This window comes from Pigmentiphaga kullae (assembly GCF_004216695.1).
Lineage (GTDB): Bacteria > Pseudomonadota > Gammaproteobacteria > Burkholderiales > Burkholderiaceae_B > Pigmentiphaga > Pigmentiphaga kullae.
Genome location: NZ_SGXC01000001.1, coordinates 501,682 through 557,141, shown reverse-complemented (window position 1 = coordinate 557,141; position 55,460 = coordinate 501,682). Strand labels below are relative to the sequence as shown.

At 68.9% G+C, this 55,460-nt stretch carries 54 protein-coding genes (2 of these 54 only partly in view); 30 read left to right on the top strand and 24 right to left on the bottom strand.

The window, feature by feature from the left end:
• A protein-coding gene (locus tag EV675_RS02745; RefSeq protein ID WP_130355885.1) for a GMC family oxidoreductase crosses the window boundary here: on the bottom strand, positions 1-323 show its 5' portion. 1,375 nt of this gene lie to the left of the window's left edge; only the first 323 of its 1,698 coding nucleotides appear in the window; the start codon lies at positions 321-323; the stop codon falls past the left edge of the window.
• A 73-nt stretch (positions 324-396) separates the two neighbouring features.
• On the opposite strand from EV675_RS02745, the gene EV675_RS02740 reads away from it, so the two are divergent.
• Positions 397-1,305 (top strand): LysR family transcriptional regulator, encoded by a 909-nt coding sequence (locus tag EV675_RS02740; protein WP_165404399.1) that lies wholly within the window; start codon positions 397-399, stop codon positions 1,303-1,305.
• Between the two features lies 1 nt (position 1,306).
• Here EV675_RS02740 and EV675_RS02735 read toward each other — a convergent pair whose 3' ends face one another.
• A complete protein-coding gene (locus EV675_RS02735; protein WP_130355883.1) occupies positions 1,307-2,230 on the bottom strand; it encodes a LysR family transcriptional regulator in 924 nt (307 codons plus the stop codon).
• A 175-nt stretch (positions 2,231-2,405) separates the two neighbouring features.
• On the opposite strand from EV675_RS02735, the gene EV675_RS02730 reads away from it, so the two are divergent.
• The 7 genes from EV675_RS02730 to EV675_RS02700 all read left to right on the top strand — a co-directional run bounded on the left by EV675_RS02730 (position 2,406) and on the right by EV675_RS02700 (position 9,874).
• Complete coding sequence (locus tag EV675_RS02730; RefSeq protein WP_130355882.1) at positions 2,406-3,773, top strand: Rieske 2Fe-2S domain-containing protein; 1,368 nt, start codon at positions 2,406-2,408, stop codon at positions 3,771-3,773.
• Between the two features lie 40 nt (positions 3,774-3,813).
• On the top strand, positions 3,814-4,779 hold the full coding sequence (locus EV675_RS02725; RefSeq protein ID WP_130355881.1) for a Bug family tripartite tricarboxylate transporter substrate binding protein: 966 nt from the start codon (positions 3,814-3,816) through the stop codon (positions 4,777-4,779).
• 113 nt (positions 4,780-4,892) lie between these two features.
• Positions 4,893-6,692 (top strand): PAS domain S-box protein, encoded by a 1,800-nt coding sequence (locus EV675_RS29920; RefSeq protein WP_130355880.1) that lies wholly within the window; start codon positions 4,893-4,895, stop codon positions 6,690-6,692.
• Between the two features lie 83 nt (positions 6,693-6,775).
• A complete protein-coding gene (locus EV675_RS02715) occupies positions 6,776-7,228 on the top strand; it encodes a MaoC family dehydratase (protein WP_130355879.1) in 453 nt (150 codons plus the stop codon).
• A gap of 11 nt (positions 7,229-7,239) precedes the next feature.
• Positions 7,240-8,094 carry an HpcH/HpaI aldolase/citrate lyase family protein gene (locus EV675_RS02710; RefSeq protein ID WP_130355878.1) on the top strand — a complete coding sequence of 285 codons (855 nt, stop codon included), beginning with the start codon at positions 7,240-7,242 and terminating at the stop codon, positions 8,092-8,094.
• Between the two features lie 150 nt (positions 8,095-8,244).
• Positions 8,245-9,222: a tripartite tricarboxylate transporter substrate binding protein gene (locus EV675_RS02705; RefSeq protein ID WP_242621317.1), complete on the top strand. Its 978-nt coding sequence runs from the start codon at positions 8,245-8,247 to the stop codon at positions 9,220-9,222.
• A gap of 16 nt (positions 9,223-9,238) precedes the next feature.
• Positions 9,239-9,874 (top strand): flavin reductase family protein, encoded by a 636-nt coding sequence (locus tag EV675_RS02700; RefSeq protein WP_130355876.1) that lies wholly within the window; start codon positions 9,239-9,241, stop codon positions 9,872-9,874.
• On the opposite strand, the gene EV675_RS02695 is transcribed toward EV675_RS02700, so the two are convergent.
• Entirely contained in the window at positions 9,871-10,494 is a 624-nt protein-coding gene (locus EV675_RS02695) for a fumarate hydratase C-terminal domain-containing protein (protein ID WP_207221906.1), read from the bottom strand. The genes EV675_RS02700 and EV675_RS02695 overlap by 4 nt on opposite strands.
• A 28-nt stretch (positions 10,495-10,522) precedes the next feature.
• Positions 10,523-11,392, bottom strand: a complete 870-nt coding sequence (locus EV675_RS02690) for a fumarate hydratase (protein WP_130355874.1) — start codon at positions 11,390-11,392, stop codon at positions 10,523-10,525.
• 171 nt (positions 11,393-11,563) lie between these two features.
• On the opposite strand from EV675_RS02690, the gene EV675_RS02685 reads away from it, so the two are divergent.
• A complete protein-coding gene (locus tag EV675_RS02685) occupies positions 11,564-12,196 on the top strand; it encodes a glutathione S-transferase family protein (protein WP_130355873.1) in 633 nt (210 codons plus the stop codon).
• On the opposite strand, the gene EV675_RS02680 is transcribed toward EV675_RS02685, so the two are convergent.
• The 4 genes from EV675_RS02680 to EV675_RS02665 all read right to left on the bottom strand — a co-directional run bounded on the left by EV675_RS02680 (position 12,193) and on the right by EV675_RS02665 (position 16,176).
• A complete protein-coding gene (locus EV675_RS02680; RefSeq protein WP_130355872.1) occupies positions 12,193-12,729 on the bottom strand; it encodes a 3-isopropylmalate dehydratase small subunit in 537 nt (178 codons plus the stop codon). The genes EV675_RS02685 and EV675_RS02680 overlap by 4 nt on opposite strands.
• Positions 12,730-12,742: 13 nt before the next feature.
• On the bottom strand, positions 12,743-14,029 hold the full coding sequence (locus EV675_RS02675) for a 3-isopropylmalate dehydratase large subunit (protein ID WP_130355871.1): 1,287 nt from the start codon (positions 14,027-14,029) through the stop codon (positions 12,743-12,745).
• A gap of 24 nt (positions 14,030-14,053) precedes the next feature.
• Positions 14,054-15,034, bottom strand: coding sequence for a Bug family tripartite tricarboxylate transporter substrate binding protein (locus EV675_RS02670; protein WP_130355870.1), 981 nt, complete (start codon positions 15,032-15,034; stop codon positions 14,054-14,056).
• A gap of 101 nt (positions 15,035-15,135) precedes the next feature.
• Positions 15,136-16,176 carry a ketopantoate reductase family protein gene (locus tag EV675_RS02665; RefSeq protein WP_242621316.1) on the bottom strand — a complete coding sequence of 347 codons (1,041 nt, stop codon included), beginning with the start codon at positions 16,174-16,176 and terminating at the stop codon, positions 15,136-15,138.
• Between the two features lie 264 nt (positions 16,177-16,440).
• Between EV675_RS02665 and EV675_RS02660 the strand changes: the two genes are divergently transcribed.
• Together EV675_RS02660 and EV675_RS02655 are read left to right on the top strand one after the other, a co-directional pair.
• Positions 16,441-17,670, top strand: a complete 1,230-nt coding sequence (locus EV675_RS02660; protein ID WP_130355869.1) for a CaiB/BaiF CoA transferase family protein — start codon at positions 16,441-16,443, stop codon at positions 17,668-17,670.
• A gap of 11 nt (positions 17,671-17,681) precedes the next feature.
• Positions 17,682-18,296, top strand: coding sequence for a glutathione S-transferase family protein (locus tag EV675_RS02655; RefSeq protein WP_130355868.1), 615 nt, complete (start codon positions 17,682-17,684; stop codon positions 18,294-18,296).
• 6 nt (positions 18,297-18,302) lie between these two features.
• Here the strand turns inward: EV675_RS02655 and EV675_RS02650 are convergent, their stop codons facing one another.
• Positions 18,303-19,151 carry an amidohydrolase family protein gene (locus EV675_RS02650; RefSeq protein WP_242621315.1) on the bottom strand — a complete coding sequence of 283 codons (849 nt, stop codon included), beginning with the start codon at positions 19,149-19,151 and terminating at the stop codon, positions 18,303-18,305.
• Positions 19,133-19,720 carry a carboxymuconolactone decarboxylase family protein gene (locus EV675_RS02645; RefSeq protein ID WP_130355867.1) on the bottom strand — a complete coding sequence of 196 codons (588 nt, stop codon included), beginning with the start codon at positions 19,718-19,720 and terminating at the stop codon, positions 19,133-19,135. Before EV675_RS02645 ends, EV675_RS02650 begins: the two co-directional genes overlap by 19 nt.
• Before the next feature lie 152 nt (positions 19,721-19,872).
• On the opposite strand from EV675_RS02645, the gene EV675_RS02640 reads away from it, so the two are divergent.
• The 3 genes from EV675_RS02640 (at position 19,873) to EV675_RS02630 (ending at position 22,487) form a co-directional block, all read left to right on the top strand.
• Positions 19,873-20,649, top strand: coding sequence for an enoyl-CoA hydratase/isomerase family protein (locus EV675_RS02640; protein ID WP_130355866.1), 777 nt, complete (start codon positions 19,873-19,875; stop codon positions 20,647-20,649).
• A gap of 82 nt (positions 20,650-20,731) precedes the next feature.
• Entirely contained in the window at positions 20,732-21,694 is a 963-nt protein-coding gene (locus EV675_RS02635; RefSeq protein WP_130355865.1) for a LysR family transcriptional regulator, read from the top strand.
• Positions 21,695-21,710: 16 nt separating this feature from the next.
• Positions 21,711-22,487, top strand: a complete 777-nt coding sequence (locus tag EV675_RS02630; protein WP_130355864.1) for an SAM-dependent methyltransferase — start codon at positions 21,711-21,713, stop codon at positions 22,485-22,487.
• On the opposite strand, the gene EV675_RS02625 is transcribed toward EV675_RS02630, so the two are convergent.
• The 3 genes from EV675_RS02625 to EV675_RS02615 all read right to left on the bottom strand — a co-directional run bounded on the left by EV675_RS02625 (position 22,472) and on the right by EV675_RS02615 (position 26,109).
• Positions 22,472-23,659: a Gfo/Idh/MocA family oxidoreductase gene (locus tag EV675_RS02625; protein WP_130355863.1), complete on the bottom strand. Its 1,188-nt coding sequence runs from the start codon at positions 23,657-23,659 to the stop codon at positions 22,472-22,474. The genes EV675_RS02630 and EV675_RS02625 overlap by 16 nt on opposite strands.
• A 110-nt stretch (positions 23,660-23,769) precedes the next feature.
• Positions 23,770-25,083 carry a Rieske 2Fe-2S domain-containing protein gene (locus tag EV675_RS02620; RefSeq protein ID WP_130355862.1) on the bottom strand — a complete coding sequence of 438 codons (1,314 nt, stop codon included), beginning with the start codon at positions 25,081-25,083 and terminating at the stop codon, positions 23,770-23,772.
• Positions 25,084-25,095: 12 nt separating this feature from the next.
• Positions 25,096-26,109 (bottom strand): Bug family tripartite tricarboxylate transporter substrate binding protein, encoded by a 1,014-nt coding sequence (locus tag EV675_RS02615; protein WP_130355861.1) that lies wholly within the window; start codon positions 26,107-26,109, stop codon positions 25,096-25,098.
• Between the two features lie 153 nt (positions 26,110-26,262).
• Between EV675_RS02615 and EV675_RS02610 the strand changes: the two genes are divergently transcribed.
• Positions 26,263-26,862, top strand: a complete 600-nt coding sequence (locus EV675_RS02610; RefSeq protein ID WP_130355860.1) for a MarR family winged helix-turn-helix transcriptional regulator — start codon at positions 26,263-26,265, stop codon at positions 26,860-26,862.
• Positions 26,852-28,321, top strand: coding sequence for a cryptochrome/photolyase family protein (locus EV675_RS02605; RefSeq protein ID WP_130355859.1), 1,470 nt, complete (start codon positions 26,852-26,854; stop codon positions 28,319-28,321). The genes EV675_RS02610 and EV675_RS02605 overlap by 11 nt, the downstream gene beginning before the upstream one ends.
• A gap of 25 nt (positions 28,322-28,346) precedes the next feature.
• Here the strand turns inward: EV675_RS02605 and EV675_RS02600 are convergent, their stop codons facing one another.
• Complete coding sequence (locus tag EV675_RS02600; protein ID WP_130355858.1) at positions 28,347-29,807, bottom strand: UbiD family decarboxylase; 1,461 nt, start codon at positions 29,805-29,807, stop codon at positions 28,347-28,349.
• A gap of 10 nt (positions 29,808-29,817) precedes the next feature.
• The gene (locus EV675_RS02595) at positions 29,818-30,807 is read right to left on the bottom strand and encodes a Bug family tripartite tricarboxylate transporter substrate binding protein (protein WP_130355857.1); all 990 of its coding nucleotides are present in this window, start codon (positions 30,805-30,807) and stop codon (positions 29,818-29,820) included.
• A gap of 104 nt (positions 30,808-30,911) precedes the next feature.
• Between EV675_RS02595 and EV675_RS02590 the strand changes: the two genes are divergently transcribed.
• Positions 30,912-31,856, top strand: coding sequence for a LysR family transcriptional regulator (locus EV675_RS02590; RefSeq protein WP_130355856.1), 945 nt, complete (start codon positions 30,912-30,914; stop codon positions 31,854-31,856).
• Here the strand turns inward: EV675_RS02590 and EV675_RS02585 are convergent.
• Positions 31,853-32,803 carry a LysR family transcriptional regulator gene (locus EV675_RS02585; protein ID WP_130355855.1) on the bottom strand — a complete coding sequence of 317 codons (951 nt, stop codon included), beginning with the start codon at positions 32,801-32,803 and terminating at the stop codon, positions 31,853-31,855. The two genes, EV675_RS02590 and EV675_RS02585, sit on opposite strands and share 4 nt — an antisense overlap.
• A 229-nt stretch (positions 32,804-33,032) precedes the next feature.
• Here EV675_RS02585 and EV675_RS02580 point away from each other — a divergent pair, with 229 nt between their 5' ends.
• Genes EV675_RS02580 through EV675_RS02555 form a run of 6 tightly spaced genes read left to right on the top strand, consistent with a single transcriptional unit; the run spans position 33,033 to position 38,553 of the window.
• On the top strand, positions 33,033-33,638 hold the full coding sequence (locus EV675_RS02580) for a nuclear transport factor 2 family protein (protein WP_130355854.1): 606 nt from the start codon (positions 33,033-33,035) through the stop codon (positions 33,636-33,638).
• Positions 33,639-33,654: 16 nt separating this feature from the next.
• The gene (locus EV675_RS02575) at positions 33,655-34,644 is read left to right on the top strand and encodes a Bug family tripartite tricarboxylate transporter substrate binding protein (RefSeq protein WP_130355853.1); all 990 of its coding nucleotides are present in this window, start codon (positions 33,655-33,657) and stop codon (positions 34,642-34,644) included.
• 5 nt (positions 34,645-34,649) lie between these two features.
• Positions 34,650-35,849: an FAD-dependent monooxygenase gene (locus EV675_RS02570; RefSeq protein WP_130355852.1), complete on the top strand. Its 1,200-nt coding sequence runs from the start codon at positions 34,650-34,652 to the stop codon at positions 35,847-35,849.
• A 9-nt stretch (positions 35,850-35,858) separates the two neighbouring features.
• On the top strand, positions 35,859-36,815 hold the full coding sequence (locus tag EV675_RS02565; protein ID WP_130355851.1) for a Bug family tripartite tricarboxylate transporter substrate binding protein: 957 nt from the start codon (positions 35,859-35,861) through the stop codon (positions 36,813-36,815).
• A 25-nt stretch (positions 36,816-36,840) separates the two neighbouring features.
• Positions 36,841-37,509, top strand: coding sequence for a cysteine hydrolase family protein (locus EV675_RS02560; RefSeq protein WP_130355850.1), 669 nt, complete (start codon positions 36,841-36,843; stop codon positions 37,507-37,509).
• 21 nt (positions 37,510-37,530) lie between these two features.
• Complete coding sequence (locus EV675_RS02555; protein WP_130355849.1) at positions 37,531-38,553, top strand: amidohydrolase family protein; 1,023 nt, start codon at positions 37,531-37,533, stop codon at positions 38,551-38,553.
• A 25-nt stretch (positions 38,554-38,578) separates the two neighbouring features.
• On the opposite strand, the gene EV675_RS02550 is transcribed toward EV675_RS02555, so the two are convergent.
• Complete coding sequence (locus tag EV675_RS02550; RefSeq protein WP_242621314.1) at positions 38,579-39,031, bottom strand: MarR family winged helix-turn-helix transcriptional regulator; 453 nt, start codon at positions 39,029-39,031, stop codon at positions 38,579-38,581.
• 85 nt (positions 39,032-39,116) lie between these two features.
• On the opposite strand from EV675_RS02550, the gene EV675_RS02545 reads away from it, so the two are divergent.
• Positions 39,117-40,808, top strand: coding sequence for an FAD-dependent oxidoreductase (locus tag EV675_RS02545; RefSeq protein ID WP_130355848.1), 1,692 nt, complete (start codon positions 39,117-39,119; stop codon positions 40,806-40,808).
• A gap of 53 nt (positions 40,809-40,861) precedes the next feature.
• Here the strand turns inward: EV675_RS02545 and EV675_RS02540 are convergent, their stop codons facing one another.
• Positions 40,862-42,652 (bottom strand): tannase/feruloyl esterase family alpha/beta hydrolase, encoded by a 1,791-nt coding sequence (locus EV675_RS02540; protein ID WP_165404398.1) that lies wholly within the window; start codon positions 42,650-42,652, stop codon positions 40,862-40,864.
• 182 nt (positions 42,653-42,834) lie between these two features.
• On the opposite strand from EV675_RS02540, the gene EV675_RS02535 reads away from it, so the two are divergent.
• Positions 42,835-44,091 carry a LysR family transcriptional regulator gene (locus EV675_RS02535; protein WP_130355846.1) on the top strand — a complete coding sequence of 419 codons (1,257 nt, stop codon included), beginning with the start codon at positions 42,835-42,837 and terminating at the stop codon, positions 44,089-44,091.
• Between the two features lie 33 nt (positions 44,092-44,124).
• On the opposite strand, the gene glmS is transcribed toward EV675_RS02535, so the two are convergent.
• On the bottom strand, positions 44,125-45,957 hold the full coding sequence (glmS, locus tag EV675_RS02530) for a glutamine--fructose-6-phosphate transaminase (isomerizing) (RefSeq protein WP_130355845.1): 1,833 nt from the start codon (positions 45,955-45,957) through the stop codon (positions 44,125-44,127).
• A gap of 171 nt (positions 45,958-46,128) precedes the next feature.
• Here glmS and EV675_RS02525 point away from each other — a divergent pair, with 171 nt between their 5' ends.
• Positions 46,129-46,599 (top strand): Lrp/AsnC family transcriptional regulator, encoded by a 471-nt coding sequence (locus EV675_RS02525; protein ID WP_130355844.1) that lies wholly within the window; start codon positions 46,129-46,131, stop codon positions 46,597-46,599.
• A gap of 4 nt (positions 46,600-46,603) precedes the next feature.
• Here the strand turns inward: EV675_RS02525 and glmU are convergent, their stop codons facing one another.
• Positions 46,604-47,986 carry a bifunctional UDP-N-acetylglucosamine diphosphorylase/glucosamine-1-phosphate N-acetyltransferase GlmU gene (glmU, locus tag EV675_RS02520; RefSeq protein ID WP_130355843.1) on the bottom strand — a complete coding sequence of 461 codons (1,383 nt, stop codon included), beginning with the start codon at positions 47,984-47,986 and terminating at the stop codon, positions 46,604-46,606.
• 67 nt (positions 47,987-48,053) lie between these two features.
• On the opposite strand from glmU, the gene EV675_RS02515 reads away from it, so the two are divergent.
• Positions 48,054-48,920, top strand: a complete 867-nt coding sequence (locus EV675_RS02515; protein ID WP_130355842.1) for a DUF6279 family lipoprotein — start codon at positions 48,054-48,056, stop codon at positions 48,918-48,920.
• Positions 48,921-48,934: 14 nt separating this feature from the next.
• On the opposite strand, the gene EV675_RS02510 is transcribed toward EV675_RS02515, so the two are convergent.
• The 4 genes from EV675_RS02510 to EV675_RS02495 form a co-directional block, all read right to left on the bottom strand.
• On the bottom strand, positions 48,935-49,567 hold the full coding sequence (locus EV675_RS02510; protein ID WP_130355841.1) for a glutathione peroxidase: 633 nt from the start codon (positions 49,565-49,567) through the stop codon (positions 48,935-48,937).
• A gap of 25 nt (positions 49,568-49,592) precedes the next feature.
• Complete coding sequence (locus tag EV675_RS02505; RefSeq protein ID WP_130355840.1) at positions 49,593-50,780, bottom strand: FIST signal transduction protein; 1,188 nt, start codon at positions 50,778-50,780, stop codon at positions 49,593-49,595.
• Between the two features lie 79 nt (positions 50,781-50,859).
• Positions 50,860-51,555, bottom strand: coding sequence for a PhaM family polyhydroxyalkanoate granule multifunctional regulatory protein (locus EV675_RS02500; RefSeq protein ID WP_130355839.1), 696 nt, complete (start codon positions 51,553-51,555; stop codon positions 50,860-50,862).
• Positions 51,556-51,578: 23 nt separating this feature from the next.
• Entirely contained in the window at positions 51,579-52,571 is a 993-nt protein-coding gene (locus EV675_RS02495; protein ID WP_130355838.1) for a fumarylacetoacetate hydrolase family protein, read from the bottom strand.
• 168 nt (positions 52,572-52,739) lie between these two features.
• Between EV675_RS02495 and EV675_RS02490 the strand changes: the two genes are divergently transcribed.
• The 3 genes from EV675_RS02490 to EV675_RS02480 form a co-directional block, all read left to right on the top strand.
• Positions 52,740-53,474, top strand: coding sequence for a DUF3108 domain-containing protein (locus EV675_RS02490; RefSeq protein ID WP_165404397.1), 735 nt, complete (start codon positions 52,740-52,742; stop codon positions 53,472-53,474).
• Between the two features lie 118 nt (positions 53,475-53,592).
• Entirely contained in the window at positions 53,593-54,663 is a 1,071-nt protein-coding gene (locus tag EV675_RS02485; protein WP_165404396.1) for an enoyl-CoA hydratase/isomerase family protein, read from the top strand.
• Positions 54,647-55,460, top strand: the beginning of a protein-coding gene (locus EV675_RS02480) for an acetate--CoA ligase family protein (protein WP_165404395.1). It continues 1,334 nt past the right edge of the window; the window shows 814 of its 2,148 coding nt (coding positions 1-814); its start codon is at positions 54,647-54,649; its stop codon lies beyond the right edge, outside the window. The genes EV675_RS02485 and EV675_RS02480 overlap by 17 nt, the downstream gene beginning before the upstream one ends.

The window sequence follows — 55,460 nt, the reverse complement described above, 5'->3', positions numbered from 1 at the left end:
GCCACCATGGCGTTGATGGACGACGAGCCGCCCACGAGCCGGCCCTGCGGGACGCGGGCCATGCGGCGGTCGGCGCCGCCCACGATCTGTCCTTTCAGTCCGGGCCATTGCAGCGCCGCGTCGTAGGCCGAGAGCGGATAGGGGTGGCGGATGGCCGGCGTTTCCTGCGGACCGGGGTCCGGGCCCGCTTCGAGCAGCAGCACCCGGCAGCGGCCGTCCTCCGACAGGCGGCGGGCGACGATGCAGCCGGCGGATCCCGCGCCTATCACGATTGCGTCATAGCTTTTTTCCATGCCGCCACGATAGACCCGGCACGCGGGCATGGATCTCTGCTTCAAAGATGGCAGTGATCTTTTTCATGGATATCAAAAGGCGTTGTCCTGCTATGCTGGACCGATGAACGCTCCGCTGCTCGACATTGAATCCGCCCGCTACTTCCTGGCCGTGGCGCAAGCCCAGAGCATTTCCGCGGCGGCGGTGTCGCTCGGTACCGTGCAGTCCAACGTCTCCAACCGTATCGCCCAACTGGAGGGCAGCATCGGCGTGGCGCTGCTGCGCCGGCACAACCGGGGCGTCGGCCTGACCAGCGCGGGCGAGGCACTGCTGCCGCATTGCCGCGAATTGCTGCGCCTGTCGGCAAGCGCCGTCGCCTCGGTGCAGCAAGTCGCCGGAGGCCGTCCCGAACTGCGCATAGGCGCCTTCCATACGGCCACGGCAAGCCTGGTGCCCAGGGTGCTGTCCGGTTTCATCCGCGAGAACCGGGGCGTCCGGCTGACCGTGCGCGCGGGTACCACCGAGGAGATCCGCGCCTGTCTGAACGAAGGGGACATCGATTGCGCCTTCCTGCCCGGTGCCGCGGTGGACGGCACCATGATGGTCCAGGCCCGTTTCAATGAGCAACTGGGCTGGGTGGCGAAGACCGGGACGGTGCGGCCCGGCGGACGGCCGCTGATGCAGGTGCTGGCCGGATTGCCGCTGTATTCCGTGCGCCGCGGCGCGCTGTACGAAGCATCGGTCAGGCTGCTTTTCCAGGACGCGGGGGTCACCCCCGCGATGCCGCTTTTCCAGGAAGCGGGTTCGGCCGAGATCCTGCGCGAGATGCTGGCGCTGGGGGGCTGCTTCACCCTGGCCGGCCGCAGTGTCTTCGCGGCGGAAGTGGAGGCGGGCGTGCTGGAGTTCCATGCCGTGCCAGGACAGTCGCCCAGGCTGCAACCGGTGCTGGTCGGCGTGCGGGGCCGGACCCTGCCCGAGGTCCCTGCCTTGTTCGTTCGTTACGCCAAGGCGCGGGCCGCGCAGCCGTCCTGAACTACAGCCGCGCCGCCGGCGCCGATGGATAGCCCGGGTCGCCGTAGGCCTGTCGCAGGTGATCGATGAACACCCGCACGCGCGAGGGCATGTGCCGGCGTTGGGGCACCACGGCATGGATGCCCACGGTCGCGACCGCGTAGTCGTCCAGCACCGAGCGCAGCCGGCCACGCCGCAGGTCGTCCTCGACTTCCCACAGCGCGCGCCAGGCCAGGCCCATGCCGGCCAGCGCCCATTGGTGCAGCGTCGAGCCGTCCGAACAGCGCAAGTTACCGGAGACGGGCTGTTGCAGCAGGCGCCCGTCCACGCGGAATTGCCAATGCCGGGCCTGCATCTGGCTTTCGCCGTGGAAGCACAGGCAGTTGTGGCGGGCGAGATCGGCGGGACGGACCGGTACGCCGGCGCGGTCCAGGTAGGCAGGGCTGCCGACCACCACGCGCCGCGTTCCGCCCAGCGGGATGGCGACCTGGCCACTGTCGGGCGGATCGCCGATGAAGAGCGCGCAATCGAAGTCGCCGGTGGGCAGGTTGGCGTAGTGGTCGTGCAGGTCCAGCGTGATGTCGAGCGAGGGATGGCGCGCCACCAGCGATGGGATCAGCGGGGCGATGTGGCGGCGCCCGAAGCCCGCCGGCGCGGTGACGCGCAGATGGCCGTGCGCGCCAGAGGCGCGGGCCGAGACCGCCGCCTCGGCCTGCTCAAGGTTGGCGAGCAAGGCGCGCGCGGCGTCCAGGAAGCCGGTGCCGGCTTCTGTCAGCGACAGTCCGCGCGGGCTGCGATGCACCAGCCGGGCCGCCAGGCGCTGCTCCAGCGCGTCGATGCGCTCGCGCATGACGTTGGGGGCCACGCCTTCGCTGCGGGCCGCGGCGGAAAAACTTCCGTGCAGCGCCACGGAAACGAAGGATTCGAGCTGCTTGTAGTGGTCCATGGCGCTCCCGGAGGCCGGACGGAACAGGTCGAGTGTGCCATGGCTCTATCGCCATACCTAGCGCTGTACGCTCGATTACATCGCATTTACCTACAGCTGTATTGACCGTGGCCGGCTTCCCCCGCCGTGGGACGCTAGGGACAATGCGTGCATTCCCACTCCGACGAGGCCCGACATGGCGCAGGACGTCCGCAACGCAACCCGGCCCTACGGCGGCTACGACCGCCGGCCCTCCACGACGCCCGACCGTGAACTGGCCGAGGTCGGCCGCGGCACGCCCGCCGGCGAGTACCTGCGCCGCTTCTGGCAGCCGGTGGCGCTGGCCGCCGATATCAAGGACCTGCCCGTGCCCATCACCATCCTGGGCGAGGAATTGGTGGTGTTCCGCGACCGCTCCGGCGCACTCGGTCTGCTGGAGCGCCATTGCAGCCATCGCCGCACTTCGCTGGAGTTCGCGCTGATCGTGGACCACGGGCTGCGCTGCGCCTACCATGGCTGGCACTACGGCGTGGACGGCGCGCTGCTGGACGTGCCGGGCGAGAAGGTGCCGGGTGCGCTGGCGTCCCGCATGTACCACGGCGCCTATCCGGTGCGGGAATTCCGCGGCCTGGTGTTCGCGTACATGGGGCCGCCCGACCAGCGGCCGCCATTTCCCGACTACGACTTCATGCACCACGACGAGGAAGAATATCTGCCGTTCTGCTGGCATAACCCATGCAATTGGGTGCAATTGCGCGAGAACACGCAGGATCCCATCCACCTGACCTTTCTGCATTCGATGTTCGACGTGCAGCAGTTCGGCGACTACGCCTACGATCTTCCCGTCATCCAGGCCTGCGAGACGCCCATCGGGCAGATCACCACCAGCGTGCGGCGCGTGCATGACCTGTACTACTGCCGCGTCAACGAGCTGATCCTGCCCAACATCGCCCGCGTGCCCGACGGCATCCGCCTGGGCGACGCGATTCCCGAGAACATGGCTGGCGAGCCGGGCAGACGGCAGGCGATCGAGCTGCGCTACCGGCGCCAACTGCCTTCCAGCCATGGCCTGGGCCTGTCGACCTGGATCGTGCCCAACGACGATTTCAACGCGATGCACATGGGATGGCTGCATTTGTCGCCCAAATGGAGCGAAAAAGCGCGTGCCGACTACCTTGCCACGATCACCTTCGGCCAGACGGGCGAGCGCAGCTACGAGGAACGGCACCGCAACCCGGGCGACTGGGATGCCTGGGTCGCGCAGGGCAGGATGGCGATCCAGGCCAACGAGAACCTGACCGCCGCCGATGCCGGCATCGCCTTGTTCCGCCGCCAGTTGCGGGCGGGCATCCGCGCCGTGCAGGCGGGCGAGCGGCCCAAGGGCATGCGCGCCGAAGGCGAGGGCGTATGCCAGACCTATGGCTATGCCTTGACGCGGCCCGCCCCCTGCCTGCCGGACGAAGGCGCGGAGTGGGCGGCCAAGCAGGACTACGCCCAGGAGATGCAGCAGGACATCCTGGCCCGGCGCGCACCCGCGCTGGACCGCATGCTGGAACCCGCCTGAACCCCGAAGCCGGCCGCCTTCGCGCGGCCAGGAGAGCGCCGTGAGAATCCTGATCTGCCTGTTGCTGTCCTGTTGTGCCCTCGCGCAGGCCCAGCCCGCGCCCGACGCCGGCTACCCCGCGCGGCCGGTGACCGTCGTGGTCGGCTATCCGCCCGGCGCCGGCACCGACGTGCTGGCGAGGCTGGTGGCCCTGCGCCTGGCCGGGCGGCTGGGGCAGCCCTTCATGGTCGAGAACCTGCCGGGCGCCAGCGGCATGATAGGCGCCAGCCACGTCGCCAAGGCCGCGCCCGATGGCTACACGCTGCTGGTGGCGCCGAACACCCTGTTCCTGGCCGCCCATCTGTTGCCCAAGGCAAGTACGCCAGACGTCGTGCGCGCCTTCGCGCCGGTCATCCAGTTGTCGCAGGGCATGCTGCTGCTGGCCGCGCGGCCCGGCCTGGGCGTGTCCGACGCGGCGGGGCTGGTTGCGCTGGCGAAGAAACGCCCGGGCCTGAGCTATGGCAGCCCGGGCAGCGGCTCGCCCATGCACATCGCCGGAGAACTGTTCAACCGCGCGGCGGGCGTGTCGATCACGCATGTGCCCTACAAGGGCACGGCACCCGCCATCACCGACCTGCTGGGCGGGCACATCGACCTGATCTACGGCGTGCCCGGCTCGCTCTGGCCCCATGTCCAGGCCGGCAAGATGGTGGCGCTGGGCGTCGTGCAGCCCACCCGTTCCCCGCTGCTGCCGCAGGTGCCGACGCTGGAGGAGCAGGGTGTGAAGGGGCTGGACGTGACGACCTGGTACGGCATGCTGGCGCCGGCCGGTACGCCCGCGCCGGTGGTCGCGCGGCTCAATCGCGAGGTCGCGGCCATTCTGGCCGAACCCGACGTGCAGAAGGAATTCCGCGCGCAGTGGGAAGTGCCGGTGGGGGGCTCGGCGGAAGACTTCACGCGGCGCACGCGCGACGACTACAGGCGTGCGGGTGCGATCGTCGCCGAGTTCGGCATCCGCCTGGATTGAAGCCTTCGGCGCGGAGAAAGGTTCGTGATGACCGAAGTTATGCGCACTCAGGGTTGTCCCTGATCCATTCCCCCGGGGCGCGGCCGAGATCCTGGTATTCATAGGAGGTCGGCATGTCGGGAACCGCAAGTCGCTTGGCGCGCGTATTCGAATTCCGTTCGGATCGTTCCACCCAGGTGCTGGAACAGGCCGTCGATGCGGTGGTCAGCATCGACCAGCACAACAACGTGACCTTCTACAACGCCGCGGCGCAGCGGCTATGGGGCTACGAGCGATCGGAAGTGATCGGGCGCAACGTCAAGATGCTGGTGCCGCAGGCCATCCAGGCGGCCCACGACGGCTACGTCAACGCCCACCGCGAGACCGGACAGAACAAGATCGTGGGCACCAGCCGCAAGGTGCAGATCGACCGCAAGGACGGCCGCAAGGTCTGGGTCAGCCTGTCGCTGTCGCGGGTGAACATCGGCCGGAACATCACCTATACCGCCTTCGTGCGCGACATCACCGCGCAGCACGAAGAGCGCGAGACCATCAACCAGACGCTGGAGCAGGCGCTGGACGCGGTGGTGTCCATCGACGAGAAGAACAACGTCACTTTCTTCAACGCCGCCGCCGAACGCTTCTGGGGCTACGCCCGGTCCGAAGTGATCGGCCGCAACGTGAAGATGCTGGTGCCGCGCGGCATCCAGGCCGACCACGACCGGCTGGTCGAGGCCAATCGCGAGACCGGCAGGGACAAGATCGTGGGCACCAGCCGCGAAGTGCAGGTCGAGCGCAAGGACGGCACCCAGGTCTGGGGCGCGCTGTCCCTGTCCAAGATCCGGGTCGGCGACCGCATCCTGTACACCGCCTTCGTCAAGGACATCTCGCGCGAGCGCGCGGTGCGCGAGGTCATCAACCAGACGCTGGAGCAGGCCATCGATGCCGTGGTCTCCATCGACGGCGAGAACAACGTCACCTTCTTCAACTCGGCCGCCGAACGGCTGTGGGGCTACGAGCGGTCCGAGGTGATCGGCCGCAACGTGAAGATGCTGGTGCCGCAGGCCATCCAGGCTGCGCACGACGGCTACGTGAACGCCAACCGCAGCACCGGCGTGGACAAGATCGTGGGTACCAGCCGCGACGTGCGGCTCGAACGCAAGGACGGGACCAAGGTGTGGGCCTGTCTGTCGCTGTCGCGCGTGAAAGCGGGCGACAGCATCACCTACACGGCCTTCGTCAAGGACATCACGGGCGAACACAACGCGCGCGAAATGATGAACCAGACGCTGGAGCAGGCGCTGGACGCGGTGGTCACCATCGACGAAAAGAACAACGTCACCTTCTTCAATGCCGCCGCCGAGCGGCTGTGGGGCTACGGCCGCGACGAGGTGCTGGGCAGGAACGTCAAGATGCTGGTGCCCCATGCCATCCAGGCCGACCACGACCGGCTGGTCGAAGCCAACCGCGAGACCGGCAAGGACAAGATCGTGGGCACCAGCCGCGAGGTGCCCATCGAGCGCAAGGACGGTACGCGCATATGGGGCCTCTTGTCGCTGTCGAAGATACGGCTCGAAGGCAAGATCGCCTACACGGCGTTCCTGAAGAACGTGCAGGCCGAGCATACGGAACGCGAGACCACGCACAGCGCCATGAATTCCGTGCTGGCTTCCAGCGAGCAGATCGGCCAGATCGTCGCCGTCATCAACGAGATCGCCGCGCAGACCAACCTGTTGTCGCTGAACGCGGCCATCGAGGCGGCCCGGGCGGGAGACGCCGGGCGCGGATTCGCGGTGGTGGCCGACGAGGTGCGCAAGCTCGCCATGCGCTCGTCCACGTCGGCCAGCGAGATCGGCACGCTGGTCGAGGAAACCAAGGACCGGATCAACGAGCTGGCCCGTTCGCTGCGCCTGGACGAGAACGGGGCGCCGTAGGCGCCGGCCCGGCGGGCGCGAATGTCGAGGTTCGGGTATATAAATCCTTATTCCCGACTGACAACGGCATTCAGGAGACGACGATGGCCGGGCTCTACTTCGAACAGTTCTCCCCCGGGCAGGAGTTCGCCCACGACTGGACCCGCACGGTCACGGAAATGGACAACGTATTGTTCAGTTCCCTGACCATGAACGTGCAGCCGCTTCACATCGATGCGCACTTCGCCGCCCGGACCGAGTTCAAGCGCCCGCTGGTGAGCAGTCTCTTCACGCTGGGGCTGATGATAGGGATGACGGTGAACGACACCACGCTGGGCACCACGGTGGCCAACCTGGGCATGAGCGAAGTCGCCTTTCCCAAGCCGGTGTTCGCGGGCGACACGCTGCACGTGCGCACCCGCGTGCTGTCGGTGCGCGAAAGCCGTTCGCGCCCGAACGCCGGCATCGTCGAGTTCGAGCACCTCGCGCTGAACCAGGACGACGACATCGTCGCCCGCTGCAAGCGCTCCGCCCTGATGCACAAGGCTCCGGCCTAAAGGAGAGCGCCATGGTCCGCTCGATGCTGTTCGTTCCGGGCGATGCGCCGCGCAAGTTCGACAAGGCCGCGGCCAGCGTCGCCGACGCGCTGATCCTCGACCTGGAGGACTCGGTCGCGCCCGGCCGCAAGGCGGCGGCGCGGGATGCCGTGCGCGCCATGCTCGGCCAGGCGCCGGCCGGCAAGCAGGTGTGGGTGCGCATCAATGCACTGGACAGCGGCGAGGCGCTGGCCGACCTGGCCGCCGTCGTGCCCGGGCGGCCGTTCGGCATCGTGCTGCCCAAGTGCGCCCGGCGCGCCGACCTGGAGCGGGCGGACCACTACCTGGACGCCTGCGAGGCCATGGCCGGCCTGCCCGAAGGCGGCATCCGCATCCTGGCCATCGTGACCGAGACCGCGCGTTCGCTGTTCGGCCTGCACGACTATGCCGGGGCCACGCCGCGGCTGTGGGGGCTGTCGTGGGGGGCGGAGGACCTGGCCGCGGACCTGGGGGCACGGGGCAACCGCGAGGCAGGCCGCTACACCGAGCCGTTCCGGCTGGCGCGTTCCCTGTGCCTGGCCGCCGCGGCCGCCGCCGGCGTGCGGGCGGTGGATACCGTGTGCGTGGATCTGGACGCGCCCGACATCCTGGCGAACGAAACCCGCGAGGCGGTGCGCGACGGCTTCGTCGCCAAGCTGGCCATCCACCCCCGGCACGTGGAGCCGATCAACCGCCTGCTGACGCCCGACGAGACCCAGTTGCAGTGGGCCCGGGCGGTGGTCCGGGCGTTCGACGCGCACCCCGGCGCGGGTACGCTGGATCTGGACGGCAAGATGATCGACCGCCCGCACCTGCGGCTGGCGCGCCGGCTGCTGGGAGGGGAATGAGCGGTTCCGGCATGGCCGGTTGCGCCGCCGCACATATCAGCTTTGCCTTCCCCGGTCCTGGGACGCGACAGGGCGCGCTTCTATAGTGGGTCGCAGCGCCATGGCCGGATGCGGCCGGATGGCGGATAACCATAAGCCATGGAGACGACCTTGAAACGCGCACTCGCCATCCTGCTCGGAGGCCTGGCGGCCACGGCCCTGCTGCTGCCCGCCGCCTACGCCCAGTCCGGCTACCCCAGCCGGCCGGTCACCCTGATCAACCCCTACGCGCCCGGCGGCCCCGCCGACACCCTGGCCCGGGAACTGGCGTCCCGGCTGAAGGACCGCCTGGGCCAGCCCGTGGTCGTGGAGAACAAGGCCGGCAGCGGCGCCATGGTCGGCACCGGCTACGTGGCGCGCGCCAAGCCCGATGGCTACACCCTGCTGATGGGCACCTCGCCCGGCATGGTGGTCGGACCGCTGATCGAGCGCGCGACCTACGACGGCCTGAAGGACTTCGACCTGGTCGGGCTGGTGGCCAACCAGCCCGTGGTCCTGGTCGCCAACGCCAAGCTGGGCATCAACACCATGCAGGACCTGCTCGACCGCGCGCGCAAGGAGCCCGGCAAGCTGAACTTCGCGTCGGCCGGCACCGGCGGCCCGACTCACCTGGCCGGCGAACTGCTGCGCCGCCGCGCCAACATAGAAATCACCCACGTCCCCTACAAAGGCGCCGCCCCGGCCCTGCAGGACCTGATCGGCGGCCAGGTCGAGCTGGGCATGCTGAGCGCCTCGCCCGTGCTGCCTTTCGTCAAGGACGGCCGCCTCAAGGCCATCGCCTACACCGGCGCCAAGCGGTCCTCGCTGTTGCCCGAGGTACCCACCATGGCCGAGGCCGGCATCAAGAACTGGAACGAGGTCTCCACCTGGTACGCCCTGGCCGCACCGCGCGGCACGCCGCCGGCTATCATCGAGAAACTGAGCGCGGCGCTGACGGCGATCAACGCCGAGCCGGAACACCAGCGCTTCCTGGCGCAGCAGGACGGCAGCATCGACAACATGACGCCGGCCGAAGTCACCGCCTTCGCCCAGAAGGACAAGACGGCGATGACGGAACTGCTGGGCGCCCTGGACATGCTGGCGAAATGAATCGGAACCGGAGAACATGAAGGAATTCATACGCGTCGACGGCCAGGGCCTGGACCCGGCCGACGCCTATCGTCTCGTCGTCGGCTGCGTGGTGCCGCGCCCCGTTGCCTGGATCACCACGCAGGACGCGAACGGCCGCGTCAACGCCGCGCCGTTCAGTTCCTACAACTACGTCGCCACCCGCCCGCCCATGCTGGCGGTCAACATCTCCACGCTGGACGGCGGCCTGAAGGACACCGCGCGCAACATCGTCGAGACGGGTGAGTTCGTGGTCAACGTCTCGACCGAGGCCGACCTGGAGATCATGCACGCCAGCGCGGCCGAGTACCCGCCCGAGATCAGCGAACCCGAGGCCCTGGGCATCTCCCTCCTGCCCAGCCACCACGTCCAGCCGCCGCGCATCGCCTCGACCCCGGTGCAGATGGAATGCCGCCTGGACCAGGCCATCACCCTGGGCGAGGGCTACAACACCCTGTACATCGGCCAGGTCGTCGCCTTTCACCTGTCCCCCGACATCTACGACGGCCGGCGCGTCAACAGCGCCGCCATGCGGCCCATCGCCCGCCTGGGCGGGCCTTTCTATGCCGCGCTGGGGGAAATCTTCCACCGGCCGATGCTGCAACGGCAGCCGGGCGCGGAACCGCCGCCCTAGACGCCTTCCGCCCTACGCTCGCCGAGGCGAGCAAGGATCGCGGGCAGCCGGTCGTGTGCCGCCTCTGCCAGGTCGCCGTACAGGCTGTTGCCCTGCGCATCGATCCCCACCGTAGCCGGCCCCAACCCCTCCACCCGCAATTTCACCAGCCGGTAGTGGTGCACCAGGTCGTTCCAGTGCACCGCCACCACCTCCCGTATCGCTTCCGACAGCAGCGTGCACCCCCCGCCCAGAAACGACAGGTACACGCAGCCCGCCTCCCGCATGGCCTCGACGCTGCGCGCATCCAGCCCGCCCTTGCCTCCCGTCACCCGCAACCCCAGCTCGCGGATCAGCCGCGGCATGAAGCCGTTGAAGCGCGTGCTGGTGGTGGGGTTCAGGTACAGCACCTCGAACCGGCCATCGGCCTCCCGGCTGTAGCTGCCCAGATGCAGCAGCGCGGCACCGTTCAGGTCGATGGGAGGCGCTTCGCCACGGTCGAGCAATCCGGTCAGGCGTTCGTGCGTCGTCATGCCCGCGCACAGCACGACCTCGCCGTGCAGGCGGACCTGGTCGCCCACGCGCAGCGACCGGACCTTGTCTTCGTCCAGGGGCAATTCAAGTTCGTGCAGGGTGCTCACGATATCGATTCCTCGTCAGGCCAGACCGTCATTCGATGATCTCCACCCGGCCCGAATCATGGATGCGGGCGCGGGTACGCCGGTTGATCCAGCAGTTGAAACACACCGCCACCGGCGTGAAGCCATGGCCCGAGGCATAGTCCACGTGCACGGCCATCGCGGTGCTGTCGCCGCCGGTACCCATGGGGCCGAAGCCCGTCGCGTTGGCGGCTTCCTTCAAGCGGTCTTCCATCGCAGCCAGCGTGGGCTCGGGATTGACCGTGCCGATGGGCCGCAGCGTCGCCTGCTTGGCCAGCTTGGCGGCATAGTCGAAGGTGCCGCCTATGCCCACGCCGATCACCACCGGCGGGCAGTGCTGCGACCCCGCCTTCAGGATGACATCCATCACGTAGCGCTCGATGGTCTCCAGGCTGGGGAAGGTGAAAATTTCCAGCGCTGCCCAGCGGCCCGAGCCCAGCGCCTTGGGCGAACAGGTGATGTCCACGTAGTCGGCGCCGTCGATCAGGTCGAAGGTCACGATGGGCATGTCCTTGCCCTTGTAGCCGCGCTCGTTGGTAAGGGGATTGGTCACGTGGGCCAGCAGCGGCGGCTGGATGCTGGCGACCAGGTCGTCGAAGCCGTCGGCGAAGGCGCGTTTGATGTCGCCCTCCAGCCGGGCGCCGGTGCCGATGCCGACGAAGTACACGGGCACGCCGGAATCGGAACAGACGAAATGCTGGCGGGCTTCGGCGGCATCGGCGCTTTGCAGCATGATGCGCAGCGTGCCGCGCGCGACCTCGTTGTGCTCGCCGCGCTCGGCCGCGCGCAGCGCTTCCTTGGTGTCCTCGGGTATTTTTTTCAGCGCGCGTTCGTAGAGCTGGGCGCTGACCGACCGCACGAGGTCGTAGCTGATGGCCATCTGTCTCCCCTGTGGCGCGTCCGGGCGCGCGCGTTCCTAGGCATTTACCGACTATAGCGATGCGGCCGGCCCGCTGCTATCACCTGGCCGGCACACCAGCTTTGCCGGCGGTCGCGCGCGCCCGGGTGGATATACTGGCCGCCATATGAAACGTTTCGACGGAAAGCGCGCATGAAGCTGCATTGGTCCACCCGCTCCCCCTACGTGCGCAAGGTCATGGCCGCGGCCATCGAGACCGGACTGGACGCGTCCATCGAAACCTGCCTGTCCACCGTCTCGCTGTCCACCGTGAACGCCGACGTGGAGCGGGACAACCCGCTGGGCAAGATCCCGACCCTGGTGACCGACGAGGGCGTGGCCCTGTACGACTCGTTGGTCATCTGCGAATACCTGGACCACCACAGCCGCAAGGGCCGCCTGTTTCCGCGGGATTTCGAGCAGCGTCTGGCCGCGCTGCGCTGGCATGCGCTGGGCAACGGGCTGACCGACATCCTGATCCTGTGGAACAACGAACGCGGCCGCGACCCAGCCCTGCAGTCGCCGGCGCACCTGTCCTCGTACCACGCCAAGACCCTGGCCACGCTGGATGCGCTGGAAGCCACGGTGGACGAGCTGGAACGCCGCGAGTTCGACATCGGCCACCTGGGCGTGGCGGTCGGGGTCGGCCATGCGGATTTCCGTTTCGCCGACCTGCAATGGCGCGCCATGCGGCCGCGCCTGTCGGCATGGGCCGACCGCATGGCCGAGCGCGAATCGCTGCGCCGGACGGTGCAGTTCGATCCGCGCCAGCAGACCCCGGCCTAGGCTCGCGCCGCCGCGAACTCCCCGGCCAGCGCGTTGACCAGTCCGCCGCTTTCCCAGATCCGCACCATCTGCGGCGAAAACGGCGGCGACGGGATGACGCGGCCGTCGGCCAGTTCGATCGCGCCGGTGGCCGGCGTGACGCCGATCACGTCGCCGTCGGCCACGGCCTGCGTGATGCCGGGAACGAGCAGTATCGGCAGGCCCTGGCTGAGCGCCCGCCGGATGAAGCCCGATTCGCAGGATTCCACCAGCACCGCAGCGATACCCGAGGCCTTGATGGCGACGCTGACTTCCACGTGGTTGTGATGCGCGAAGTTCCTGCCGCCGACCACGATGTCGCCCGGCCGGACTTGCGACGGGAACTCGGGCCGCAGCTGGCGAAAGCACATCTGCCGCAGCGCGTCCAGGTCGAAGGGCTTGCCGAAGCCGTCCCGCACCGCGGCGAATTCGATGATGCCGTCGTCGCCGCAGACCTGGTCGCCGAACTTCCAGACCCGGCCCCGCAGCGTGCGCACGGAGGGTGCTTCGTTCATGTCGTGCCGCTCCTCAAAGCCGGCCCGCCAGCAGCGGGCGGGGGTCCGTGATCTCGCCGGCCACGGCCGAGGCCGCCACCGTATAGGGCGAGGCGAGGTGGACCGCGGCCTGGGTGCTGCCGTTGCGGCCCTGGTAGTTGAACTGGTGGGTGGTGATGGAGACGTCCTCGCCGCTGAGCACGCCCAGATAGCCCCAACAGGTATTGCAGCCGGGCGACAGCACGGTGGCGCCGGCATTGGCGAACACCTCCAGCAATCCTTCGCGCGCGGCCGCGGCATAGACATTCTGGCTGCCCGGCGAGATGTACATCGTGACGTGCGGCGCGATCCGGCGGCCGCGCAGTACGGCGGCCGTCGCGCGCATGTCTTCCAGCCGGTTGTTGGCGCACGACCCCACGGCGGCGTGGTCGATGCGCCGGCCCGCCACCTGTGCGACGTCGACCGCGCCGCTCTGCGTGGGCGGCACGGTCACCATGGGCGTCAGTTGCGACAGGTCGTAGGTCAGCACCGCCGCGTAGTCCGCGTCCGGGTCGCTGCGCAGGACCTGATACGGCCGGCCATCGGCGCGTTCGTCGACGTAGTCGAGCGCGAGCGCATCGACGTCCATGATGGCGGTGTCCGAGCCCGTATGGAAGGTCGAAGCCAGGATGGCCTGCCGGTCGTCCAGGCCGAGGCCAGCCAGCCCAGGCCCGCCGTACTCGACGCAGCATTGCAGGAAAGTGCCTTCTTCCTCGTGGTCGCGGATGATGGCCTGGACCAGGTCGCGTCCGGTTACGCCGAAGGGCAGGCTGCCCACCAGTTCGATGCGCACCGTGCGCGGCACGCACACCCAGTGCCGGTCGTTCAGCAGCGGCGCCAGCACGTCGGTGGACATGGGGATGTTCAGCGCGCCCACCGCACCGATCGAGGCGATGTTGCCTTCGTCCGAAAACACCAGGGAACCGGGCCGGGCAAAGCCGCGTTCGACCAGCACCAGGTGGCGCAGGCCGGTGTTGGGGCCGTAGAAGTTGTCGACGCCGAAGTCGCGCGTCAGCTGCCTGAGCATGTGGTGCGTGGCGGCGTGCGGCGATCCGGTGGCGGCCGCCGGCGTATGGTCGATGACGATGATGGCCTTCTCGGGCCGTGCGAACGCGGTCGCGCCTATCTTCTCCAGGTTGCGCTTGTGCATGGGCCAGACCATCTCCTGGGTGACGACGTGGTCGGGCACGCAGTTGACGTATTCGCCCGGCGCCACGGTCTCGCGGCCCGCGGCGCGGGCCAGTATCTTTTGGGCGATGGTCTGGCCGGTGGAGGTCGGCATGGCAAGGTTTCCTATGGGGATCGGTCAGTTCAGCGAGATGCCGGTTTCCTTGATGAATTGGCCCCAGAACTCGTAGCTGCCGAGGACATTCTTGCGATATTGCTCGGGCGGGCTGGAGACGGCAAGCGACCCCATCTGCTCGTAGGCCTTGCGCACCTCGGGGGTGGCCATGATGGTGGCCAGTTCGCGCTGGACGCGGTTGACGATGGCGGGCGGCGTGCCGGCCGGCATGATGACGCCGTACTCGGTCGCCTGCACCACCTTGGGATAGCCCAGCTCGACCAGGGTAGGTGCGTCGGGCAGCAGCGGGGTCCGCTTTTCGGTGGTCACCGCCAGCACGCGCACCGTGCCCGCCTGCACGTGGGGCAGGATCGGTGTCAGGTCCGAGACCATGGACTCGACCTGCCCGCCCAGCAGGTCGGTGATCGCGGGCGCCGCGCCGGCATAGGGCACGTGGACGATGTCGATGCCCGCCGCGCGCTTGAAGCGCTCGCCGGCCAGATGGACCATGGTGCCGGTGCCCGCGCTGCCGTAGTTCATCTTGCCGGGATGGCTGCGGGCGCGCTCCAGGAATTGCGCCATGTTGGTGATGCCGGACTTGGCGTTGACCGCGATGACGGCGGGCACCTGCGCCAGGCTGGAAACGTAGGCCAGGTCCTGCGTGACCGAGTAGGGGACCTTCATCAGGTGGGGCATGACCATCAGCGCGCCTCCCGCGCCCAGGCCCATGGTGTAGCCGTCCGGCGCCGCCTTGGCCACGGCGGCCGTGCCGATCGAGCCGCCGGCGCCCGCGCGGTTCTCGACGACGACGGTCTGCTTGAGCGCCTCGCCCAGGGGGCCGGCGATGGTGCGCACATAGGTGTCGGTCGGTCCGCCCGGGGGAAAGGGCACGATGAAGCGGATCGGCCGCGTGGGCCACGAGGCGCCCTGCGCCATGGCCGGTGCCGTGAAGATCCCCAGGGTGCAGCTCGCGATCAGGCAGGCCGCAAGGCGTCTGGCGTGCATGGCAGTCTCCTCCGTGGCGGACGTGGCCGCCTGTCTTGTCGATGTCCGGGCATGGTATCGGGCCGGCTTCGCCGCCGGATAGGCGCCGCCGCGCAAAGCTGCTATGGCGTGGGCGTTAACGGCGGGGTGTACAGGCCCAGCCGCTCGGCGCGCACCCGCGCCAGCGCGTAGACGGTGTCGAGCAGCGGCGCGGGCACGCCCAGTTCCCCGGCGATCTCGACGGCCGCGCCCAGGATGCTGTCCAGTTCCACGGCGCGGCCCGCTTCCACGTCCTGCAGCATCGAGGTCTTGATGTGGCCCAGCTTGCGCGTGACCGCCAGCCGCGCCGGGGGCTCGATGGCCAGCGGCAGGCCCAGCGCGTCGCCCATGGCCAGCAGTTCGCGCATCATGGCCTGGAACAGGCGGTTGACCCGTTCGTCGTCGATCAGCAGATCGGTGTGCGAGCCCGTCAGCAGGCTGACCGGGTTGAAGCAGGCGTTGCCCAGCAGTTTTTCCCAGACGATGCGGCGGATGTCGGGGCTGGCGGATGCCTCGAAGCCGGCGGCGGCCAGGCTCGCGGCGACGTTCTGCGCGCGCGGGCTGGCGCCGCCGCCCGGCTCGCCCACCACCAGCCGCGATCCCGAGGCGTGGGCGACCACGCCGGGTTCGGGGCAGGAACTGGAGGGAAACACCACGAAGCCCAGGACGCGGTCCGCGGGGATGGCGTGTTCGAGCCGGCCGTCGGGATCCACGGCACGCAGCCGGTGGCCGGCCAGCGGGCCGCCGCCCGACTGGAAGAACCACCATGGCACGCCGTTCAAGGCGGGCAGCACCACGGTGTCCGGTCCGATCATGGGGCCCAGGCGGTCGGCCAGTCCGGGCAGCGACGGCGATTTGACCGCCAGGATCAGCAGGTCCTGCGGGCCGAGCTGCCGCGGATCGTCGCTGGCGCGGACGCGGGCGACCGACCGCGCGCCGCCGCTGTCCAGCCGGATGCCGTGCTGGTCCAGCGCGCGCAGCGTGGCGCCGCGCGCCAATACGCTGACCTCGTTGCCCGCCAGGGCCAGGCGCGCGGCCAGGAAGCCGCCTATCGCGCCCGCGCCGGCGACGCCTATCTTCATGCGGCCAGGGGCGGGCGGGGTCCGGTGGTGCGCGTCGTTCATCGGTGGGGTCTCCGGAATGCGTTCGGTATGCGGTCCATCAATGCGGCTCATTATTCCGGCCCGCGCCGCCCGCGCGGTGCACCCGCGCGGCATTTCTGCCTGCGCGCCGGGGATATAGCGCGCACGTTATGCGCATGGACGCATTGCAGTCTTGACGGCGCAGGCAGTAGGCAAGCCCGCGCCGTGCCCCTAGAGTCCGGACAGCGGCGACAGGCGCGGACGCACGGGACGCGTCCGGCCATCGGCGCGCACGCGGAGGAATGTATGCATCGATCGACGGGCCCGTTGTCGCACGTCAAGGTCCTGGACCTGAGCCGTATCCTGGCCGCCCCCTGGGCCAGCCAGACCCTGGCCGACCTGGGCGCCGACGTCATCAAGGTGGAGCGCCCGGGCAGCGGCGACGACACCCGCGCCTGGGGGCCGCCCTTCCTGAAGGACGGACGGGGCGAGGACACCGAGGAGGCGGGCTACTATCTCGCGGTCAACCGCGGCAAGCGGTCGATCACGGTCGGGCTGGACACGCCCGAGGGCCAGCGTGTCGTGCGCGAGCTGGCCATGCGCGCCGACATCCTGCTGGAGAACTACAAGGTCGGCACGCTGGCGCGCTACGGCCTGGACGAGGCGTCGCTGCGTGGACTGAACCCCCGGCTGATCTATTGCTCGGTCACCGGCTTCGGGCAGACCGGCCCGCGCCGCGACCAGCCCGCCTACGATTTCCTGATACAGGCCATGGGTGGCCTGATGAGCGTGACCGGTGAACGAGACGGCCGCCCCGGCGGCGGTCCGCAAAAGGTGGGCGTGCCCATCGTCGACCTGATGACCGGCATGTATACGGCAGTGGCGGTGCTGGCCGCGCTGGCCCGGCGCAACGAGACGGGCAAGGGCGAGTACATCGACATCGGCATGTTCGACGTGCAGGTGGCCACCCTCGCCAACCAGGCCATGAACTATCTCGTGTCCGGCAAGCCGCCGCGGCGCAACGGCAACGCCCATCCCAACATCCAGCCGCAGGACGTCTACCGCTGCGCCGACGGCGACATCATCCTGGTGGTCGGCAACGACGGCCAGTTCCGCAAGCTGTGCGAGGCCCTGGGCCGCGCGGAATGGGGGGCGGACGAACGCTACGCCACCAACGCGCAGCGCGTGCGCAATATCGAACAGCTGTCGGCCATGTTGCGCGAGGACCTCGCGCGGCGCGACCGCGCGAGCCTGCTTGCCTTGCTCGACGGCGCGGGCGTGCCGTGCGGCCCGATCAACACCGTGGCCGAGGTATTCGAGGAGCCGCAGACGATCGCGCGCGGCCTCTTGCGCCATATCGAGCACCCCAGCGGCGGCCGGGTCCCGCAGGTCGCCAGCCCCATGCGCTTCGCCGATGCCGCGCTGCCGGACCTGGAGGCGCCGCCCACGCTGGGCCAGCACAGCGCCGAGATCCTGGCCGAACTGGGCTACGACGCCGCCGGTATCGAGGCGCTGCGCGCCGCCGGCGCCATCTGATGGGAGCGGACATGAAGCTGCACTGGTCGCCCAAGTCGCCGTATGTGCGCAAGGTCATGGTCTGCCTGTATGAGCTCAGACTGGAAGACCGCGTGGAATTGGTGCGGTCGGTCGCGGCCATGCTGCGGCCCAATCCGCAGATCATGCGGGACAATCCGCTCAGCAAGATCCCCACGCTGGTATTGGACGACGGCATGGCCTTGTTCGATTCGGCGGTCATCTGCGAATACCTGGACGACCTGGCCGGCGGCGACCTGTTTCCTGCCCGGAGCGAGGAAAAGTGGCGGGCCCTGCGCTGGCACGCCTTCGCCGACGGCCTGCTGGACGTGCTGATCCTTTGGCGCAACGAAGTCGACCGGGACGACGCGCAGCGATCGGACGCGCTCATCGACGCCTTCCGGATCAAGACCGAGGCGTCGCTGCAAAAGCTGGAAGGCGAGGCGCGCGAACTGACGGCGGCGCCGTTCGGCATCGGCCACATCGGCCTGGGCTGCGCGCTGGGCTACCTGGATTTCCGCTTCGGCGCGCTGCAATGGCGCGTACGGGCGCCGTATCTGGCCGCCTGGTACGACGAGGTCGCGGCGCGGCCGTCCTTCCGGCGCACGGAGCCCGTGCTGGAAGGATGAGCCGCCCTACGCGTAGAGCCGGGTCGGGTTGTCGACCAGGATGCGGCGTGCCAGCGGCTCGCTGCCGGTCCAGGCCAGGAAGGTGTCGAACAGGCGGCGCGGGGCGGGCCACGGATCGATGCGGATATGGGGCCAGTCGCTGCCCCAGACGAGCTGGTCGGGATTGGCCTCGACCAGCGCGCGATGGAAGGGGCGGCCCGGTTCCAGGTCCGGCGTCTTCAAAAGGCTGCGGTAGGCCGACAGCTTGACCCAGGCCTTGCCTTCGCCCAGCAGCCGGACCAGTTGCTGGAAACCCGGGTCGTTCGTGCCCGCCTCCACGTCGAAGCTGCCCATGTGGTCGATCACGACCGGGCAGGGCAGGTCCGCCAGCATCGGCGCGATGCCGGGCAGCGCCTGGCAGTCGGTCCAGAGTTCGACGTGCAGGCCGGCATCGGCCACCGCGCGAACCATCCGCCGCAGGTCATCGATCGAGGCGCTGCCGGCGAAATTCCCGGCCGCGCCGCTGCGGTGGCTGTAGCGCAGCGCGCGCACGCCGCGTGCGCGCAGCGTGCCCAGGTCCAGCGGCGTGCCGGGCCGCGCGACGATGACGCCGCGCAGGTGATCGTGCGCCGACAGCGCATGGAACAGCAGCGAATAGTCTTCGCCGTACGCGCTGGGATGCACCAGCACCGCATGCGACAGCCCCTGGCTGGCCAGCATGGCCGAGTGGTCCGCGACCAGCGCCTCGGGCGGGGTATAGCTGCGTTCGGCCGCCAGCGGAAAGCGGTCGTAGGGGCCGAGCAGATGGTTGTGGCAATCCCAGCCGGCGATCGGGGTGGCCTGCCGCGCGGCCCCGCTCATTGCGGCGTGCCCCATACCGCCGGGTCGTCCTGGGGCAGGGGGAAGGCGGCGACGACGCCGGGTTCCAGCGGGATCTGGTGCGCGTTCAGCGTCATCGCGACCAGCGTGTAGTAGCCGACCAGCGCGGTCAGCTCGACCACGGTGCGCGCGCCGAAGCGGGCCAGGGCGGCGGCGTAGGTGGCGTCGGATACCGACCGGTGGGCGTTCAGCTCGCTGGCGTAGCGCACCACCAGCGCGTCGTCCGGCGCCAGTTCGATGGGGATGCGGCGTTCGCGCAGCGCCTCGATGATCCACGCTTCCACGCCCGCCTTCTCGGCTTCGGTCTTGTGGGCGGCCCATTCGAAGGGCGAGCTGCAGGCCCGGGCCGTGACCAGGATGGCCAGTTCCGACAGCCGGGGCGGCAGCGTGGTGTCGTAGCGCAGCAGTTCGCCCATGGCAGACCAGCGCTCGGCCAGCTCGGGGTTGTACAGCGCGGCGCGTAGCGGACCCCGCAGCCGGCCACGCTTGCCGGCGATGACTTTGTCGTGCACCCGGCGTTGTTCCGGGCTCATGGTTTCGGGCGTGGGCAGGTCGATTCTCGGCATGGGCTCCTCTCGTCTTGGCCGCATTATCGGGCGCGGCGCCCGCGCGCGCTATGGCGCCGGGCGCATAGCAGCCTTGACCGGACCCGCCTTTGCGCGGGTTGCGCGCGCGCCTAGACTCGCTGCGTATCCTGCCCACGACTACGATCTTTTCCATGAACGAATTCAAGCAATTGCAGCTGCGGGTGGATGGCCACATCGCCCTGGTGACCCTGGACAGCCCGCCGGTCAACGCCCTGACCCGCGTGCTGAACGACGAACTGACCGCGGCGCTGGACTGGATATCCGAGACGCCCGAGGTCCGGGTGGTGGTGCTGACGGGGGCGGGCAAGGTGTTCTGCGCCGGCGCCGACCTGAAAGGGCGGGCCGACGTGATCAAGGGGCCGGGCGACCTGCCCGCGCACCTGCGCCGCACCCGCGAGTGTTTCCACGCCATCCGCGAATGCGCCAAGCCCGTGGTGGCGGCGATCAACGGCCCGGCGCTGGGATCCGGGCTGGCGATGGTGGCCTCGGCCGACGTGCTGATCGCCTCCGAGCGCGCCTCGCTGGGCCTGCCGGAAGTTGACGTGGGCTTATTGGGAGGGTGCCGCCACGCGATGCGCCTGTTTCCCCATTCGCTGCTGCGGCGCATGATGCTGACCGGCTACCGGGTGCCGGCGGCCGAACTCTACCGGCTCGGCATCGTCGAGGCCTGCACGGCCCCGGAGGACCTGCTGCCCGCCGCGATGGAGATGGCCGGCGTCATCGCCGCCAAGAGCCCCGTCTCCACGCGCATGGGCAAGCATACGCTGAACACCATCGAGGACATGAGCCTGCGCGACGGCTATCGCTACGAACAGGACATGACCGCGATCATCGCCACCACCGAGGATGCCGCCGAGGCGCAGGCCGCGTTCCGCGAGAAGCGGGCGCCGGTGTTCAAGGGGCGGTAGGAGCCTGGTGCGGGGCGCGGCGTCCCGCGATGCGCGGGCGGGTATAAACTCGTCTTCTTTTCCTGGACGAGCGCCGCTTGCGATGCAGCATCCGAAAGCCACCAGCATCCAACTGGACGTCACCGCCAGCCTGCAGAAATGGCGGGCTTTTCTCGCGATAGGCGAACTGGGCAGCCTGACGCGCGCGGCGCTGTTCCTGAACAGCAACCAGTCCCTGCTCAGCCGGCAGTTGAACGCGCTCGAACGCGAGTGCGGCACGCGGCTGTTCGTGCGCACCGGCCGGGGCGTGGAGCTGTCGGACGTGGGGCAGCGCATCTTCCCCCAGGTGCGCGCGCTGCTGGCCGATGCCGAGCAGCTGGAAAACGAGATCCGCGAACAGGCGCGCGATGCCAGCGGCCGCGTCACGCTGGGCACCCTGCCGTCCATCGGCCACCATCTGGTGGGCCAGCTCTTCACCGAGGTGCGGGCCCGCTATCCCGGCGTCAATCTGAAGGTGCTGGAAGGTTCCAGCGGCCAGGTCGAGGAATGGCTGGCCGATGCGCGCGTGGATATCGGCATCCTGTACCGCTACGGCGGCACGCTGCCCGAGCACGAGCAGTGCCTGGCCACCGTGGACAGCTACCTGATCGGGCCGGCGGGCGACCGCCTGACCGCCCAGGAGGAAGTTCCCTTCCGCAGCCTGCACGAGTTGCCCTTCATCCTGCCCAGCGCGCCCAACGGTCTGCGCACGGCGCTCGATTCCATGGCGCGCCAGGAGCACATCACGCTGGCCCCGGTGATCGAGGCCGATTCGCTGCCGCTCCAGGCCTCGCTGGTCGCGCGCGAAAGGCTGTACACGGTGCTGCCGCTGCATGCGGTGTGGACCGAGGTCGGCAAGGGCGAGGTGCAGGCCGCCCGCATCGTCGATCCGCCGTTCCAGCGCACCGTCGCGCTGGTCTTCGCCAAGACCAAGGGGCCGGCCAAGGCCGTCTCGGCCATCGCGGGCCTGATCGGCGAGATCGTGGACAGGATGGCGCGCGACGGCATGTGGCGCACCGATCGCTAGGCCCAGGAGAAACTCGATGCCATCCAGACCCGGCAAGCTCTATCTCGTCAGCCTGGGCACGGGGGATCCCGAGCACCTGACCCTGCGGGCCGACCGCATCATGCGCGAGTCCGACCTGGTGCTGGGGCAGGCCGACGCGCCCGCCCGCTATCCCGCGCAACTGGCCGGCAAGCGGTTCATGGAAGCCGGCCACGGCCTGTTCACGCCCATGGCGCGGCGGCGTGCCTTGCGCGAAGAGGTCGAGGCCGAAGAGTCGCCGCGCCGCCAGGCCATCCGCGATTGCGTCGCGGCGGGCGGCACCGTGGCGGTCCTGACGCAGGGCGATCCGACGCTGTACGGTCCGCATATCGGCTACCTGGATGCGTTCCGCGACCTCGCGCCCGAAGTCGTTCCGGGCGTCTCCAGCTTCGCCGCGGCCAACGCGGCGCTGGGCTGCGCGGTGACGGGCGGCAGCGCCAGCCAGTCGGTGATCCTGAGCCTGGGCAAGAACGCCAACGAAGGCTATGGCGGCAGCGACCGCCTGTCGGTGCTGGCGCAAAGCCGCAGCGCGCTGGTGTTGTTCACGATGCGGACCGACCTGGCGCGGGTGGTGGACGAGTTGAAGGCGGGCTATCCGGGCGACACGCCAGTGGCCGTCGTCTGCCATGCCGGACGCGAGGCGCGGCAGCAGGTGCTGCGCGCCACGCTCGAGACGCTGGTGGAGGTGGCTGGCCGGCATGAACTGCCGTTCGAGCATCTGGTCTACGTCGGCGATTTCCTGGAGCGCCCCGCGGGCGACTACCAGGACGGCTGATGCGCCAGCGGGATGTCCTGGCCGTCCTTGGACGATTGCAGCATCGCCAGGCAGATCTCCAGCGTGGCCCGGGCCCAGCGGCCGTCGTGCCGGGGTGGCTGCCCCTGCCGCACGGCGGCCACCAGTTCGTCGATCACTTCATGGCGCGGTACGGCCGGGCGCTCCAGCGGCACCCATCGTTTCTCGTCGTCGGCATGGATGGCGATGCCGTCGGGCAGCGGCCGCAGGTCGGCATGGTCGCAGGACACGATGATGGGGCCGAAGTGCTGGTAGGCGCGGGCTTCGTCGTCGTCGGCCGGCGGCTTGTAGGCCGATCCGCCATAGGTGCCGGCGGCCTTGGCGCGGGCCTCTTCCTCCGGCGAAGCCACGGCGGCCAGCTTGCGCCGCGCGGCGCCGTAGTCGTCCGGGGACTTGCGGTTGCCCATCTCGCCTATCCAGCCCGTCCATTCGTCGGAGTCGAAGTGCGCGTAGCCGTTATAGGACAGCGAGGCGTAGGCGCCCGATTCGAACCACAGCATGGCCGAGTAGGCGCCTTCGGTGACGCGGCGCGGGTCCCAGTTGCCGACGGCGGCGCGCAGCCGCGTGGGCGGCGAGCCGGCCAGCAGCCGCACGATGTCCACCTGGTGCGCGGCCTGGCTGAAGATGGCGCCGCCGCCCTCTGCGGTCACCAGTTCCTCCGGCCGGCGCGGACGGTACAGGTAGTCGGTGTAGTTCAGCGCATGGATCATGCGCACTTTGCCGAACTCGCCGCTGGCGATCAGTTCGCGGGTCTTCAGGTAGGGCGTGTCGAAGCTGTGGCAGTGGCCCACGATCAGGTGCACGCCGGCGCGCTCGCAAGCCGCGATCATGCGGTCGCATTCGTCCATCGCCAGCGCCATGGGCTTCTCCACCAGCACGTGCTTGCCATGCGCCGCGGCGATCTCGGCGTGACGGGCGTGGAACTGATGGGGACTGGCGACGTAGATCGCGTCCAGCGACGGATCGGCCGCCAGCGCTTCGATGTCGCCGTGCACCGGCGCGCCGAAGTCGCGCGCGAACTGCCCGCGCGCGGCCTCCCGAGGGTCGCAAGCCGCCGCCAGCACGATGCGCGCATCGCCCAGGAAGGTCGGCAGCATCAGCGAAAAGGCGCGTCCCAGCCCAGCTACGCCCAGCCGCAATGGAGCAATCGACATCAGACTTCCTCCGAAAATCCATGACCCGACCCGGGGCACCGCGGATCCGGCTCCGCCGGTCCGCCAGTGCCGCCCCCTGGGGGGGGCGCGCGTAAGCGCGTAGGGGGGGGCTATACCTCGTAGTTGGAGTCGAGTCGCTGGGTGGCGGGCACGTCGTCCCACACATGCGACACCTTGTACTGGCGCCAGTCGACCGACTTGGGCACGATGGCCTGGAACGAACAGATCTCCCTGGGAATGGCGTTCTCGCCCAGGGCGATGGGCGCTTCTCCGGCCGCGAACTCGTCCAGTGCCGTCAGCATCCGGCGGCGGAATTCGACGATGGCCAGGTCGCTGGTGCCCAGCCGTTCCTCGGACCGGTCGGCCAGGGCGCCCATGGTCACCCACATGGCGATGTCCTGGTTGGGAAAGCCGGTGATGCCGGTAAAGTTGCCCGCCTTCATCGCCTGGCGGTCCTGCCAGAAGCGGTTGTCGTGGTTGCGGTGCGGCCGGTAGCGGTCGTCCACGTCGGGGCCGATCTGCGCGCGCAGGAACTTGCGCCAGGTCTCGGTATCGGGCGTCTTGGCCGGATGGCCCCAGGCCAGGAAGTAGAACGCCGTGTTCGTGTCGTCCATGGGCACGTTCACGTTGGCGACGTTGTACAGGTTGTTGGGTGGGACCAGCACCGTGAAGGGCGCGACGAACACGGTCGAGCGCACGTAGTCCTGCGTGTCGGCATCGAAGATCGGACGGCGGATCGCGGCGTAGCGGAAACCGTAAGGCGTGCGCTCGACCTGCAGGCGCGGCGCCTTGTCGGTGGATGGACGCAGCCAGTTCTTGTCGGTGGCTTCGGCGCCGCTGACCTTGGCCGGCACGAAGTCCGACGAGTGCAGGCTGGAGCTGTGGGCCGAATCGATCGCGCCTTCCAGGACCTGCGCCCAGTTGCAGGGCAGGATGACCTTGGCGATGCTGACCTTGGCGTCCCGGGTCGGCGCCCAGGGCGGGGGAACGAACTCGGGCGCGTCTTCCTCCTTGCCCAGGAAGACCCAGACCATGCCGCCCCACTCGCGCGTGGGGTAGGCCCTGGTGCGCACCTTCGAGGCCATGGGACTGGTCTCGGGCTCGGACGCCATGTCCAGCACCTGCCCGGTCACGTCCATCTTCCAGCCGTGGTACAGGCAGCGCAGCCCGCCTTCCTCGTTGCGGCCGTAGACCAGCGATACGCGCCGGTGCGGGCATTTCTCGTCCAGCGCGCCGATGCGGCCCTGGGTGTCGCGGAACACGACCAGGTCCAGCCCCAGCAGCCGGGCGTGCACCGGGGCGCCGTCCGGCTCGGCCACTTCCTCGACCAGGCACAGCGGCAGCCAGTGGCGGCGCATCAGCGTGCCCATCGGGGCGTCGCCCTCCACGCGGCACAGCCGCTCGTTCTTTTCACGCGACAACATGCTGTTTCTCCTTCAATTTTCCGGCTTGATGCCCGCGGCCTTGATCGGGCCGGCATAGCGGCGGGCTTCTTCATCGATGGCTTGCGCATACTCGGACGGCGTTCCGCCCACGGGTTCGATGCCCAGCCCCTGCAATTGCTTGATGACCTCGGGTTGCTTGACCACCTTGGCGATCTCGGCGCTGAGCTTGTTCACGATGGCCTGGGGCGTACCGGTGGGCGCCAGCACCCCCACGGTGACGGCGAAATTGAAATCGGGAACGATCTCGGAGATGGCCGGTACGTTGGGGGCCAGGCTGGAGCGCTTGAGCGAGTTCGTGGCCAGGATCTTGGCCTGTCCCTTCTGCGCGAAACCCGACAGCGAGGGCAGCGCGGCCACCACCAGGTCCACCTGCTTGCCCACCAGCGCGGGCACGGCCTGGCCCGAACCCCGGAACGGGACATGGTCCAGCCGCAGGTTCAGCGCGCTTTTCAGGGCTTCCATCGTCAGGTGGTGGCTGCTGCCCACGCCCGACGAACCATAGGTGATGCCGGTGGGGCTTTTCTTGGCCAGCTCGACGAATTCCTGCAGCGTGCCGGCCGGGAAATCGGGGCGGGCGGCGATGAACAGCGGCGAGGTCGCCACCAGCGAGACCGGCATGAAATCGCGCTTGGGCTCGTAGGCGAGATCCTTGTACAGCGACGGGTTGATCGACATCATCGAGCCGTCGGTGACCAGGAAGGTATAGCCGTCGTGCGGGCTGCCCATCAGCGTCTGCGCGGCCACCACGCCGTTGGCGCCGGGCTTGTTCTCGACCACGAAGGACTTGCCCAGATGCTCGGTCAGGCGCTGGCCGATGATGCGGGCCACCGTGTCGGGCAGACCGCCGGTGGCGTAGGGTACGACGAAGCGGACGGGGCGCGAGGGGTAGTCGGCCGCGTCGTCGGCGCTGGCCAGCGCCGGCGCACAGCCCAGCAGCGCGGCCAGGCCCACGCGGGTGGCCGCCGTGGCGGCATGTCGGACGAAGCGGTGTACGGAATGGGTCATGGAGGTCTCCTTGGGTGGATGTCCCGGTCATCCGGGTACACTGGTTTTATTAGAGCTATAAGAATAATATTAAAGCTCTAAGTATTTTTCAAGCCCCCGTTCCAGCACTACCGGACGGGTATCATTTGCCCGAGCACAGCCCCCCGGAAGACCATGAGTTCCGCCGAAGACACCCGCAAGATCCTGGAGCACTGGCAAAGCGCGGCGCCCAACGACCGCCTGGCCCACCTGGTCAAGGACGCCACGCGTGCCTTCGTCCGCGCCTTGCAGATGAGGCTGAACGAGCATCACGTCTCGTTCGGGCACTGGGCCTTCCTGCGCATCCTGTGGGTGCAGGACGGCCTGACCCAGCGCGAGCTGAGCGACGAGGCGGGGGTGATGGAGCCCACCACCTACAGCGCGCTCAAGGCCATGGAGGCCCTGGGCTACGTCGAGCGCAAGCACCTGCCCGGCAACAAGAAGAACATGTACGTGTATCTGACGGACCGGGGCCGCGAGCTCGAGCGCAAGCTGATCCCGCTGGCCGAAGACGTCAACCGCATCGGCATCCGCGGGCTGACGGCCGACGAGATAGGCGTGGCGCGCAAGGTGCTGCTGGGCATCATCGCCAACCTGGCCGAGGACGAGGAGAAGGCCGAGGAGCGCAGCCTGCGCATTCCGTCCACCCGGGAGTTGTCGCGCCGCGTGTCCGAACGCGTCGAGCGCCAGCACGCCCGCGCCCCCCGCAAGCGGGTCGCCGCCCATGACGAGTGAGGCGGCCGGGGCCGCCCTGGTGTGGTTCCGGCGCGACCTGCGCAGCTTCGATCACGCCGCGCTGCACCAGGCCCTGATACGCCACGGGAAGGTGTATTGCGCCTTCGTCTTCGACACCGACATCCTCGATACCCTGCCTGATCGCGCCGACCGCCGCGTGGAATTCATCCACGCCAGCGTGCTGGAACTGGACCAGGCGCTGGACCGCATGGCGCGCCAAGCCGGGGCCGCGGGCAGCGGCCTGATCGTCCGGCACGGCGGCGCGCCGGCGTGCATCGTCCGCCTGGCGCGGGAACTGGGCGTGCGGGAGGTCCTGGCCAACCGCGACTACGAGCCCGACGCCATCGCGCGCGACCGGCGGGTGGCGCGCGAACTGGCGGACTGCGGCATTGCCTTCAGCGACTGCAAGGACCAGGTGGTGCTGGACAGGGATGAACTGCTGACGCAGCAGGGCCAGCCCTACAGTGTGTTCACGCCCTACAAGCGCGCGTGGCTGCAGCGGGCCGACGACTTCCAGCTCGAGTCCTATCCGGTCGAGCGCCACGCCGCGCGCCTGGCGCCCAAGCCCCCGGGCGAACGTCCCCCCACGCTGGAGGCGCTGGGCTTCCTGCCCACCAACCTTTCCGCGCTGGCGCTGCCCACCGGTATGGGGGGCGGCCGCGAACTGCTGCGGGATTTCGAGCGGCGCATCACGCGCTATCACGAGGCGCGGGACTATCCCGCGCGCAAAGGCGTCTCGTACCTGTCCACGCATCTGCGCTTTGGCACCGTGTCCATCCGCCAGTTGGCCGCGCTGGCGCGCCGCCATGGCGGCGAGGGGGCGCAGACGTGGCTGTCGGAACTGGTCTGGCGCGAGTTCTACCAGATGATCCTGTGGCACCACCCGCACGTGGTGCAGGGCTGCTTCAAGCCGGCCTTCGACCGCCTGTCCTGGGACGATGCGCCCGAACTCTGGCAGGCCTGGTGCGAGGCCCGCACGGGCTATCCGCTGGTGGATGCCGCGATGCGCCAGTTGCACCAGACCGGGTACATGCACAACCGCCTGCGGATGGTGGCGGCCTCGTTCCTGACCAAGGACCTGGGCATAGACTGGCGCCGGGGCGAGCGGCACTTCGCCCGGCACCTGAACGATTATGACCTGGCGGCCAACAACGGCGGCTGGCAGTGGGCGGCGTCCACGGGCTGCGACGCGCAGCCGTGGTTCCGCATCTTCAATCCGGTCACCCAGTCACGGAAGTTCGATCCCGACGGGAGCTTCATCCGGCGCTATGTGCCCGAACTGGCGCGCGTGCCGGATCGCTTCATCCATTTTCCCGCCGGGATGCGGCCCGTGGATGCCGAGGCGTGCGGCCTGCGGCTGGGGCGGGACTACCCGTTGCCCGTGGTGGACCACGCCCGGGCGCGTACCCGTACGCTGATGCGCTTCGAGGCGCTGAAGGAGATGCCGGACGGTTCGTGAAGCCACCGAGCGTCCGGCATTCGTCTTACTTCAGCTTTGCCAGCAGATCGGCGAACTTCGCTTCGACCTTCTGCCTCAGTTCGGGCGTGGCGCAAGCCACCGGCGGGAAGTCCTTCAGCATCTCGAAGGGACGGCAGGCATCGATGACCGCGCGCGAGTTGGTGGCGGTGCCGCGAGGAATGCGCGGATCCAGCGGGCCGCTCCAGGCCTTGCGGATGAACTCGATGTCCTCCACCGGGTCGCAGCGGGTGCACATCGCCCAGACGACGTCGAACAGGTTCGTGGGATCGACGTCTTCGTCCACGACCACGACGAAGCGCCCGAGGTAGGATCCGGACTGGCAGTTCGCCGCCAGCATCGCGGCCTGCCGGGCGTGTCCCGCGTACGCCTGCTTGATCGAAATGATGTTGAACAGGCGTGCCGCGCCGGCCTCGTGGCACCAGACGCCCTTGACCCCGCTCAGTCCCGCGCGTTCGACCTCGTCCCAGATCATGCCCGCCTTCATCACGCACTTGGAGAACGAGAAGTCGGACGGCGGCCGCAGCGGCGTGGCCATGGTCAGGATGGGATCGTTGCGGTAATAGACGCGCTGGATGCGCACCACCGGCTGGTTGCTCTTGCCGCCCGCATAGTAGCCCGTGAACTCGCCGAACGGTCCCTCGGGCAACGTGTCGTCCGGGTACATTTCGCCTTCCAGCACGATTTCGCTGTGGGCCGGCATGGGCAGCTTGTGTACTTCGCTCAGCACCACGTCGAAGGGCAGGCCGCGATGGCCGCCGGAGTAGTCGTACTCCGACAGGCCGAAGCGCAGTTCGTTGCCGCCGGCCAGGAACAGCATGGGGTCGTGGCCGCAGGAAATCAGCACCGGGCAGGGCTTGCCCTGCTTGAAATACTTGTCGCGGATCTGCCGCCCCTGTTTGCCGGGCGAGGTCCACAGGCCGACCTGGTTGCGGCTGTGGGCCATCGACCGGTAGGTGCCGATGTTGATCCAGTCCAGCTCGGGATCTCGCATGATGACCAGGTCGTCGGTGCCGATGTAGCGGCCGCCGTCCAGCTCGTGCAGGAAGGGGATGGGAAACTTGAAGATGTCGACGTCGTCGTCGCGGTCGATGTTCTCCAGGACCGGGCCGGTTTCCACGATGCGCGGCGGAATGGGTTCGTGGCGCTGCATGCGGTCGCGATAGGACCGTACCACGTCCATCGGCCCCCGGGGAACGGGGAAGCCCAGCGTCAGGGCCAGGCGCGCCGACGAGTTCGATGCGCCCGACAGCAGCCGGAAGCCGGCCGGATAGCCGGGAATGTTGTCGAACAGGATGGCCGGGGCCTCGCCGCGCTGGGTGCCGTGGATGATCTCCGCCAGGGTGCCGACCTCCAGGTTCCAGTCGGCGCCCGATACGCGCAGCAGTTCGCCGGCCTTGTCGACGCGTTCAAGCAGTTCCCGCAGGTCCTGGTGGGGGCGGTCGTAGTCGTTCCATGTCTTCTGCATTCTTGCTTTCCTAGTCTGCCGTGATGTTTGCCGCGCGTACGACGGGGGGCCAGCGCTTGAGCTCCAGGGCCAGCGTGTCGGCCATGCGGGCGGGCGTGCCGCCGGCCGGTTCGATGCCCACCTTGGCCAGGCTGGCCACCACGTCCTTGTTCTTCAATGCCTCGTTCGCTTCCGCGTTCAGCTTGCGTACCACGGCGTCGGGCGTGCCGGCGGGCGCCAGCAGGCCGTACCAGACGTCGACCTGCACCTGGTCATAGCCTTCCTCGCGGAAGGTCGGCACCTGGGGCATCGACGGCGCGCGTTCGGCGCTCATGACGGCCAGGACCCGGAGCTTGCCCCCCTGGACCAGGGGCTGGATGGTGTGCAGCGGCACGATCATGGCCGAGACGTGCCCGCCCGCGAGATCGTTGACGGCGCCGCCCGCCGACTTAAACGGGACGTGGAACAGGTCGATGTGTGCTTCCTGCTTGAACAGCTCCATGGCCAGGTGCTGCGGGGTGCCGTTGCCGGGCGAGCCGTAGTTGATCGTGCCGGGCGCGGCCTTGGCCCTGGCGACGAACTGCTTGAGCGTCTCGGCGGGAAACGAAGGAGGCACGGCCAGCGCCAGCGTGCCGGTGCCCAGCAGCGCGATCGGAGCGAAGTCCTTGACCGGGTCGTAGGGCAGCGTGCGATTGACGGCGGCGTTGGTGGCGAAGGTCGTCGCGGCCATCAGCAGCGTCGAGCCGTCTGGCCGCGAGCGGGCGACGTGGTCGGCGCCGATGTTGCCGCTGGCGCCGGGGCGGTTGTCGACCACCGCGGCGGTGCCGGATTTCGCCGCCCATTGCTGGCTGACGGTGCGGGCCAGGATGTCGGGCCCGGTGCCGGGCGAGGAGGCGACCACGATCGTGATCGTGTTCTGCGCGGCGATGGCCGCGACGGGCAGGGCTGCCGCCGTCCAGGCCGCCAGGGCCGCAAGCGGTGCCGCCCACCGGCGGCGCAACGACCGTATCCCAGTCTCCATGGCGCTTGTCTCCTCTTATCGTGCACTTTTCTGGAGGGAGCATTACAGCGCCAGACGATTTATTATTCCAGAGAGTTATTCTCATTCATTGATGAGGTTGACCAATGAGTTTCCACGCCTCGCTGGGGAATCTGTCCCTGAAGCAATTGCGGGCCTTCGTTTGCGTGGCCGAATCGCGCAGCTTCACCTCGGCCGCCACCCTGCTCAACCTGTCCCAGTCCGCGGTCAGCCTGCTGGTGCGCGAGCTTGAATCGGAGCTGGGGCTCAAGCTGCTCGACCGGACCACGAGGTCGGTACGCATGACCGAAGCGGGAGCCGAATTGCACCCCGTCGCCGCCCGCGTCCTGCAGGACCTGGGCGCGGCCATCGCCGGCTCCCGCGAATTGGCCGACCGGCGCCGGGGGCGCGTGCGCTTTGCCTGCTCGCCGCTGCAATCCTCGCTGTTGGTGCCGCGCCTGATCGGTACGTTCAAGGCGCGGTATCCGCACATCACCATCGTCCTGCGCGATACGCCGGGCGGTGAGATCATCGATCTGGTCGCCAGCGGCGAGGTCGATCTCGCGCTGGGGGTGCTTCCGGCCGATACGCCTTTCGTTGCCGCCGAACCCCTGCTGACCGACGACCTGCTGTTGATCCATCCCCGCAGCTACGGCTGGGGGCCCAGGCGCCGCCCGACCTGGAAGGACATCGCCGCCCATCCCTTCATCGCGCTGGGGGAACACAACTCCACCCGCTACCTGGTCGACTACCACGCCGCGCAGGTCGGCGTGCGGCTGACGCCCGCGTGCGAGGTCGCGTTCGTCTGGACCGCCATCGGCATGGTGGATGCCGGGCTGGGGCTGTCACTGATTCCCGGCCATGCGCGGCCCATCGTCCAGAAGTTCGCCGACGTGGCGATGCAGCCGTTCGAGCCGCAGCGGATCAAGCGTCCGATCGCGCTGATGCGGCACAGGCAGCGGACCCTGTCGCCGGCGGCGGAAGCCTTCGCGGATTTCCTGCGCGAGAACTTTCCGCGCCACGACCGCAGGACGCCGGCTGCGCGGCCCTAGCCCCAGTCCTTGCCCGCGGTGCGGTAGATCCGGTCGCGGCGTTCCTCGATCACTTCGAGCAGGGTGCGGGTGAATGCCTCCAGCACGGCGGGCTGCTCGCGGCCGCGCTTGATGATCAGATGGAAGTCCAGCGTCAGGACGGGGGCGGTCAGCAGCGCGGTCGACACCTGGAATTCCGTGCCTATCGGGGCGGCGAATGTCGGAATGATGGTCGGCCCCACGCCGGCCGCCGCCATGCCGATCAGGGATTCGAGCCGGTTCATGCGGATGCCGTCGGTGCGCGCCATGCCGCGGGCGGCGCGGCACTTGTTGATCTGCTGCTGCAGGTCCTGAGTCGGGGGGAGTTCGACGAAAGGCACCGCCGGCAATTCGTCCCAGCGTATCCGCTTGGCGTTCCTGCCTTTCGCCCTGGAGCGGAAGGGCGCCGCGCGGGATTCCAGGTACACGAAATCGAATTCGAACAGCGGCCGGCGCGAGACCTCCAGGACCCGCTTGGGGAAGACGCCCAGCCCGCAATCGAGCTCGCCGTTCTGCACCTGGCGCTCGACCTCGGGTTTGGGCAGGTCCAGGATGTGGAGATCGAGCGTGGGCTGGGTCTTGCGCAGGCGCATGTAGACGTGAGGCATGACGCTGGCCGAGAAGATGGGCGGCACGCCCACGCGCAGCGTGCGGCGGCGCGTCTCGGAAAGCTGGCTGAGGACGGGCGCGATGGTCTCCACCTCGTCCACGACTTGTTGTGCGACCGGCAACAGCCGTTGTCCCGCCGCCGTCAGCCGGACCGATCGCGTCGTGCGTTCGAACAGGCGGCACGAGAGCTGGCCTTCGACATCCTGCATCATCAGGCTGAGCCCCGGCTGGCTGATGTGCAGCTGCTCGGCGGCGCGCGTGAAGCTGCGTGTCTGCACGATGCACAGGAACGCCTTGAAGTGCCGGATGCTCAGATTCATAAGGTCAGAAAATCAATAGATATAAGAGATATATTAGACAAATTAACATGCGGTTCCTAGAATCTGCCGCATACACAAAACGCCCGGAACACGCGCCGTTCCAGGCCTCTTCCCATCTCCCCACTCGCTCCGTCCGGAGCGTCGCGGTTCGGCTTCGAAGCGACAGGCCGAAGGGACCCGGCTTGTCCGGCGCAAGGGTCGGGCATCGATCACAAGGTGAGGAGACGACATGAGCGACGCATGGAGCGACGAGCGGGAAATCCGGCAACTGGTGGAGCGTTGGGCGGTGTGGCGCGATGCCGGGGACTGGGAGCGGTTCGCCACGGTCTGGCATCCGGAAGGCGTCATGATGGCCACCTGGTTCCAGGGGCCTTACGCCGAATTCATCCGCGTCACGCGCGAAGGCTGGGACAAGGGCGTGAGCATTCTTCACTTTCTGGGCGGCTCGGCGGTCGAGGTCCAGGGCGACCGCGCCATCGCCCAGACCAAGATGACCATCTCGCAGCGCGGCCCCATCGATGGCGTGCCGTGCGACGTGGTGTGCACGGGCCGCTTCTACGATTTCCTCGTCAGGCACGAAGGCCGGTGGCAGTTGCTGCATCGCCAGCCCATCTACGAGAAGGACCGGGTCGATCCGGTGGACCCCGGGGCGAAGCTGACGCTGGACCAGGATGAGCTGGCGCGCATGCCCGAGGGATATCGCCATCTGGCCTACATCCAGACCCGCATCGGCTACCGGGTCAAGATGGACATGCCCATGCTCAAGGGCGAGGCGGTGGAGACGCTGTACCGGCGCGGCGCGAGCTGGCTGGCCGGCGGTCCGCTGGAACGGTAAGGGAAGGGGACGCGAGATGAGCTGCGACATTCTTCCCCGGCGCCGCGCGCTGGTGCTGGCGGCGTCGTTCGCCGCTTCGGCATTGCCCTGGGCGGGCGCGGCGAGGGCCGAGTGGCCCGAACGGCCGATCACCATCGTGGTGCCCTACACGCCGGGCACCAGCATGGACACCCTGGCGCGTACGCTCAGCCCCAGGCTCGCGCAGCGTCTGGGTCAGCCCGTCATCGTCGAGAACCGACCCGGCGCCAGCGGCAACATCGGCACGGGATACGTCGCCCATGCCGCGCCGGACGGGTACACGCTGATGATGACCGTCAGCACCTTCGTGATGAACCCCAGCCTGTTCAAGAGCGTGCCCTACGACCCGCTGGCGAGCTTCGTCCCGGTCGGGCAGGTGGCGGTCGGCGCGCTGGTGTTCGCGGTGAATCCGGCCTTCCCGGCCGGCACGCTGGACGAGGCGATCAAGGCCTTCCGGTCCAGGCCTGGCCGGTATGCCTATGCCTCGCCGGGCAAGGGCACGCCGCAGCACCTGGCCATGGAGCTGTTCAAGCTGCATGCCGGCGTGGACGTCATGCACGTGCCCTACAGCGGATCGGCCGGCGCGGTCACCGACCTGCTGGGCGGGCAGGTGCAGGCCATGATCCTGCCGGCGAACACCGCGCTGGGGCTCAAGCAGTCCGGCAAGCTGCGCGTGTTGGCCGCCACCCAGCCACGCCGTATCGAGGTCATGTCCGACGTGCCCACGCTGGCGGAGCAGGACGTGCGCGGCGCCGACGTGGACCTGTGGTTCGGCATGCTCGCCCCCGCCAGGACACCCCAGGCCATCGTGACGGCCCTGAATCGCGAGATCAACCAGGTGCTGGCCATGCCGGATATCCAGCAAAGCCTGGACGAACAAGGGCTGACTGTCGCGTCCGGCACGCCCGAGGCCTTCGGCCGGCTGGTTTCCACCGAACACGCCCGTTGGGCGGATGTAATCAGGAAGGCCCGCATCAGCGCGGATTGAATGACATGAAGAAAGACCAGAAACCCCGAATCATCATCGTCGGCGCCGGCATCGGCGGCCTGACCGCCGCCGCCAGCCTGCTCAAGCGCGGCTTTCCCGTGCGCGTGTACGAACAGGCTCCCGCGCTGGGCGAGATCGGCGCCGGCATCCAGTCCAGCGCCAACGCGGTCAAGGTGCTGTACGACCTCGGGCTGCGCGAGGAACTCGAGAAGACCGTGGTGCGGCCGCTGGCGTTCGAGTTCCGGCGCTTCGACACGGCCGAGATGATGCACCGCATTCCCCTCGGTCCGCAGCACGAACAGGCGAACGGGGCGCCGTATTTCCACATCCACCGCGCCGACTTGCACGAGCTGTTGGCCAAGGCGGTACTGGCACTGGACCCGGACTGCATCGCGCTGAACGCGCGGGCGGAAGGCTTCGACGAAACCGCCGACGGTATCACGTTGCGGCTGGCCGACGGGACGCGCGCCACGGGCGAGGTTCTGGTTGGAGCGGACGGCATCAGGTCGGCCATACGGGCGCAGATCCTGGGGGCCACCCCGGTCAGCTACACCGGCGACGTCGCCTGGCGCGCGGTGATCCCGACGGACCGCCTGCCCGCCGGCATCATGGATACGGTATCGACGGTATGGTGCGGGCCCAAGAAGCATGCCGTGATGTACTACCTGCGCGCCGGCAAGCTGATGAACTTCGTCGGGCTGGTGGAACACGCGCAGCCCGAGAACGAGTCGTGGACGCAGCGGCGGCCCTGGGCCGACCTCAAGGCGGACTTCGAAGGCTGGCATCCCACCATACAGACCGTGATCGACGCGATCGACCGAGACGGCTGCTACCGCTATGCCTTGAACGACCGCATGCCGGTGGACAACTGGAGCACCGGCAGGGCGACGCTGCTGGGCGACGCCGCGCATCCCACCTTGCCCTACCTGGCCTCGGGCGCGGCCATGGCCATCGAGGACGGCGCGGTGCTGGCGCGCTGCCTGGACGAGCAGGCCAGCGTCGCCGGCGCGCTGCGCAGCTACCAGAACAGCCGCATGGACCGCACCGCGGCGGTGGTGCGCGAGTCGGCCGAGAACCGCGACCTCTACCGCATCGAGGACGAGAGCGCGATGCGCCTGGCCTTCCAGCGCAAGGACATGAACAAGAGCCGAGCCCAATGGCTGTATTCCTACGATCCGCTGACGGTGCCGCTGGCGGAAGACTGAGGAGTTGACATGCGATACCCGTACCTGACGTTCGCCGCCGCCTGCTGCGCGGCCAGCCTGCCCGCGCAGGCGCAATCCGGTCCGCCGACCACCATCGTCGTCGCGACGTCGGCGGGAACGGGCGTCGACGTGATCGCCCGCGTGCTGGGGCGGCAATTGGCTGCGCAGATGGGATCGCCGGTCATCGTCGAGAACCGGCCGGGCGCCAGCGGCAACATCGGCGCCGACCACGTCGCGCGCGCCGCGTCCGACGGCCGCACGCTGCTTCTGGCCGCCACCACTTTCGCCACCAACGCGGCGGTCAACCGCACGCTGCCCTACGACCCGGTCAAGAGCTTCGTGCCGATCAGCCTGCTCAGCACTGGCGCGATGACCCTGGCGGTGGCGCCGACGCTCAAGGCCGAGTCGGTGCCGGAACTGGTCCGGCTCGCCAAGGCCACACCCGGCGCCATCAACTACGCGTCGCCCGGCAACGGCACGCCGCAGCACCTGGCCATGGAGCTGTTCAAGCTGGAGGCGGGCGTGGACCTGTTCCACGTGCCCTACAAGAGCACCGGCGGCGCCGTGACCGACCTGGCCGGCGGCCACATCTCGGCCATGGTCGTGCCGATAGACACGGTGCTGCCATTGGCCACGGGCGGCAAGGTCAAGGTGCTGGGGGTGATGAGCGCCCAGCGGTTCCAGGGCCTGCCGGACGTGCCTACCCTGAGCGAGCAGGGGCTGCCCAAGGTGGAGGTCGGCGTCTGGTACGGGTTGCTGGCGCCCGCCGGCACGCCCCGGGCCACGGTGGACCGGCTCAACCGCGAGGTCAACGAGGCGCTGGCCCGCCCCGAAGTCGTGACGACGCTGCGGCAGCAGGGCATCGATCCGGCCGGGGGCTCGCCGGAACGGCTGGCCGCGCACCTGCGCGCGGAACTGGCGCGCTGGCAGGCGGTGGTGAAGGCGGCCCGCATCAGCGTGGACTGAGTACAACCCCGGGAAGGAGCGCCGCATGTACGGCATCAGCCAGGAAATCATCGATCGCGTGGTGGCCCGCCGTGGCCGCCTGCATGCCTACGAAACCATCGAGGCAGCCAGGACGGCCCTGGTGGTCATCGACCTGCAAAACTACTTCATGAAGCCGGAGTATCCCAGCTCCGTGCCCGCCGCCCGCGAGATCGTGCCCAAGGTCAACGAGGCCGCGCGCGTGGTCCGCAGCCGGGGCGGCACGGTGGTGTGGATCTCGACCTCGTCCGACGGGGCGGAAAAGTTCTGGTCCGTCATGCACGAACACCTGCTCACGCCCCAGCAGGAGCGGGGACGCCGGGCCGGCCTGCAGCCGGGCAGCGACGGCTTCGCGCTGTGGAGCGGGCTGGAGGTCGAGCCGCTGGACCTGCAGGTCACCAAGCGCACCTTCAGTGCCCTGGTGCATGGTTCGTCGCCGCTGGAGTCGGATCTGCGCGGTCGCGGCATCGACACGGTGCTGATCGCCGGCACCGTCACCAACGTATGCTGCGAGTCCACGGGGCGGGACGCCATGATGCTGAACTTCAAGACCATCATGCTGGCCGATGCGCTGGCCGGCAAGCTGGCGTCCGCGCACGTGGCCGCGCTGTCGGGATTCATCGAGAACTTCGGCGACGTGATGCTGGTTGAAGAAATGGCGGCGCGCCTCGCGTAGCGGCCAGGGAGACGGAAAATCATGAGAAAGATCGACATCTACAGTCACATCATGCCGCGGCGCTATCTGGATCTGATGAAGGAACATGCCAAGGATCCCGGCCTGATCAAGCGCATGAGCAACCTGCGCATGTTGTGGGACATGGACGCCCGGATGGAAATGCTGTCGCAATGGCCGGAAGTGCAGCAGGTGCTGACCCTGGCGCTGCCGCCGCCCGAGGCGCTGGGCAACGCCGACCGGTCGCCCGGCTTCGCCCGTATCGCCAACGACGACATGGCGGCCATCGTGGCGCGCTCGCCCAAGGTGTTTCCCGCGTTCGTGGCGGCCCTGCCCATGAACAACGTGCCCGCCGCGCTGGAGGAAATGGACCGGGCCGTGACGACACTGGGCGCGCGCGGCATCCAGGTCACGACCAGCGTGAACGGGCGTCCGCTGGACGATCCGGAGTTCTTCCCCGTGTTCGAGCGCGCGACCAAGGTGCACGGAATTCCGGTCTGGATGCATCCGTTCCGTCCCGCGTCGCAGGCCGATTATCCGGTCGAGGACAAGTCCCGGTTCGAGATCTGGCAGGTCCTGGGCTGGCCCTACGCCACCAGCGTGGCCATGGCGCGCATGGTGTTTTCGCAGATGTTCGACCGTCTGCCGGAGCTGCGCATCATCACGCATCATTGCGGCGCGATGATTCCCTACTTCGGCGGCCGCGCCGAGACGCTGTGGGCCCAGCTGGGAAGCCGCAGCGTCGAGGACGACTACAACGGCCTGCTCGATCGCATGGCGAAGAAGCCCATCGACTACTTCAAGATGTTCTATGCCGACACCGTGCTGGGCGGCTCGGCCTCGGCCCTGCGCTGCGGGCTGGATTTCTTCGGCAGCGACAAGGTGGTGTTCGCCAGCGACTGCCCGTTCGATCCCGAGGAAGGCCCGATGTTCATCCGCGAGGGCATACGCTCGGTCGAGTCGCTGGATCTTGCCGACGACGACAAGAAGAAGATCTACCTGCTCAACGCGCTCAAGCTGCTGGGGCTGGACGAGGATCTGAAGTAGGGAAGGGAAGCCGGCCGGCTTCCCTTCAATCGACCGACGCGGCGTAGGTGGCCAGGTCCTTCAACAGCACCGACAGGTTGCGGTTGCCGACTTCCTGGACCATCTCTTCCTGGGCCACCGCCACGGCCCGTCCGAAATCATCCAGCCACGCCAGCCCCGCGGGCGTGAAGCGCACGATGCGGGCCCGCTTGTCCGCCGGATCGGCCACGCGTTCCACCAGGCCCAGTTCCTCGCACTGCCCGATCAATTCGTTCATCGCCGCGTTGGTCATGGCCGAGCGCCGGGCCAGGTCGGTGATGCGCGTGCCCTCCAGGTCCAGGTGGCGCGTCAGGTTCACGTGCCAGCGGCGCGTCTGGGCGTGTCCCGCCTCGGCCATCAGGTCCATGACGCGCTGCTCGAAACGGCGCAGGGCGCTGTTGAGCACGCGGCCGGGGTTGTGGGTGCGCCAGCGGTAGGCGTTGCTATCAAGGGTTTTCACGGGATCGAATCGGATTGTACGGAACCATTTGCTTTGGTAACCTAAATAAATGTCGAATCAGGCCAGCCAGAGAAGGAAACATACGATGCTTGACGACGCACAGTCTACTGTCAGGGCGGCGACCCGGCTCGAGGTCGACGTGCTGGTCGCCGGGGGCGGCCCGTGCGGGTTGATGCTGGCGAACGAACTGGGACCGCGCGGCGTGCGCTGCCTGGTCGTGGACGCCAAGCCCGGCACGGCGTTCAACCCGCAGGCCAATGCCACCCAGGCCCGCACCATGGAGCATTTCCGCCGGCTGGGCTTCGCGCGCGAGATCCGGGCGCTGGGGCTGCCCGCCGACCATCCCACGGACATCGCGTACTTCACGCGCTACGCGGGGCACGAGCTCGCGCGCATCAGGCTGCCCACCGCCGCCGAGGCCGCGGTGCGCATCAAGACCATGACGGGTTCCTGGAGCGCGGCCGAACTGCCGCATCGCGTGTCGCAGAAATTCGTCGAGGCGGCGCTGCGGCGGCATGCGCAGGCCTGGCCGTCGATCGACCTGCGTTATGGCTGGGCGCTGCGGGAGTTCCGCGAAGAGGACGATGGCGTCGTCGCGCTGGTGCGGCCGGTCGATGGCGGCGAGTCCGTGGAGGTGAAGGCCCGGTTCCTGGTGGGCGCCGACGGCGCGCGCAGCTTCGTCCGGGGACGACTGGGCATCGAGTGGGATGGAGTGACCGGGATCCAGCGCGAGTTCATGGGCGGCAAGATGTTCGCCATCTACCTGCGTTCGCCGGAGTTCCTGTCCAGGCTGCCCCATCCCAAGGCCTGGATGTACGTCGCGGTCAATCACCAGCGGCGCGCCTTCATGGCGTCGGTGGACGGCGTGGCCGAGTTCGCCTTCCATGCCGCGATCCACCCCGGAGAGAACCCGGAAAGCTGGACCGAAGCGGACGCGCGCCGCATCTTCGCCGAAGCGGTGGGGATGGACGTGCCGATGGAGATCCTGTCCATGGGCACCTGGCTGGCCGGGCACGCGCTGGTCGCGCGGCGCCTGCGCAGCGGCCGCGTGTTCATCGCCGGCGACGCGGCGCACTTGTTCACGCCCACCGGCGGCCTGGGCTACAACACGGCGGTCGAGGACGCGGTGAACCTGGCCTGGAAGCTCGCCAGCGTGCTCAAAGGCCAGGCGCCGCCGTCGCTGCTGGACAGCTACGAGGCCGAGCGCAGGCCGCTGGCCGAGCGCAATACCGGATTCGCCCGGCGCTTCGCCGATTCGGTGGGCCTGTTCCAGGCCCGGTCCGTGCTGGAAGCGGACACGCCGCAAGGCGAAGCCGAACGCGCGGCGGCCGCGCGCCACCTGGACGAGCATGCGCGGCTGGAGTTCAACATCCCGGGCGTTACGTTCGGCGGCCGCTACGACGGCTCGCCCATCATCGCGGGCGATGGCGCGGCGCTGCCGCCGGACGAGCCCAACCAGTACGTCCCCACCGCCAGTCCCGGCGGCCGCCCGCCGCACATGTGGCTGGAGGACGGCCGTTCGCTGTTCGACCTGTTCCATCGCGAGTGGACGCTGCTGGTGCTGGGCGAGGACGAGGTATCGCACGCGGGCTTCGAGGTCGCCGCGCATGAACTGGCCATCGACCTGAAGCCCGTCCGGCTGGCGTCCCCGGCGCTGTGCGAATTGTATGAAGCGCCGCTGGTCCTCATCCGCCCCGACCAGATCGTCGCCTGGCGGGGAGCGAACGCCGACGAGGCGCGCGCCGTCCTGGAAAGGGTGACCGGGCGGCGGGCTTAGCCCCCCCGCAGCCCGCCGTCCGATTCAGGCCGGGCGGCTACACGTCTGGATGTTCAGCCCGCCACGCAAGCGTAGTTTTCCGCAAGGTGTCCGCCATCCGGTTTCGCGCCCACGTACTTCGGATAGAGCGGATAGCGGCAAAGCGGCTTCGATGCGATGACCTCGTACGGGGGCAGGGCCCGCCGGTTCGCCAGTACCAGGCTGTCGGCCGGCTTGATGCCCTGTTCGGCCCAGTTCTCCAGTTGCGCGAGCAGATCGATGCGGCCCGGGATGCCGTAGTCAGGGGCGTTATCCGCCCCGGCCGCGATGCCTCCCGAGGTATGCGGCAGTCCCGTGGCGACATAGGCGGCAAAGAACTGATCGACCTTGTCCCGGCCCATCTTCGCCGACACGGCATTCCAGTAGTCGAGGCCCGTCATCGGACTCTGGCCCTTGTCGGCCAGGTCTTCGCGCAGGATGAGCTTGCCTCCGCGCGCAAAGAAGGCGGTCAGGTCGGGGTTGGTGGCATCGATCATGTTCGACACCTCGAGCACGCGGGCGCGGTAGTCCGCCGGGTCGTAGGCGAGCGCGTTGAAGTGGGGATCGCGCGCAATGAAGTAGCGCACGTAGTAGCTGCCGTAGAGATAGCTTCGTCCGACGCCCGGCGTGTTGTCGGGGTCGGGCGTGGGTGCAGCGGTGCCCGTCACCCAGCCCGCCCAGTTGCCGGACAGGCCTTCGCTGCCCGGGAGATATCCGGCGTAGGACGTCATTCCGTTGGCCAGGGCGAAGGGAAACGTATATCCCTTGTAGGCCCACCTGATCGCCGCCAGTTGCCCGTCGGAGAAGCAGGCGGCGCCTTCGTCCGTGCCGGAGGGGCAGCGCTTCGCGTCGATCGCGGCCTGCGCGATGGGCTTGCAGGCCAGATAGTTGCTGACGACCTTGTCCACGATGCCATCCATGGCATCGCAAGCCTCGGCCACCGTGTCCTGCAGCAGCTGAGTCTTGTTGCCCAGCCAGCTGCCGGGGGTGCTTTGAACGGCGCCGAAGCTGTTCTGGAAAGTCCAGAGCGCCGTGGCGTTCATGACCGGATCGATGGAGACGACGCCATCGAAGTCGGCGGGATACCGCTGCGCCATCATCATGCCTTCGCGTCCGCCCTGGGAGCCCCCGAGGTAATAGCTCTTCTTCGGAGCGTGCTGGTAGTAGCGCTTGCCGAGCTCCACCGCGGCGTCGTGTGTCTTCTTGTAGGAAGCGTAGGCGAAGTTGACCAGCGCCTCGTCGTTCAGGGCGAAGGCGGCCGGATGCACATCGGCGGAATTCTGGTGGCCCGAATCGGTGCCGGCGGTCATGTAGCCCCGCGTCAGCGGCAGCGGCGTTTCGGGGCCGGCGTTGCGGCTGGGCTGTACGCCGGTGTTCAGCACGCCGTTGTAGCCGCCGCCGCCGAATTGAAGCTTCTTGCCGTTCCAGCTCGTCGGCAGGTTGACCTGGGACTTGATCATCGGGGCGGAGGTGTCCACGGGCTTGATGTCCAGCAGCACCTCGCAGTAGTCGGGCGTCGCCTGGTCGATGGCGGTCCCCGCCGCGTTGGGCCGGTCGGGCTGCGCCTTTCTGTAGGTGGCCGAAGTGACGACGGCGCCGGAGGTCGGTTCGCCGATGGCCGAGGCTTCGATTGTCTTGCCGTTGAGGCCAGAACAGGCTTGTTCGGCATTTGCCACGACAAGCGGCACGGTGAACGATCCGTCGCCGCCGGCCGTGGCCGTATCGCCTCCGCCACAGGCGCTGAGCAAGGCCGTGGCCGCGAATGGCCAAACCAGCGTGAGGACGCGTTGACGCAGGAAGCGCGTCTCGATCATGGGTGTATTCATGTTGTCTCTCTCCTTGGCGATGGGAATTGTCTTGTGGGCCGCCATGCCTGGGCGCCATGGATCCATCGCCAGAGTCATGAGGATTCCATGTCCGCTTGCCGGGGACCAATGCCACGGGGGGAGGGATCTATGCGTTTTGTTTATATGATGATGACGTGGCGACGAACCGGGCGAGGAAATGGATGGACGTGTTGGGGCTGCCTAGATTGACCATGCATCTGCGGGCCATGAGGGTATTCATGGCCGTGAGCAGGCATGGCAGCACTGTCCGGGCGTCCCAGGCCATTCACTTGTCCCAGCCCGCGGTGGCCCGCGCCATCATCGAGCTGGAGAAGGCGTGTGGATTGGCGCTTTTTACGCGCGCGGCGAGAGGCATGGCGGCCACCTCGGTCGGCGCTTCGCTGGCAATGCGCGTGGAAACCGTTTTCGCCCATCTGGACCGGGGAGCCCAGGAGGCGATCGCCGCGGTGCCGGCTGAAGCGCGTCGGCCGGCCGCCGCCGGGCGTTTTTCCGCGGTCGTGGCGCCGGCCGGGCTGCGCGCGCTTTACGCGATCGCAGCGGCGGGGAGCGAGTCCGCCGCCGCGGCCATGCTCGGCGTCACGCAGCCGGCGATCCATGCCGCCTTGCAGGGGCTGGAGCAGTCGTTGGGCGCCAGGCTGTTCTACCGGCTTGCTTCCGGAACGCGGCTGACTCCCGCAGGCGAAGCGCTGCTGCGCCGTGTGAAGCTTTCGATGGCCGAGATCAGGGCTATCGAAAGCGATATCGCCGCATGGCAGGGGAAAGTGCGCGGCCGCATCGTCCTGGGCGTGCTGCCGTTATCGGTATCGTTCTTTCTGCCGCTGGGCATCGAAGCGCTGATCAGCCGTCATCCGGACATAGAAGTCCGGATCGTCGACGGAACCTACGAAAGCCTGGTCCAGCAGTTGTCCAATGCGGACGTCGATGCCATCGTCGGTGCGCTGCGGGATGACGCGCCTGCGCAGGAGATCCGGCAATTTCCCCTGTTCGACGACGACCTGGTCGTCGTGGCGCGCGAGGGGCATCCTTGCCTGAGACATCCGTCGTTGACCCTGGAGGCATTGCTGCGGTGGGAATGGGTCATGCCGTTGAGCGGGACCCCGGCGGAACGGGTGTTGGAACAGGTGTTCCGCGCGGAAGGGCTGGACCTACCGACCCCTCGCCTTCGTGCCAGCAGTCCCGCCCTTACGCTGGCTTTCGTGCTGCAGACCGGCAGGCTGGCGCTGGCCTCGCGCGCGGACGTCGGCGCCAGCCATCATGCCGGCCAACTGCGCATTGCCCCGGTTGCCTTGCCATCGAGCCGGCGGCGCATAGGCATCGCGACGCGCTCCATAGGCGAGCTGTCGCAAGGCTTGTCTCTACTCCTGCAGGCGTGCCAGGCGGCGGCTCCCGCAGGCATCAGGCCGCCGCCATCTTCCTAGGCGTGCCGGGGCCGTATCGCCGGCCCCGTGGCATCACTCCACCGTCACGCTCTTGGCCAGGTTGCGCGGCTTGTCCACGTCGGTGCCGCGCGCGCACGCCGTGTGATAGGCCAGCAACTGCATGGGCACCACGTGCAGGATGGGCGAGAGCCAGCCGTAGTGCTCGGGCATGCGGATCACGTGCACGCCGGTTTCCGAGCGGATGTTGCTGCCCGCGTCGGCGAACACGTACAGGTGGCCGCCGCGCGCGCGCACTTCCTGCATGTTCGATTGCAGCTTCTTGAGCAGCGCGTCCTGCGGCGCCACGGTGATCACGGGCATCTGGTCGGTGACCAGGGCCAGCGGGCCGTGCTTGAGTTCGCCGGCCGGGTAGGCTTCGGCGTGGATGTAGCTGATTTCCTTGAGCTTGAGCGCGCCTTCGAGCGCGATCGGGTAGTGCATGCCGCGGCCCAGGAACAGCGCGTTTTCCTTGCGCACGAACTCCTCGGCCCACGAGATGATCTGCGGCTCCAGGGCCAGCACGGCCTGGATGGCGACCGGCAGGTGGCGCAGCGAGCGGATGTGGTCCGCTTCCTGTTCTTCGGTCAGGCGGCCCTTGCTCTTGGCCAGCGCCAGCGTCAGCAGGAACAGGCCCACGAGCTGGGTGGTGAAGGCCTTGGTGGACGCCACGCCGATCTCCACGCCCGCGCGGGTCAGGAAGTTCAGCGTGCATTCGCGCACCATGGCGCTGGTGGCCACGTTGCAGATGGTCAGCGTGTGCTTCATGCCCTGCTGCTGCGCATGCTTGAGCGCGGCCAGGGTGTCGGCGGTCTCGCCCGACTGCGAGATGGTGACGACCAGGCTGCGCACGTTGGGCACGCTGGTGCGGTAGCGGTATTCGCTGGCGATCTCGACGGCGACGGGCACCTGGGCGATGGCTTCGATCCAGTATTTGGCGGTCAGGCCGGCGTAGTAGCTGGTGCCGCAGGCCAGGATCAGCACCGAGTCGATCTGGTCGAAGACGCCGGCGGCGGTTTCGCCGAACAGTTCGGGCGTGACGGTCTCGATGTCCTGCAGGGTGTCGCCGATGGCGCGCGGCTGCTCGAAGATTTCCTTTTGCATGTAGTGCCGGTAGGGGCCGAGGTCGGCCGCCGCGGTATGCGCGATCACGGCGCGGGCCGGGCGCTCGACCGGCTGGCCGTTCTCGTCGACGATCCAGACGCGGGCGAGCTGCAGGTCGACGACGTCGCCGTCTTCCAGGTAGATGATGTTGTTGGTGGTGCCGGTCAGGGCCAGCGCGTCCGAGGCCAGGAAGTTCTCGTTTTCGCCCAGGCCGACGATGAGCGGCGAGCCGTGGCGGGCGCCGACCACGCGGTGCGGTTCGTCGCGGCAGAACGCGGCGATGGCGTAGGCGCCCTGCAGGCGCTTGACGGTCTGCTGCATGGCGGCGAACAGGTCGCCGTCGTACAGGTGGTTGAGCAGGTGGGCGATGACCTCGGTGTCGGTCTGGCTTTCGAACTCGTAGCCGTAGCCTTGCAGCTCGGTGCGCAGTTCCTCGTAGTTCTCGATGATGCCGTTGTGCACCAGCGCGACGCGGCTGCGGCCGTTGCGGTCGGCCGAGAAGTGCGGGTGCGCGTTGTTGGTGGCCGGGGCGCCATGCGTGGCCCAGCGGGTGTGGGCGATGCCGGTGAAGCCGGTCACCTTCTCGCCCGCGATCAGCGATTCGAGCTCGGCCACGCGCGAGGTGCTGCGGGTGCGCCGCAGTTCGCCGTCGAGGTGGACGGCCACGCCGCAGGAGTCATAGCCGCGGTATTCCAGGCGCTTCAGGCCTTCGATCAGAACGGGAACGATGTCGCGTTGGGCGACGGCGCCGACGATGCCACACATGATGCTTGTGTCCTTGATGAACGGGTTCGGCGCAATTCTGGTCTCTTCAGGAAGAAATGTAATTACTATTTTTAGGTATTTTTTTGTGAAAATTTCGCCTTTTTGAGTGGAAGAATTTTTATTAAAAAATTAGCATAATAGTTATGGAAAATTTCATCGACTAGGCTGCCCATGTCCGTCACCGTGGATCTCGACGACGTCGACCGGCGCATTCTGTCGGTTTTGCAGAACGATGCGACGCTGACCAACCAGGAACTGGCCGCGCGCGTGCACGTGTCGGCGCCGACCTGCCTGCGCCGGGTCCGGCGCCTGATCGAGCAGGGGGTGATCGAGAAACAGGTGGCCATCGTCTCGCCCGAGAAGGTGGGCGCGGGCCTGACCGGCATCGTCGAGATCACGCTGGACGTGCAGGCGGCCGAACGCCTGGCCGAATTCGAGGCCGCCATGGCGCGCGAGACCGCCGTGACCCAGTGCTACCGGGTATCGACCGGACCGGATTTCGTGCTGGTGGTGCAGGTGCCCGACATGGCCGCCTATCACGCGTTGGCGCACCGGGCGTTCACGGCCCAGGGCAACGTGCGCAACGTGCGCACGTTTTTCTCGGTGCACCGGAGCAAGTTCGATACGCGGGTGGCGATCTGAGGTCTTACTTCTTCTTGACCGGCCGCTTCCAGCCGTCCACCGTCGTCTGCGGCGCGCGGGTCAGCGTGAGCCTGTCCGCGGGCGCATCCTTGGTCAGCGTGGTGCCCGCGCCCAGCGTGGCGCCGCGGCCTACGGTGACGGGGGCGACCAACTGGGTGTCCGAGCCGATGAAGACGTCGTCCTCGATCACGGTGCGCGACTTGTTGACGCCGTCGTAGTTGCAGGTGATGGTGCCGGCCCCGATGTTCACCCGCGCCCCCACGGTGGCGTCGCCGACGTAGCTGAGGTGATTGGCCTTGGAGCCGGCGTCGAAGCTGCTGTTCTTGATCTCGACGAAGTTGCCCACGTGGGTCTGGTCGCCCAGCCGCGTGCCGGGGCGCAGCCGCGCATACGGGCCGATGCGGGCGTCGGCGCCGACGGTGGCGCCGTCCAGGTGGCTGAAGGCCGCCACGCGGGTGCCCGCGCCGACGCGCACGTCGCGCAGCACGCAGTTCGGGCCCACCGACACGCCATCGGCCAGTTCGACGCTGCCCTCGAACACGCAGCCCACGTCGATGAAGACGTCGCGGCCGCAGGTCAGGCTGCCGCGCACGTCGAAGCGGGCCGGGTCGGCCAGCGTGACGCCCGCTTCCAGCTGGCGTTCGGCCTGGGCGCGCTGGTAGATGCGTTCCAGTTCGGCCTGCTGCACGCGGCTGTTCACGCCCAGCGTTTCCCAGTCGTGGTCGGGCGCGGCGGACAGCACCGGCACGCCGTCGGCCACCGCCATCGCGATGATGTCGGTCAGGTAGTATTCGCCCTGGGCGTTGTCGTTCTTCAGCGAGCCCAGCCAGCGCTTGAGCGCGGCGGTGGGCGCGGCCAGGATGCCGGTGTTGACTTCGCGTATGGCCAGTTCCTGGGGCGAGGCGTCCTTGTGTTCGACCACCCGGTCGATGGAGCCGGCGCCGTTGCGCACGATGCGCCCGTAGCCGGTGGCGTCGTCCAGCTCCACCGTCAGCACGGCCACTGCGCCGGGCTGCGAAGCCTGGGCATCCAGCAGCCGCTTCAGGGTGTCGCTGTTCACCAGCGGCACGTCGCCGTACAGCACCAGGGTGACGTCGCCGGCGGCGTCGCCGCCCGCCAGCTCGGGTACCGCTTGTTGCACGGCGTGTCCCGTGCCCAGCTGCGGTTGTTGTAAAACGAATCCGAGATCCGTGTCCTGTTCGTAATGGCGCTTGACCGTGTCGGCGCCGTGGCCGACCACCAGGACGATGCGGGAGGGGTCCAGCGCCCGCGCGGCGCCGAGCACGTGGGTCAGCATGGGGCGACCCGCCAGCCCGTGGAGTACTTTGGGCAGGTCGGACTTCATGCGCTTGCCCATGCCGGCGGCCAGGATCACGATGTTGAGCATTTGCAGCACTACTCCGGTTGGAGATGGGTGAAAGCGTGGCAGTTTAAGGCAGCTTCGAGACGAACATATGATCAGAAGTGTATTGATCGTTGTCATCCTTGGCCTGGTCGCCGCATGCAGCGGCGTGAAGCTGGGCTACAACAGCGCGGACAAGGTCCTGGCCTGGCGCCTGGACGACTGGTTCGACCTGTCGGACGGCCTGCGCCAGCCGGCCCGCGACCGCCTGCACCGGGTGCTGGCCTGGCACCGGCGCGAAGAGTTGCCGCGCTATGCCGATATTCTGCGCTCGGCCGAGCGCAGGCTGGTGGATCCGGCGCCGCTGCGCGCGGCCGAACTGCTGGCTTTGCAACAACAGGTGACAGGCCGCCTGCAGGTGCTGGGCGGGCGGGTGGCCGACGAGTTCGCCGACGTGCTGGTCCAGTTCGGCCCCGCGCAGCGCCGCCGGCTGCTGGCGCGCCTGGACGAGAACAACGACGAGTTCCGCGAGGACTACGTCGATGCCGACGCGGGCGCCGTGCGCAAGCGCCGCATCGACCGGATGGTGGACCGCTATCAGTTCTGGCTGGGGCGGCTGTCGCCCGAGCAGCGCATCCATCTCGAGCAATGGGTGGACGCGCGCGGCACGGACGCGGCATGGCGCCTGTCGCTGCGGCAGGACAGGCAGCGGGTGTTCGTCGGCATCGTGGACGAGGCGGCCCGCGGCAAGTCGTCGCCTCAGACCGCCTTGCGGCTGCGGGCGTTCTTTGCCGACCTGGAGGCGCCGTCCGCGCCGCCGGTGCGGGCGCGCCATGAAGAGGGCGACCAGGCTCGCGCGCAGTTGACCGCCGATCTTTTCAACATGGCCACGCCGGCCCAGCGCGACAAGGCGCGCGAGCGGCTGCTGCGGCTGGCCGAGGATTGCCTGGCGCTGGCCGGGCAGGGCGCGGCGTCGTAGCCGCCCGGGCGCGGTCAGCCCGCCAGCAGTTTCTCGATTTCGCGGGTCATGCGCGCGTCGGTGGGTTCGACCGCGCTGGGGAAGGCGGCCACGGGTCTGCCGTCGCGGCCCACGAGGTACTTGTGGAAGTTCCACTTGGGCTGTTGGCCGGTCGCCTTGGCCAGCGAGGCGAACAGCGGGTTGGCATCCTTGCCCGACACCACCGATTTCGAGAAGATCGGGAACTTGACGCCGTAGGTGTTGAAGCACAGGTCGGCGATCTGTTCCTTGGAGCCGGTTTCCTGCGCGAAGTCGTTGGACGGGAAGGCCAGCACCACCAGCCCGCGGTCGCGGTACTTGGCGTAGACGCGCTCCAGGTCTTCGTATTGGTAGGTGTAGCCGCAATAGCTGGCGGTGTTGACCACCAGCAGCACCTTGCCCCGGTACTGGCACAGGTTCTGCGGCGATTCGTCCTGGAGTTTGGGGAAGCTCACGTCCAGCAGGGCGGGGCAGGCGCCGGCGGCGGATGCGGCTGGCGTATCGGCCCGGGCGGCGCGGGGCATCGCGGCCATCGCCGCTGCCGCCAGCAGCGCGGCGGCCAGCACGATGGCGGCACGGCGCAGCGGGTGCGGCGCGGCGGCCGCGCGGGGGAATGGGGATGGCTTCATGATGCGGCTCCCGGCGGGTGCGCCGTCAGAGGAAGACGGCCAGTACACCCGCATACCAATATAGCTGGTCTTTGAAGATCTCGCCGTTGGCGTACAGGCCGATCAGCGGCAGGTCGCCCAGTTGCTGCTGGACCAGCTGCATCTCGGCCGAGGGGCCGCCGAACAGGGTGCCGGTGCGGCCCAGGCAGGAGATGTAGAGGGCGCCGCGCACGCGGTCCATGCCGCCGTGCTGGGACTCGATCTGCTCGCGCAGCGAGGTGCACGCGCGGATCAGGTCGGCCTGCGCGGCCGCGCGATCGCGGCGGCAGAACACGACATGGTCGGCGGCTTCCAGGTCGGTGCCCAGGGCCAGCGCGCGTTCGTGCGGATCGACGCCGATCAGCGGCCGCACCTGGTAGTCGCCATGCATGAAGGCGTCGCCGCTGCCCATGCCGACGAAGGTGCCTTGCAGCATCTGCACCGCCGCCGGCGTGGGCGATGCGCCGGCCGGCGTGCCGCGCCGTTGCAGGATGTCCGGCGCGCCCATGTCGCGCAGCAGCACGTCCAGCGCGGGCACGCCGTCCAGCCGGTTGAGCCGGTGGCCGGTGGATTCGGTCACGCGATGGACCGGTCCGATCGGCTGGCAGCTCTGGCTGACCCGGCTGGCGACGGCGATGTTCTCGGACAGCACCACGCCCGACAGGCCGCCGGACAGGACGCCGTCGGCGATGGTGGTCTGCGGATGGCGGCTGCTGGAGACGCCGCCGAAGACGGCCGCCCCGGCCAGCTTGCCGCGCATGTCATGGACCAGGTCGGCCAGGTCGGGCGTGGCGGCGTCGGCATGGACCAGCGCGGTCCAGGCGGCGCGGCGGCCGTCGGGCGTGCGCGCCAGCCGCTCGGGCGGCGGGGTCGCGCCCGAGAAGACCTGGAAGTCGTCGGGCGCGAAATCCGCCAGCATCAGCGCGATGGCGGGTTCGTCGATGTATTCGGCGGTGCCGGCCGCGATGCCCACGCCTATCGCGCCGGTCCAGTGCGTCACGCCCGTGCGTTCGCGCAGGAAGGCCAGGATCTCGGCGGCCTCGGCGGCGTGGTGGTCGGTCAGGTACAGGAAGCCCAGCGTCGCGCCGGCGCCCGCGCCGGTGCGGCTGGCCCGTTCGATCTGCGCCAGGCACAGCGAGGCCGACATGCGCCAGTCGGGGTGCGTGGCGTGGGCCCAGGGGAACTGCGAACTCACGATGCCGCCCCGCTGTCGCCGCGCGGCGTCCCGCCCGTGGCGGGACGGGCGCCTGGCGCGTCCGGCCGGGCGGATCGGATCATGGCTGGGCCTTGGGCTTGCGGGCCCGGGATGCGGTGGCGCGCTTGGCGGCGGGCCTGGGCGCAGCGGCCGTCTTGCCGCTGCCAGCCTTGGCCCCGGCCGCGGGAGGCGTGGGCATGGACGCGGCCGCGGCGGTCGCCATGCGATTGAACTGGTCCTGCAGCATGTCCCACCAAGGGTTTGCGGCGGGCGCCTCGGCCGGCCTGGCCGAAGCCTGCGGCGCCTGTTCCTCGGCCTTCGGGGCCGCGCCGGGCTTGTCCTGGGCGGTGGGCTTCGCGGCGGCCTTGGCCGGCGCGGGCCGCAGCCCCAGCGCGACCTCCAGCGGCGAAGGCGGCGCATCGGCATCGGCGTTGCCGCCGGCATAGGCCTGGCCGGCGGTCTGCGCGAACGAGCGCAGGGTGGAGATGGTGGCGCGCTGCACCTCCAGGCCCTGGATGGTTCCGCGCAGCATGGTCAGGTTCAGGTTCAGCCAGTTCTCGACGGCGCGCAGGTCGTTGATGCGGCGGTCCAGGTCGTCCAGCCCCATCGCGGGCGAGATCGGCGCGGCCTGCGGCAGCGCGCCCAGGCTGCCCCAGACCTGGCGCAGCATTTCCATGCTTTGCAGCACCGGGTTGGCGATATTGCCGTCGCTGCCCGGAAGCTGGAGGCCCGGGATGCCGAAAGGGTTGCCGGGACCGGCGGTATGGGAGGCCATGGCGGTTTCCTTGCTGGAAGGCGCTATTGCTGCTGTTCGGGCGCGGCGACGATCTGGTCGATGGCGCCGAACAGGCTGGCGCCCGCTTCGTCGAACATCTCGATGCGTATAGTGTCGCCGAATTTCATGAACTCGGTGGTGGCCGAGCCGTCGGCGATGACTTCCAGGCAGCGCTTCTCGGCAATGCACGCGTAGCCGACCGAGGCATCCTTGTTCGAGATCGTGCCCGAGCCCACGATGCTGCCCGCGCGGCAGTTGCGCGTCTTGCAGATGTGGGAGATCAGGCGCGGGAAGCTGAACACCATGTCGGTGCCGGCATGCGGCCGGCCCACGACCTTGCCGTTCCAGGTCACCGTGAGCGGCAGGTGCACCATGCCGTCGCGCCAGGCGGCACCCAGTTCGTCGGGCGTGATGGCCACGGGCGAGAAGGCGGTGGCCGGCTTGCTCTGGAAGAAACCGAAGCCCTTGGCCAGTTCGTTGGGAATCAGGTTGCGCAGCGAGACATCGTTGGCCAGCATGACCAGCCGGATGGCGTCCGCCGCCTCGGCCGGCGTGGCGCCCATGGCGACGTCGCCGGTGATGACCGCCACCTCGCCCTCGAAGTCGATGCCGAAGGCTTCCGCGCCACAGACGATGTCGTCGGTGGGGCCCAGGAAGTCGTCGCTGCCGCCCTGGTACATCAGCGGATCGGTCCAGAACGTCTCGGGCATCTCGGCGTTGCGGGCCTTGCGCACCAGCTCGACGTGATTGACGTAGGCCGAGCCGTCGGCCCACTGGAAGGCGCGCGGCAGGGGGGCCGCGCACTGCCCGGCCGAGAACTCGAACGGCCGCGTGGCGCGCCCGGCATTCAGCGCGTCGTACAGGTCCTGCAGCTGCGGCGCGATGAAGTTCCAGTCGTCCAGCGCGCGTTGCAGCGTGGGTGCGATCTCGGTGGCGAAATGGGCGGTGCGCAGGTCGCGGGAAACGACGATCAACTGGCCGTCGCGCGAGCCGTCGCGGTAGGAAGCGAGTTTCATGGCTGCGTGGAGGGAATGCGATGGGGGGACAAGATGCCGAACAGTAACACGAGGCGGCCAGGGAGCCGCCGCCGCCCGGTAGCAGTCGCTAACAGCCTGGCCGCGCGTGTCCAGTACGATAGGGGCATCACCGTATCAGGGGCCGCCCGAGCGTGGCCCGGACCCGCCATGTCTTTCGATTTCCGCTCCTCCCGCCGACATTTCGCCCGCGCGTGCGCGGCCCTCGCGCTGGCTGCCGCGGCGCCCGCGCTGTATGCGGCCGAGCGCTATGCGCCGCCCGCTTCGGCCCTTCTGACCTACAAACTCAATGCCTCGGCCAAGGGTTTCAAGATCAACGTCGACAGCACGCTGGAATGGCAGCGCAACGGCAGCGACTACCGCCTGGTGAACCGTGGCAGCTTCCTTTTCTTCAGCTTCGTCTGGGAAAGCACCGGCAAGGTCGGCGACGGCGGCCTGCAGCCCGCGCGCTACCAGGAGACGCGCAACAAGCGCGTCAAGACGGCCGAGTTCGACGCCGCCGCGGGCCGCCTGCGCCTGCCCAGCGGCAACGAGGAGCCGCTCAGGCCCGGCACGCAGGACCGCATGTCGGTGCTGCTGCAACTGGCGTCCATCGGCCGCGCCGACAGCGGCGCCTTCGCCGACGGCAAGGTCGTGCCTTTCCGTGTCGCGGGCTCCAGCCAGTCGGACAACTGGCGCTTCCGCGTGGTGGGCCGCGACCAGCTGTCCACGCCCATGGGCAGCATCGAGGCGGTGCACCTGAAGCGCGAACGCGACCACGACGACGGCCAGAAGATCGAGGTCTGGCTGGCGCCCGCGCATGACTGGCTGCCCGTACGGGTGCTGTCGAACGAAGCCGATGGCGATTTCCTGGACCAGGTCGTGCAGAAGATCGAACGGCCGTAACGGGGGTCCTGCTCGCGGCGTGCGTTGCTTGCCCAGCAACGCAATGTTCCGCCCACGGTGATTGTCCGCCCCGGTAGCGCCCGCGAGAATGGGCGCCTGGCATTTCCCCGGCGGTCTCGTGTCTTCTTCCTTCGTTTCTTCCGTGCTGCGGGACGGCATCGCCATCCTGTGGATCGATCACCCACCGGTCAACGCCATCGGGGCGGACGTGCGCGCCGCCCTGGCCGAGGCGCTGGCCGGCATCGAGCGTGACCCGGCACTGCGCGGCGCGGTCGTGGCCGGCACGGGCCGCATGTTCTCGGGCGGCGGCGACCTGCGCGAGGTCGGCCGGCCCGATGCGCCAGGCACGGTCCGGATGGCCGATCTCGCCCGGCGCATCGAGACTTTCCCCAAACCTGTCGTGGCCGCGGTGCGCGGCAAATGCATAGGCGGCGGCACGCTGCTGTCGCTGGCCTGCCATGCGCGGGTGGGCGCCGACGACGCGCTGCTGATGCTGCCCGAACTGAACCTGGGCCTGGTGCCCGGCGCCGGCGGGACCCAGCGGCTGCCGCGCCTGGTGGGCCTGGAAGCGGCGCTGGACATGGTGGCGCGGGCCCGGGGCGTGGACGCCGCGACCGCGCTGGCCCAGGGGCTGCTGGACGAGGTGGCCGACGATCCGGTGGCCGCCGCCGTGCGCCGCGCGAACGACATCGCCTCGGGCCGCCTGCCGTGGCGGCGCACGGCCGGGCTTGTCGTGCCGGACGGCGCGCGGGCCGACGCGCTGCGGGCGCGCTACCTGGACGTGGCCGAGCAGGCCTTTCCCGGCCGCGAGGCCGGTCCGCTGGCTGTCGAACTGATCCTGGCCGCCGCCGCGCTGCCCTTCGAGCAGGGCTGCGAGGCCGAGCGCGAGCGTTTCGCGCAACTGGCCGCGGGCCCGCAGGCCCGGGCCCTGCTTCACCTGTTCTTTGCCGAGCGCGCGCTGGCCAAGGCCGCCGACGCGCCCGACGCCGCCACGCGTGCCCGCATCGCCCGCCGGCTGCGCGCCGCGGGCGAGCCCGTGCCGCCCTACACCGCCTGGACCCAGGCGGCGCGCGCCTGTTTGGCCGAGGGCCTGGCGCCCCGCTCCGAATTCATCGATGTCATCGCCGTCAAGGACTGCGGCTTTCCTGCCCTGTCCGGAGGACCCCTGCACCATGCTGGACCGCATTGACCCCCCCGTCCGCGAGCACGCGGCCGGTTCCCTCGATCCGTTGTTTTCCCCGGCCTCGATCGCCGTGCTGGGAGCCTCGGCCGATCCGCTGAAGATAGGCGGACGTCCCATCAAGTTCCTGAAGGCGCACGGCTATGGCGGGACCATCCTGCCGGTGAATCCCCGGGGTGGGGAGGTGCAGGGGCTGCCGGCCCTGCGCAGCGTGGCCGAGCTGCCGCTGGGCGTGGACCACGCGGTGGTGGCGCTGCCGGCCTCGGCGGTGCTGGAGGCTGCGCAGGCCTGTGCCGACCGCGGGGTGAAGGCGATGACGGTGTTCAGCGCCGGTTTCGCGGAGATCGGCCCCGAAGGCGCCGCCATGCAGGCCCGGCTGTCGGCGCTGGCGCGCGAGAGCGGCATGCGCATCATCGGTCCGAACTGCATGGGCGTGATGAATTTCCGCATCGGCATGATCGCCAGCTTCGCCTTCATGGTGGACCTGGGCCTGCCGCGCCTGGGCCGCACCGCGCTGGTCAGTCAGAGCGGCGCGTTCGGCGGCCAGGCGCTGGTGATGGCCCGCCGCCGCGGGCTGCCCCTGGGCGCGTGGGTGACCACCGGCAACGAGTGCGATGTCGAGATGGCCGACTGCCTGGCGCACTTCGCGCGCGACGACCAGACCGACGTCATCATGGGCTACATGGAAGGCTGCCGCAGCCCCGACCGGCTGGTGCACGCGCTGGCGCTGGCGCGCGAGCGCGGCAAGCGCGTGGTCATGGTCAAGGCGGGCAGCTCCGACGTCGGGCGGGCGGCGGCGCAGTCGC

Bases quoted from the DNA above. Each gene is read 5' to 3' on its own strand.
- EV675_RS02740 (WP_165404399.1), top strand. From the start codon at position 397: ATGAACGCTCCGCTGCTCGACATTGAATCCGCCCGCTACTTCCTGGCC.
- EV675_RS02735 (WP_130355883.1), bottom strand. From the start codon at position 2,230: ATGGACCACTACAAGCAGCTCGAATCCTTCGTTTCCGTGGCGCTGCAC.
- EV675_RS02730 (WP_130355882.1), top strand. From the start codon at position 2,406: ATGGCGCAGGACGTCCGCAACGCAACCCGGCCCTACGGCGGCTACGAC.
- EV675_RS29920 (WP_130355880.1), top strand. From the start codon at position 4,893: ATGTCGGGAACCGCAAGTCGCTTGGCGCGCGTATTCGAATTCCGTTCG.
- EV675_RS02715 (WP_130355879.1), top strand. From the start codon at position 6,776: ATGGCCGGGCTCTACTTCGAACAGTTCTCCCCCGGGCAGGAGTTCGCC.
- EV675_RS02710 (WP_130355878.1), top strand. From the start codon at position 7,240: ATGGTCCGCTCGATGCTGTTCGTTCCGGGCGATGCGCCGCGCAAGTTC.
- EV675_RS02700 (WP_130355876.1), top strand. From the start codon at position 9,239: ATGAAGGAATTCATACGCGTCGACGGCCAGGGCCTGGACCCGGCCGAC.
- EV675_RS02690 (WP_130355874.1), bottom strand. From the start codon at position 11,392: ATGGCCATCAGCTACGACCTCGTGCGGTCGGTCAGCGCCCAGCTCTAC.
- EV675_RS02685 (WP_130355873.1), top strand. From the start codon at position 11,564: ATGAAGCTGCATTGGTCCACCCGCTCCCCCTACGTGCGCAAGGTCATG.
- EV675_RS02680 (WP_130355872.1), bottom strand. From the start codon at position 12,729: ATGAACGAAGCACCCTCCGTGCGCACGCTGCGGGGCCGGGTCTGGAAG.
- EV675_RS02675 (WP_130355871.1), bottom strand. From the start codon at position 14,029: ATGCCGACCTCCACCGGCCAGACCATCGCCCAAAAGATACTGGCCCGC.
- EV675_RS02670 (WP_130355870.1), bottom strand. From the start codon at position 15,034: ATGCACGCCAGACGCCTTGCGGCCTGCCTGATCGCGAGCTGCACCCTG.
- EV675_RS02665 (WP_242621316.1), bottom strand. From the start codon at position 16,176: ATGAACGACGCGCACCACCGGACCCCGCCCGCCCCTGGCCGCATGAAG.
- EV675_RS02660 (WP_130355869.1), top strand. From the start codon at position 16,441: ATGCATCGATCGACGGGCCCGTTGTCGCACGTCAAGGTCCTGGACCTG.
- EV675_RS02655 (WP_130355868.1), top strand. From the start codon at position 17,682: ATGAAGCTGCACTGGTCGCCCAAGTCGCCGTATGTGCGCAAGGTCATG.
- EV675_RS02650 (WP_242621315.1), bottom strand. From the start codon at position 19,151: ATGGGGCACGCCGCAATGAGCGGGGCCGCGCGGCAGGCCACCCCGATC.
- EV675_RS02645 (WP_130355867.1), bottom strand. From the start codon at position 19,720: ATGCCGAGAATCGACCTGCCCACGCCCGAAACCATGAGCCCGGAACAA.
- EV675_RS02640 (WP_130355866.1), top strand. From the start codon at position 19,873: ATGAACGAATTCAAGCAATTGCAGCTGCGGGTGGATGGCCACATCGCC.
- EV675_RS02635 (WP_130355865.1), top strand. From the start codon at position 20,732: ATGCAGCATCCGAAAGCCACCAGCATCCAACTGGACGTCACCGCCAGC.
- EV675_RS02630 (WP_130355864.1), top strand. From the start codon at position 21,711: ATGCCATCCAGACCCGGCAAGCTCTATCTCGTCAGCCTGGGCACGGGG.
- EV675_RS02625 (WP_130355863.1), bottom strand. From the start codon at position 23,659: ATGTCGATTGCTCCATTGCGGCTGGGCGTAGCTGGGCTGGGACGCGCC.
- EV675_RS02620 (WP_130355862.1), bottom strand. From the start codon at position 25,083: ATGTTGTCGCGTGAAAAGAACGAGCGGCTGTGCCGCGTGGAGGGCGAC.
- EV675_RS02615 (WP_130355861.1), bottom strand. From the start codon at position 26,109: ATGACCCATTCCGTACACCGCTTCGTCCGACATGCCGCCACGGCGGCC.
- EV675_RS02610 (WP_130355860.1), top strand. From the start codon at position 26,263: ATGAGTTCCGCCGAAGACACCCGCAAGATCCTGGAGCACTGGCAAAGC.
- EV675_RS02605 (WP_130355859.1), top strand. From the start codon at position 26,852: ATGACGAGTGAGGCGGCCGGGGCCGCCCTGGTGTGGTTCCGGCGCGAC.
- EV675_RS02600 (WP_130355858.1), bottom strand. From the start codon at position 29,807: ATGCAGAAGACATGGAACGACTACGACCGCCCCCACCAGGACCTGCGG.
- EV675_RS02595 (WP_130355857.1), bottom strand. From the start codon at position 30,807: ATGGAGACTGGGATACGGTCGTTGCGCCGCCGGTGGGCGGCACCGCTT.
- EV675_RS02590 (WP_130355856.1), top strand. From the start codon at position 30,912: ATGAGTTTCCACGCCTCGCTGGGGAATCTGTCCCTGAAGCAATTGCGG.
- EV675_RS02585 (WP_130355855.1), bottom strand. From the start codon at position 32,803: ATGAATCTGAGCATCCGGCACTTCAAGGCGTTCCTGTGCATCGTGCAG.
- EV675_RS02580 (WP_130355854.1), top strand. From the start codon at position 33,033: ATGAGCGACGCATGGAGCGACGAGCGGGAAATCCGGCAACTGGTGGAG.
- EV675_RS02575 (WP_130355853.1), top strand. From the start codon at position 33,655: ATGAGCTGCGACATTCTTCCCCGGCGCCGCGCGCTGGTGCTGGCGGCG.
- EV675_RS02570 (WP_130355852.1), top strand. From the start codon at position 34,650: ATGAAGAAAGACCAGAAACCCCGAATCATCATCGTCGGCGCCGGCATC.
- EV675_RS02565 (WP_130355851.1), top strand. From the start codon at position 35,859: ATGCGATACCCGTACCTGACGTTCGCCGCCGCCTGCTGCGCGGCCAGC.
- EV675_RS02560 (WP_130355850.1), top strand. From the start codon at position 36,841: ATGTACGGCATCAGCCAGGAAATCATCGATCGCGTGGTGGCCCGCCGT.
- EV675_RS02555 (WP_130355849.1), top strand. From the start codon at position 37,531: ATGAGAAAGATCGACATCTACAGTCACATCATGCCGCGGCGCTATCTG.
- EV675_RS02545 (WP_130355848.1), top strand. From the start codon at position 39,117: ATGCTTGACGACGCACAGTCTACTGTCAGGGCGGCGACCCGGCTCGAG.
- EV675_RS02540 (WP_165404398.1), bottom strand. From the start codon at position 42,652: ATGAATACACCCATGATCGAGACGCGCTTCCTGCGTCAACGCGTCCTC.
- EV675_RS02535 (WP_130355846.1), top strand. From the start codon at position 42,835: ATGGACGTGTTGGGGCTGCCTAGATTGACCATGCATCTGCGGGCCATG.
- glmS (WP_130355845.1), bottom strand. From the start codon at position 45,957: ATGTGTGGCATCGTCGGCGCCGTCGCCCAACGCGACATCGTTCCCGTT.
- EV675_RS02525 (WP_130355844.1), top strand. From the start codon at position 46,129: ATGTCCGTCACCGTGGATCTCGACGACGTCGACCGGCGCATTCTGTCG.
- glmU (WP_130355843.1), bottom strand. From the start codon at position 47,986: ATGCTCAACATCGTGATCCTGGCCGCCGGCATGGGCAAGCGCATGAAG.
- EV675_RS02515 (WP_130355842.1), top strand. From the start codon at position 48,054: ATGATCAGAAGTGTATTGATCGTTGTCATCCTTGGCCTGGTCGCCGCA.
- EV675_RS02510 (WP_130355841.1), bottom strand. From the start codon at position 49,567: ATGAAGCCATCCCCATTCCCCCGCGCGGCCGCCGCGCCGCACCCGCTG.
- EV675_RS02500 (WP_130355839.1), bottom strand. From the start codon at position 51,555: ATGGCCTCCCATACCGCCGGTCCCGGCAACCCTTTCGGCATCCCGGGC.
- EV675_RS02495 (WP_130355838.1), bottom strand. From the start codon at position 52,571: ATGAAACTCGCTTCCTACCGCGACGGCTCGCGCGACGGCCAGTTGATC.
- EV675_RS02490 (WP_165404397.1), top strand. From the start codon at position 52,740: ATGTCTTTCGATTTCCGCTCCTCCCGCCGACATTTCGCCCGCGCGTGC.